The following is a 55588-nucleotide window of genomic DNA, read 5'->3' on the forward strand; positions in this document are numbered from 1 at the left end:
CCGCGTCACAGGGCGGCCCACAAGCTGGCTGGCCATGTTTGCAAATGAATTCCGGAAGGGACATTCCATGAAGACCGCACTCTACGCCAGTGCCGCCGTTCTCGCTCTCGCAGCGTTCGGCACCACCGCTGCCTACGCCCAGTCGCGCGACACCATCCAGATTGCCGGCTCCTCGACCGTGCTGCCGTTCGCCTCCATCGTGGCTGAAGAATTTGGCGCCGTGTTCCCCGAGTTCAAAACCCCCGTCGTTGGTTCGGGTGGTTCCTCGGGCGGTTTGAAGCAGTTCTGTGAAGGCATCGGCGAGACCTTTATCGACATCGCCAATTCCTCGCGCCCGATCAAGGACAGCGAACGCGAAGCTTGCGCCGCTGCCGGCGTTTCCGACATCCGCGAAATTCAGTTTGGTTTCGACGGCATCGTGTTCGCCACCTCGTCCGACAAGGCCGATTTTGCCCTCACCCCGCTCCATGTCTACAAGGCCATTGCGGCTCAGGTGCCGGTCGATGGCGTCATGGTCGACAATCCCTACACCAACTGGTCCGAAATTGACGCGGCCCTGCCCGATCAGCCGATCATGCTGGCTATCCCGGGTTCCAATCATGGCACCCGCGAAGTCTTCCAGGAGAAGGTTGTCTCGGCCGGTTGTGAAGCTGCCGAACTGCCCGAAGGCCACGCCGAAGACGCTTGCTCGACCCTGCGTCAGGACGTCGTCGTTGAAATCGCTGGCGACTACACCGAAACTCTGGCTCGCCTGACTGCCAACCCCGACACCGTCGGCGTGTTCGGCCTGTCGTTCTACGACCAGAACCGCGACACTCTCAAGGTTGCTACCGTTGACGGCGTCACGCCTTCGCTCGAGACCATCGCTGCCGGTGAATACCCCGTGTCGCGTCCGCTGTTCTTCTACGTCAAGGGCGAGCACATCGGCGTCATCCCGGGCATCGAAGAATACGTTCAGTTCTTCCTCTCCGACGTGATGACGGGCAATGGCGGCACTCTGGAAGCCGCTGGTCTGATCCCGCAGCCGGCCGAAAAGACCGCTGAAGTCCTGTCCGCTTTCACTGGCATGTAAGCAAACGACCCGGGCCGCACCTTGCGTGCGGCCCGACCCTCTCTCGCAGCAAGGTGAGCGTCCATGAATTCCATGATTATTGCTGGCCTGCTGCTTGTTCTGCTCGGCTTGTCCTATCAGACGGGCTGGTCCAAGGGACGCGGATTGTCCGCCGCCAATTCCGGCGTCAACGTCCACTCCCGGCCACAATATCATGCTGCCCGCGTCGCCATCTGGACCCTAGTCCCGGCGTTGGTCATCCTGGCGCTGTGGATGGCCTTCGGCCCGGGCATCACCCGCGGCTACATCGTCTCCCAAATTCCGGTCGATATCCTGACGGCACTTGACCAGGGTGGTCTCACCGCCACCATCCAGCGCATCGGCGCCCTGGCTTCGGGCTATGGTGTCGCCGGCGAAATCCAGCCCTTCGAGCAGTCTGCCGCCGACGCGCTGCGCAATTTCCAGACCATCACCTTCCTCGCCATGATCGCCGCTGCCGCCGGGCTGGCCATTCTGGCGCTGCTCTATGCGCGTTCGAGGATTTCGCCCCGCCTGCGCGCCCGCAATGATGTCGAAGTGGTCATCACGACCCTCCTGATTTTCTGCTCGGCCGTGGCCATCATGACCACGATTGGCATCGTGCTGTCGCTGGCCTCCGAAGCGCTGCGTTTCTTCTCGTTCATCAATCCGGTCGACTTCTTCTTCGGCACGGTGTGGAACCCCAGTTTCTCCACCACCGCGACACAGGACTATGGCGACTATGGCCTCTTGCCGCTGCTGACCGGCACCCTCTGGGTTGCCGCAATAGCCTCGCTGGTCGCCGTGCCCATCGGATTGATGACCGCGATCTACCTGTCGCAATATGCGCCCCGCCGCGTGCGCGCGGTGATCAAGCCGGTCATCGAAATTCTCGCCGGCATCCCCACCATCGTCTATGGCTTCTTTGCCCTGGTCACGGTCGGGCCGTTCCTGGCTGGCGTGGGCAATGTCATCGGCGTCGACATCAGCGCCACCAGCGCCCTGACTGCCGGTCTGGTGATGGGCATCATGATCATTCCCTTCATTTCATCGCTCAGCGACGACATCCTCAACCAGGTGCCGCTAGCCATGCGCGACGGCTCCTATGGCCTTGGCGCCACCCAGTCCGAAACGATCCGCAATGTGCTGCTTCCGGCCGCCCTGCCCGGCATTGTCGGTGCGTTCCTGCTGGCTGTCAGCCGCGCCATCGGCGAAACCATGATCGTGGTGCTGGCGGCGGGCAATAGCCCGGTGCTGCGCGGAACCCCGCTCGAGCCGATCTCGACGATCACGGTTTCCATCGTCAACCAGCTCACCGGCGACAGCGACTTTGCCGGCCCGCAGTCTCTGGTCGCCTTCGCCCTGGGCCTGACGCTCTTTGTCATCACCCTCCTTCTCAATATCGTGGCGCTCTACATCGTGCGCCGCTTCCGGGAGCAGTACGAATAATGACCGATCAAACCGCTCCCGCCGCCAAGCAGCCGACCCAGCGCACGCTGCAGATCCGCGCCAGCCTGCGTCGCCGCCACCTCAGCGAACAGATCTTCCGCATCATGGGCATTATCGCCATCTGCGCGGCCCTGGGCTTTGTCGCCCTGCTGTTCACCGATGTGCTGCGCAAGGGCATCCCCGCCTTCCATCAGGCAACCCTGCATCTCGACATCACCTTCGATCCCGAGATCATCGGCGTCGATCCGGCACCGGTGCAGATCGCCGGACAGTCGGCGGCCGATTTCAATGCCGCGCAATTGGCCTGGCAGCGCAACGTCGCCATGCTGAACTGGAACAATGTCATTACCGCCGCCATGACCGAAGCCGCCCCCGAGGGCTTCGAGATTGACAGCCGCGCCCTGCTCGCCATTCCCGAAACCAATGCCCGCCATGTCGTGCGCGAAGCTTTCGTGGCCGATCCGTCGCTCCTGGGCCAGACCCACCGTTTCGACCTGCTTGCCTCGGCCAATGTCGATAACTGGGTCAAGGGCAACATCGATCGGTCACTCGACGATAGCCGCCAGCAGCTTCCCGCCGACACCCGTGGGCTGGTCGATATCCTGGTCGAGAACGGCACCATCACCCAGGATTTTGCCTGGGGCCTGTTCACCAATGTCGATAGCCGCGCCGCCCCTGCCTCGGCGGGCCTTGCCGGTGCCTTCATGGGCTCGCTCTACATGATGCTCGTGGTGATCGTCCTGGCCGTACCCATCGGCGTCGCCAGCGCCATCTACCTTGAGGAATTCGCCCCCAAGTCGCGCCTCACCGACCTGATCGAGGTCAATATCAACAACCTCGCCGCCGTGCCCTCCATCGTCTTCGGCCTGCTCGGTGCCGCGGTATTCATCAACTTCTTCGGTCTGCCCCGCTCGGCCCCTCTGGTCGGCGGCCTGGTGCTGACCCTGATGACCCTGCCCACCATCATCATCGCCACCCGCGCGGCGCTTCAGGCCGTCTCGCCCGCCCTGCGCCAGGCCGCGCTCGGCCTCGGCGCTTCCAAGACGCAGATGGTGTTCCACCACGTCCTGCCGGTGACCTTCCCCTCGATCCTGACCGCCACCATCATTGGCGTTGCCCAGGCGCTTGGCGAAACCGCACCGCTGCTGCTGATCGGCATGAACGCCTTCGTTGCCTCGATCCCCGGATCTCCCGTCGATCAGGCCACGGCGCTCCCCGTGCAGATCTTTCTCTGGCAGGGCAATGAAAACCGAAACTTCTTTGAAGCGCGTACATCCGCAGCCATCATGGTCCTGCTGGGCCTGATGATCCTACTCAACGCCGTCGCCATCTTCCTGCGCACTCGCCTGGAGCGCCGCGCATGACCAATACGGAGAACGCCAAAATGGATATGGTTGCCAGCAAGATTATGACAACGCAGCAATCCGTGAGCGCCGCCATGAACCCCATCGACAGCCTTGAGCGCCAGCTTCGCCTCACCGCCCGTGACGTCACCGTCCACTACGGTGCCAAGCAGGCGCTGCATGGGATTTCCATCGACATCCCGGACCGCGCCGTCACCTCCTTCATCGGGCCTTCGGGCTGCGGCAAGTCGACCTTCCTGCGCTGCATCAACCGCATGAACGACACCATCGAAGGCGCCAGGGTTGGCGGCACGATCAAGCTTGATGGCGAGGACATCTACGATCCCAGCCTCGACGTGGTCGAGCTGCGCGCCCGCATCGGCATGGTATTCCAGAAGCCCAACCCCTTCCCCAAGTCGATCTTTGACAACGTCGCCTATGGCCCGCGCATTCACGGCCTCGCCAAATCCAAGGCCGACCTTGAGGAGATTGTCGTCTCCTCGCTGCGCAAGGCGGGCCTGTTCGAGGAGGTCAAGGATCGCCTCAGCGAGCCCGGCACCGGCCTCTCGGGTGGCCAGCAGCAGCGCCTCTGCATCGCCCGCGCCATCGCCGTCGGCCCGGAAGTGATCCTCATGGACGAGCCCTGCTCCGCCCTCGACCCGATCGCCACCGCCATCATCGAGGAACTGATCGACGAGCTGCGCGAGAACTATACCATCGTCATCGTCACCCACTCGATGCAGCAGGCCGCCCGCGTCAGCCAGAAGACCGCCTTCTTCCACCTGGGCAATCTGATCGAACATGGCGACACCGAAGACATCTTCACCAACCCGGTGAACAAGCAGACCCAGGACTACATCATGGGCCGCATCGGCTAAGCCGCAGGCGAGAGGAACAACCATGCCAAACACCGGCACCGACCATATCGTTACCTCCTACAATGCCGAGCTGGCCACGCTCGCCCAGGCGATTGCCGAAATGGGCGGCCAGGTGGAGCTGGCTGTCGAAAACGGCACCCGCGCGCTCCTCAAGCTCGACCGCGAGCTGGCCGATCTCACCATCATTGCCGACCAGCGCATCGATGACATGCAGCGCAACATCGATGAAATGGCCGTCTCCATGATCGCCCGGCGCCAGCCCATGGCCAGCGACCTGCGCGCCATCATCACCTCGATCCACGTTGCCTCCGACCTCGAACGCATCGGTGACATGGCCAAGCAATTGGCCCGCCGCTCATTGAAGCTTGAAGGCATCAACCTGCAGCCCACCTTCTACAATGGCGTCAAGAACATGACGGCCCTGGTGCTCAAGCAGGTCAAGGACGCACTCGACGCCTATGGCAATCGCGAAGCCGCTGCCTCGGTGGATGTGTGCAACCGCGATGACGAGGTTGACGCCATGTACACCTCGCTGTTCCGCGAACTGCTCACTTACATGCTCGAGGATCCGCGCAACATCACAACCTGCACCCACCTGCTGTTCTGCGCCAAGAGCCTGGAACGCGTGGGCGACCACGCCACCAATATCGCCGAGCGCGCCTATTACCTTGCTACCGGCAAGCAGCTGACCAGTGACGTCCAGGAACTGCAGCGCCAGCAGATCAAGGCTTAGGCGGGTAACCCCGAGCCAGCGGCCCAACCCCCACCCCGGCCCTCCCCCCAAGGAGGGAGGGCACAATTGAAGCGTCGGACCTGACATAGGCCGCCGAATGACGGAGCACATCATGCCCGCGACGATTCTCGTTGTCGAAGATGAAGGCGATATCGCCATCCTGCTGCGCTACAATCTCGAAGCCGAAGGGTATCGCGTGGTCACGGCCGAAAGCGGCGACGAGGCCCAGCACGCCATCGCCGAAAAGCTTCCCGACCTGATCCTGCTCGATTGGATGCTGCCCGAAATTTCCGGCATCGAGCTGTGCCGGCGTCTCCGCGCCCGCGATGAAACCGCTCGCGTGCCGATCATCATGCTCACCGCCCGTGGCGAAGAAGAAGAGCGCGTGCGCGGCCTTTCCACCGGCGCCGACGACTATGTGGTCAAGCCCTTCTCGGTCCCCGAACTGATCGCCCGCATCCAGGCCCTGCTGCGCCGCGCCAACCCCAACCTGGTGACCGCCGCCCTCAAGGTCGGCGACCTCGAACTCGACCGCACCACCCACCGCGTCCGCCGCGCGGCCCGCGATGTTCACCTCGGCCCTACCGAATATCGCCTGCTCGAATACCTCATGCGCCATCCCGGCCGCGTCTATTCTCGCGAACAGCTGCTCGATGGCGTCTGGGGCAATGACGTTTATGTTGACGAACGCACCGTCGACGTCCACATCGGCCGCCTCCGCCGCGCCATCAACCGCGGCAAGGAATCCGACCCCATCCGCACCGTCCGCGGCGCCGGCTACGCCTTCGATGAAAGGTTCGCCGCGAACGCTTGAATGGGGTGGTTTTCTGTCTGTCGGCTTTTGCCCTGGCAGACAATAAAGCCGCCGTGTGACCAACGACCTGGTTCGTCGCGTCTATGAACACCGAGAAGGGCTGGTGTCGGGCTACCCCAAGGCGCGTGACATCAAGCGGCTTGTCTATTTTGAACAATTTGGTGAGATCGGCATGGCCATTCAGCGCGAAACCTCGCTCAAGCGCTGGTACAGCCGCTGGAAGCAAGACCTGATCGAGCAGCATAACCCGGAATGGCGCGATCTCTGGGACGAAATCAGCAAGTGAAGAGCCCTCGGGTCAAGCCCGAGGGTGACGTGCGGTGGGTGGTGAAGCAGACGGTTTCACGATCAAGGATTAACCGCGCCAGTGTCTGAAACGGGGTCGGGATCTGCCGTCCAGACATATCCACCAGTACCGCCCACCCACCGCCCGTCCTCCTCGGCCTTGAGCCGAGGGCTCTGCACTTCTGGCTGCCGGAAGCTTGGTCATGCTTAGGTTACAACCAGCAGGCGACGCCTTCCCCGGCCCAATCGCGGGAATGACATCGCCAAGAAACGACAACGGGGCCCGAAGGCCCCGCTGCACAATCTTGTTCCCGGGCGGTCAGCCTGCGGCAGTATAGGCCGTCTTGACCACGGTGAAGAACTCGGCCGCATACTTGCCCTGCTCGCGCGGGCCATAGGACGAGCCCTTGCGCCCGCCGAACGGCACGTGGAAATCGACACCAGCGGTGGGCACATTGACCATCACCATGCCGGCTTCGGCATTGCGCTTGAAGTGTGTGGCGTATTTGAGCGAGGTCGTGACAATGCCGGCCGAAAGGCCGAATTCGGTGTCATTGGCCGTGGCCAGGGCCTCTTCATAGTCCTTGACCTTGATGACCGCCGCCACTGGGCCGAAGATTTCCTCGCGGGCGATGCGCATGGAATTGGTAGCTCCCACGAACAGGGCCGGCTGCAGGAAGTGGCCTTCGGTCGGCGCATTGACGCGATTGCCGCCGGCGCGCAGTTCGGCGCCTTCGCTACGCCCGATGTCGATATAATCCATGTCCTGCTTGAGCTGGCTCGGGTCGACCACCGGACCGATCTCGGTGTCCTTGGCAAGGGCATCGCCAACGCGCAGGTTCTTGGTGCGCTCGCAAAGGGCATCAACAAATGCGTCGTGAATGCCTTCGGTCACGATCACGCGGCTCGACGCCGTGCAGCGCTGCCCGGTCGAGAAGAAGGCCGACTGCGCCACGGTCTCGACAGCGACCTTGAGGTCGGCATCGTCAAGCACGATGGTCGGGTTCTTGCCGCCCATTTCGAGCTGGAACTTGCGACCAACTTCAATCGACGCTGCCGCCACGCGCTTGCCCGTGCCCACAGAGCCGGTAAAGCTGACGGCATTGACGTCCTTGCTGTCGAGCATGGTCTGCCCGACCACCGAACCCTTGCCCATGACAAGATTGACGACGCCCTTGGGCAGGCCGGCACGCACCAGAATATCGACAATCGCCCAGGTCGACCCTGGCACCAGGTCCGCCGGCTTGATCACGACGGTATTGCCATAGGCCAGCGCCGGGGCCATTTTCCAGGCCGGAATAGCGATGGGGAAATTCCACGGCGTGATGATGCCGATAACACCAATCGGCTCGCGGGTGATTTCGACACCAACGCCCGGACGCACCGACGGCAGCACTTCACCGGCAAGGCGCAGCACTTCCCCGGCAAAGAAATCAAAGATCTGCGCAGCGCGGGTCACTTCGCCAATGCCCTCGGGCAGCGTCTTGCCCTCTTCCCGGCTCAGCAGCTCGCCCAGTTCCTGCTTGCGCGCCAGGATTTCCTGGGCGGTCTTGGAAAGGATCGCATGGCGCTCCAGAATGCCCGAGCGCGACCAGGCCGGGAAAGCGGCCTTGGCGGCCGCGATTGCCCGCTTGGTTTCCTCGGCCGTGGCGCGGGCATACACGCCCACCACTTCCTGGATGTTGGAGGGGTTGATGTTCTCGACCCCATCCGAGCCGACCCATTCGCCGTCGATCAGGTTCTTGTGCAATTGCGTCATGGAAAGGCCTTTCGATTGGTGCGCCAGGGAGGAGGCGGCGCGAATTTAGAGAAGGTTTGCCCGTGCAAGGTCACGCAGCAAGTGGCTGGTGCCATAGGTCCAGGGCGGACATTTGGTGGAGAGGTTCACGACGTTGGTAAGCCTACCCAGCGTCGGTGTCGAAATGGAGACGACGTCGCCCAGCTTGTGGGTAAAGCCCTTGCCGTCGCCGTCGCGATCCTTCACCGGCGCGAACATGGTGCCCAGGTAGAGCACCAGCCCATCGGGATATTGATGATGCTCACCCAGGGTCGCCGCAACCAGCGATTCCGGGGTGCGCGAGATTTGCGCCATATTGGATTGGCCTTCGAGCACGAAGCCATCCGTGCCTTCCACGCGCAACGCGATTTCGGCCTGCTTGATGGTCTCAAGCGTGAACGCGCCCTCGAACAGGCGCAGGAATGGCCCGAGCGAAGCCGAGGCATTATTGTCCTTGGCCTTGCCCAGCAGCAGCGCCGAGCGGCCTTCAACGTCGCGCAGGTTGACGTCATTGCCCAGCGTCGCGCCGATGATGTCGCCCGTGCTGGTCACCAGCAGCGCCACTTCCGGCTCGGGATTGTTCCAGCGCGAAATCGGGTGCAGGCCCACCTCGGCGCCATAACCCACCGCGCTCATCACCTGGCCCTTGGTGAAGATTTCCGCGTCTGGGCCGATGCCGACTTCCAGATACTGGCTCCACACACCCTTCTCGATCAGCGCCGCCTTGACCTTCATCGCCGCGTCCGACCCTGGCACCAATTGCGAAAGGTCGGTACCGATGAGGTCCAGGATTTCCCCGCGCAGCGCCTCGGCGCGCGAATTATCGCCACGCGCCTGCTCCTCGATCACCCGCTCGAGCAGCGACACCACAAAGGTCACGCCCGATGCCTTGATGGCTTGCAGGTCAATCGGGCACAAAAGGCGCGGCAAGTCGTCCGAGCCGGCGCTGGCATTGGCCATCACACCCGCCATCTCGCCGACGGCGCGGCCCGGAGCGGTGCGAACATGCTCGGCGGCGCGGCCACTTTCGGCAATATCGCGCACCGTCGCCATGCCGCGGGCGGTAATGTCGACCAACTGGCCATCGCGCACGGTCACGATGCGCGGATGATCAAATCCCGGCACCATGGCCCGTCCAAGAAGAACGCCCTCGGGAATGTCGTTTACGCTCATGAATAGCCCCCTGACATGTCAGCATTTGACTAGCCCACGCCACGGGCCAAGAGCAAGCGCCGATGCTTATAAGTCATACTTTTTGCCCACACCAGCCCCACCCCGCTTCGTTCAACTCCGGTTCATCTGCGCCGCAATACTGACGCAATACCTCGGGACATCTGAGCCCCGAATTCGACCCAAGGAGTCTTCCATGCGTGCCCTCAGCGTCCTCGCCCCCTTCGCTCTGCTTGCCTCTGTCCTGCCCGCCTATGCAGGCACCATCGCCATCGAGGGACGCGGCGAAGTGCGCGCGGCTCCCGATATGGCCACCATCAATTCGGGCGTCACCAGCCAGGGCGCGACCGCCCGTGAAGCGCTCGATGCCAATACCACCGCCATGAATGAGCTTATCGCCGCGCTCAAGGAAGCCGGCATCGAGGCGCGAGACATCCAGACCTCCGGCTTTTCGGTCAATCCCAACTATGTCTATTCCGACGCCCGCGACGACCTGGGCTATTCGCTGCCCCCGCGCATCAATGGCTACCAGGTATCCAATTCGGTGACGGTTGTGGTGCGCGACCTCGAAAATCTCGGCGCCATCCTCGACAAGTCCGTCACTGTGGGCGCCAATACCGTCAATGGCGTCAGCTTCTCGGTTGCCGACCCGTCCGAGCTGCTCGACGAAGCCCGCAAGGCCGCTTTCGCCAATGCAAGGGACAAGGCCGAGCTCTATGCCGGTGTCGCCGATGCAACACTGGGCGAACTTGTTTCGATTTCCGAGCAGCAGACCTTTGATGCGCCCCAGCCCTACCCCATGTACGCCCGTGCCGAGATGTCGGCATCTGCACCGGTGCCGGTCGAAGCGGGCGAGATGAGCTTTGCCATTACCGTCAACGTGTCGTGGGATTTGAACAACAGCGCCGACTAATCGGTGCACAAAACGCGACTTCGCCATGTTTTGGCCAAACCCGAACGGCCAATCGCGCGTTGTTACATTTCAGGGGCGGGTCGCGTGTCGACCTGCCCGTGAGCTCCCGATCCCCTCTCAAGAGGGGGCTTGGGCGGTGGGGGCGATTCCACCGTAGTCAAGTGCGCCCCCACCAACCCCAAACCGGCGGCTACGCCGCCAAATCGCTCCGGCGGAGCGATTTGAGGTTTGGGGCCATGAGAGCTACGCTCAAATGGCAAGCACCGGCCGCTGAGGCCCGTTACCCCAGCACCACTTTCCACAGCATGTTCAACCCCACCGCGATAAGAAACGCGGCGAACACATATTTCAGCGTCCTCTGGTCCATCCGATGCGCCAGCGCCGCGCCCCAGGGCGCGCAGACGGCGGCCAGCACGCCCACCAGAGCCAGCGCCAAAAGGTTGATGTAGCCGATACTGAGCGGCGGCCGGTCTTCGACACTCCAGCCCGAAATCAGGAAGCCCGCCGTGCCGGAGAGGGCGATCGCCACCCCAATGGCCGCAGATGTGCCCACTGCCTTGTGCATGCTGTGGCCGAAGGCCACCAGCGTCGGTACGGTCAGCGAGCCGCCGCCGATACCCATCAGCGATGAAATATAGCCCACCACAAATGCCGAGATACGATGTGTCGGCGCCGACCCCTTGAGGTGCCCCATCAATCGGGTCTGGAAGGCAAAGATGATATTGGCAGCGATGACAAAGGCCATGACCGCAAAGACAATGCGCAGCACGTCACCCGAATAGAAGCCGGCCATCAGCCCGCCCACGAAGGTGCCCACAACGATAAACGGCGCCCAAAGCTTGAGCACCTCCATATCCAGCGCTCCGCGCTTGTGATGGGCTCGTGCGCTCATGACGCCGGTTGGAATGATGATTGCGAGCGAAGTGCCCACCGCCACATGCTGCACCACTTCGGGATCATAGCCCATCAGCAGCAGGGCATTGCTGAGCGCCGGGACGATCACTGCCCCACCACCAATCCCCAGGAGGCCTGCCGCTATGCCCGACACAATGCCGGTCGCCATCATGCCCAGCACGAACGGCCAATAGCCGACGAGGCTGCTCCAATCCATTGTCAGTCTCCGATGATGTGGAACACCAGTTCACGCCGATGCGGCCGCGTCCGATGCTCGAAGAGAAAAAGTCCCTGCCAGGTGCCCAGCACCGGGCGCCCTTCCGTGACCGGTATGCCGATGGAAGTCTGGGTCAGCGCGGCTTTGATATGCGCCGGCATATCATCGGGCCCCTCCGTCGTGTGAACCAGCCAATCCATGCCCTCAGGCACCAGGCGCCGGAAGAACCCCTGCAGATCGATCTGTACGTCAGGGTCGGCATTTTCCTGGATCAGCAGCGAGCAGGAGGTGTGGCGCACAAAAATGGTGACGAGGCCGGTCGATATCCCGGAGCCGGCAACGAAGGCGCGCAGGTCGCGCGTGGCCTCGTAAAGGCCCTGCCCCCTGGTGGCGATACTGATACTGTCAACGGCCTGCTGCATACGCACCGGCCTAGCATGGCCCGACGCCATGCGGATAGCCACGCCGGCGGGCTTCCGTCCAGTCTGCCGCATTGGCGCCGCAATGCAACGATCTGTCTGCAATAATGTCCGCGGCGGAACCCATCGCTCATCCCCGCGTTCTGGGCAATGCGGGGCCTGTCGGCCACCAGTACGGGCATGGGACTCTGTTCATACAGCGTTCAGGAACAGCCCACGATGCTCGGCAGGAAGTGTTTCAAGCACAAAAGGATAAGAACAATGCGCCTCAAGAACTGGCTCCTCACCGGAACCAGCATCGGCCTGCTGGCCTTTGCGCCCATCGCCGCCCATGCTCAGGATGCGGAACTTCAATCCGCCTATCAGGCGTATCTGGAGGCTCAGGCCTCCGGTGACGCCGCGTCCCTCGAAGCTGCACAGACTGCCCTGACCGAGCTTTGCATCGTCGGCGGCTTTGCAAGCCTGGAAGAATGTATTGCCGCTCTGGCAGCGGCCGAAGCCGCCGCGCCTGCTGCTGAAGAACCTGCAGCGGTCACCGAGCCCGCCCCGGCCGAAGAGCCTGTGGCAGAAGAACCTGCACCGGCTCCAGAGCCTGTGGTCGAGGAGCCGGTTGCCGAAGAGCCGGCCCCTGTCGCCGAAGAACCAGCGCCGGTTGAAGAACCTGCACCGGTCGAAGAACCCGCCCCGGTTGAGGAGCCCGTAGCCGATGAGCCGGCTCCGGCAGAACCCGCCGCCGAGCCGGCCGCTGAAGAGCCCGTAGCCGAACAAGAAGCACCGGTGGCAGAAGAGCCTGTGGAGCAGCCCGCTGTTGCCGTTGAGGCTGATGCTGATGCTGACATTGAAGCCCAGCTGGCTGCCCAGGTGGACGCATACAACGCCGCTGTGGCCGATCTTGCTGCTGGTGCCGACCCGGTCGAAGCGCAAGCTCGCATCGACGCCGCGCTTGCCGAAATCACCGCTATTTGCAGCACCCTGGGCTATGTCGACAACGAAACTTGCGTTGCCGACTATGGCCTGAGCTTGTCGCCCCTGCCTGAGGCCATGCCGGCCGAGGAGCAGCCCGCTGCCCCGGCCCCTGGTGCAGAGCAGCCCGCGCCAGTCGAAGAAACCACCTCTGATGGTCAGCCAGCCGAAATGGTCGAGGACCTGCCCGAAGGCGTGACCGAGGAGCAGATCGCCCCGGTGCTCGACAGCGCCAAGGATGAGGATGCAGCCCAGTCAGAAAGCACGCAGCCGGTAGAAGGCGAAGCCACCGTCGAGGTCGAGCCTGAGGTCCAGGCAGAACCCGTGGCCGAAGAACCGGCCGCGCCGGCCCCTGCCAATGACGAAGAAGCCCAGTCGGAAGAAATCCGGACCATGGCGGCTGAGCCGATGGCAGCCGTCACCGCCGAAGAGGGCGACGTAGTGGCCGCTGAAGGCGACACGACCATCAACCAGACGATTACCAACAACTACATCACCAACATCACCAACAATGTGTCTGGCGACAACAATACGGTACAAACCGGTGTTCAGCAGACACCCGTGACCGTGGTCGAGGCAAACGCCGAACCCACCAATACCGGCGATGCCATCACCCAGCTTATCCTGCAGGTCGGCACCCAGTTGATCGTCAATTCGATCGGCCAGGACACGGATCGCTTCTATGATCCGCAGGAAGACGAGATCTATTACGAGCGCTTGAGCAATGATCGGGTGCGCGAAGTGATCACCCGTCCCGATGGCACCCAGATCATCACGGTGCGCAATCGCAATGGCGACATCCTGCGTCGTTCGCGCATCACCCCTGATGGCCGTGAATACGTGTTGGCCTATTTCGATGACCGCTATTACGACGATCTGGCCCAGTGGCGCGATCCGGCTGCTGACTTGCCGCCGCTGCGTCTCAACATTCCAGTGCGTGAATACGTGCTCGATGCCAGCTATGCCGATGAGGACGAGCTTGAAATCTTCTTCAGCCAGCCGCCGGTCGAGCAGGTCGCCCGCCTCTATTCAATCGATGAGGTGAAGCGGTCGGCCCGTCTGCGTGACAGCGTGCGTCGTCTTGAGGTCGGTAACCTCACATTCGACACCGGCGCAGCCACCATCGGTCGCGATCAGGTGCGAGCACTGTCCGGTGTGGCCAACGCCATGCTTGCCCTGCTCGAGCGCAACCCCAATGAGACCTTCCTGATCGAGGGCCATACCGATGCGGTGGGTTCGGACATCTCCAACCTGCGCCTGTCGGACATGCGCGCGGCCACGATTGCCCGCGTTCTGACCGACTTCTACGGTGTGCCGCCGGAAAACCTGGCCACCCAGGGCTATGGCGAACGCTACCTCAAGATCCGCACCGAGACGGCGGAGCGCGAAAATCGTCGCGTTACCATCCGCCGCATCACGCCGCTGATCACGGTTGCTGCGCGCTAACAGGCGTCAATCGACGAAACGGTGAAGGCCGGGCCCAGCGCCCGGCCTTTTCTTTTGCCGTGGAGCGTCGACTTCCGATGACGATTTCTTGAAAAAGCCACAATCGATCACGGCTTTGGCATCGCCCACAAACGCTTTAGTGCATTGAATCAAAAAGAATAAAACCAAGTCCGCCGGATATTTTGGGCTCTTTCACAACTTCGGGAACTCAGTGCTCGGAGACCGCGTTTATTTGCCAGCGTGAAACCAAAGGAGCACATGATGGCTACCCCCGAACGCGATACTGTTTACACCCGTGACGGCAACCGTACCGTCTATACCCGTGAGAGCAATGGCACCGGCTGGTTCGTCGGTATCATCGTTGCCCTGGCCCTTCTGGCCATTGGCTATCTGGTGTTCTCGGCCAATTCCGGTCCTTCGACCACAGTCGACGTGAACGGCAGCCCGGTCGTTGAATCCCCGGTAACCGACCCGGCAATGGCTCCGGCCCCAATGACCGAAGCACCGGCCGTTGAAACCGCTCCGGCTCCCGCCGTTGAGGCTCCGGCTACTGATGCCGCTCCGATGACTGAGGCCGCCCCGGCTACCGAGCCGGCTGCTGCCCCGGCCGAAACCGAAGCTGCTCCGGTTGCTGAACCCGCTGCGCCCACGAACTAATCGGTCCAGCTACCCCCGATCCTGGCCCTCCCTCCAGGATCCTAAGGCCCCGGTCACCCCCGGGGCCTTTTTGGTGTGTGAGATACCGCGACAAATTGGTGCGCACCGTTGCCAAGAGCCGGCCCCATACCCATCTACCCAGAAATTCGGAAGGGAGCCGCCGTGTTCAACATCGACCAAATCCTCAAGTCCCTGCAAACCGACCAGAACGTGCAGCGCACCGCAATGACCGGCGCAGCCGGCCTAGCTGTCGGCATGCTGCTCTCGGGGGGCAAGCCGGGCAAGTTGTTGGGCAATGCCGCCAGGGCGGGCGCACTGGCCGCCGTTGGTGGCCTCGCCTACAAGGCCTGGCAGAACCATCAGCAGGGACAGGCCAACCCGCCGCCAATGCCGGCCGAGGATGCCTTCATTCCAGCGCCTGCGGACGCCAGCGGCCAGGAAGAACTGGGCAAGACTCTGGTGCGCGCCATGATTGCGGCCGCCAAGGCCGACGGCCGCATTGATGCGGAAGAAAAGGAAGCGATCTTTGAGCGTCTAAAAACCATGCCGCTCTCCGCCGAGGAAAAGGCCTGGGTATTTGACGAGCTATCGACCCCGCTTGACGTCAATGCGGTTGTCGCCCGCGCCGACACGCCCGAGCACGCCGCCGAGATCTACGCCGCCTCGCTGGTCGCCATCAGCGCCGATACCGCAGCCGAGCAGGCCTATCTAGAAGTCCTCGCCATCAAGCTCAAGCTGGACCCTGCCCTTGTCGCCGAGATCCATCGCCAGGCCGAAGCGAAGGCACCCCAGCCAGCACCGAACCCCGCCTCACCTTGGGCCTACACCCCCAGCGACAGCAATGTCTGATCCCGCCACGCGCTGAAAAGGGCCCCGTCACATAGGGCGCAAAGTCAGGTGACGGGCTCCACAACTTCTGCTTGACTGCATCATCTAGCGAGGGCAGCGCAGATGACAAATGCAGAACCGCTTGGGTATATGGGAGTCAATCACCCCCTCTATGTCACCAGTGCCAACTTCGTGCTGCGCCTCAAGGATAAGGGCGTCACGGCCGGGCCGGACGCATTGGTCGTCGGGCGGAACGGCGGCACGGTGTCCTACCCCTACTCCAGTATTGTAGACGTCAACCTGCTGCTGAACGCCATACCCAGGGTGGGGTACATGACGCAGATGATCATTCGCTTTCGCGACGGCAAACGCCTGCGTATCCTCAATACCGACGCCGGGGGAACCCCCGATGCGGACCAGACCCAGCATTATTACCGCTTCAAGGCCGATTTCCATCAGAGGCTGGTGGCGAGCGGCGCCGCAAGCAACATCACCTTTACCAGCGGCTATTCGCCTGGTCGCGCACGGGTGGTCAAAGTGATCATGGCCATTGCGGCGGCCTTCTTCGTCGGCACGCCGATCATCATCTTTGCCATGACGGGCGAAGCCGAGGCTCTGCTGATCTGCCTGGCCGGATTGGCCTTCGTCGTCCCCTTCTTCCGCGTTTCACAGCGCAACGCGCCACAGCGCTACGACCCTCGCAGCCCACCAGACATGCTGGATTAGAGCGTTTTCAGCAAAAGGGGTCCCGGTTTTGCGGTTCAGCGTTTCAACGAAACGGTGACGTGATCTAACCGCGCCCGCGATAGGGCGGCACACCCTGGTCGGGAAGCCACACGTCGGCCGGTGGAGCACCAGTCTGCCAGAACACGTCAATGGGGATGCCCCCGCGCGGGTACCAGTAGCCGCCAATGCGCAGCCAGCGCGGCTTGATGGTTTCGACAATCCGCTTGGCAATATCGATGGTGCAACCCTCGTGGAAGGCACCGTGATCGCGGAAAGATGTCAGGAACAGCTTGAGCGATTTGCTCTCGACCAGAAATTGGTCCGGCACATAGTCGATGACCAGATGGGCGAAGTCGGGCTGGCCGGTGACCGGGCAGAGGGAGGTGAACTCGGGCGCGACATAGCGCGCGACGTAATTCACGTCTGGATGCGGATTGGGCACAGGGTCAAGCACCGCATCCTCAGGACGCTGCGGCACCCCCACATCCCTGCCCAGCTGCAGGTTTTCGGGGGCCATCGCCTACTTCCCGCTGCGCTTGATCGACTTGATTTCCAGCGGCGGTTGGCCCGACTTTTCCGAAATCAGCCGATCTTGCTCCTCGATGGCAGCGCGCGCAGGTTCGTCGCCATCAAGCCCGCCGAGCAGGCTGGCCTCGACCTTGCGATTTGAGCGCTGCGAGCCGTCTTCATAGACAATATCGAACATCACGAATTCAGTGCGGGCGGTGGGCTTCTTGGCCATTCTGGCGTCCTTTCAAACAGGAAACCGCGAGCCTTGTGGCTCGCGGTCGTCACTTCATTTTGGGTCAAACGAGAGCTAGCGGTAAATCTGCTCGCCCTGCTCGTCGATTATCTGCCGGCCCTTGCTCAGCGCCAGCGCCACCAAATCCTCGCGCGAACTCATGCGTTCGGCGCGGATGTAGCGATAAGTCTTGATCTCGCCGCCAATGTCCTTCTCGATGATGCCTGCCAGCTGCAATTCGCCGCCCGCCTTCATCTCGATGGCCTTGATGGAAAACCCCTTGTAGCTTTCCTCGCCCATCACAGTATCGCCGGCTGGTTCGGACTTGGCTGCACCGCCACCAAACAGCTTTTTCAGGAATGACATGGTGGGGCCTCCTTAAGGTCTTGTTCTGCGTATGGGCCGGGGACGTTCCAGCGCACCGTTTTTGTCCATCTCCTCCTGCAACCAAAGCGGCGAGATGTCAAAGTAGTTTGGCCAGATCGGCTTGCCATTGACCAGATCAACCTTGGCAAAATAGGCCCGATCCCGCAGGGGTTCGGTCCCCTCGCCCCGCTCGGCCAGCATCGGCGCCGCATTGAACGTGCCAAAGGTCCCATCCGAAAACGTCACCACCAGCTTGAACGGGATGATGGCGCGAAGAGAGGTCAGCGTGAGACGAGAAGTAGCCATCGGCTACTCCTAATTGTCCAGGAAGCTCCGCAGCTTGCGGCTCCGGCTCGGGTGCTTGAGCTTGCGCAAGGCCTTGGCCTCGATCTGTCGAATGCGTTCGCGGGTCACCGAGAACTGCTGGCCCACTTCCTCAAGCGTATGGTCGGTGTTCATGCCGATACCAAAGCGCATGCGCAGCACGCGTTCTTCGCGCGGGGTCAGGCTCGCCAGGACGCGCGTCGTGGTCTCGCGCAGGTTGGACTGGATCGCCGCATCGATCGGCTGGATCGCATTCACGTCCTGAATGAAATCGCCCAGGTTGCTGTCTTCCTCGTCGCCAATCGGCGTTTCGAGCGAGATCGGCTCCTTGGCGATCTTGAGGACCTTTCGCACCTTGTCGAGCGGCATCTGCAGCTTTTCGGAGAGTTCCTCCGGCGTCGGCTCACGGCCGATTTCGTGCAGCATCTGGCGGCTGGTGCGAACGATCTTGTTGATTGTCTCGATCATATGCACCGGAATTCGGATGGTGCGCGCCTGATCTGCAATCGAGCGGGTGATCGCCTGGCGAATCCACCAGGTGGCATAGGTCGAGAACTTGTAGCCGCGACGGTACTCGAATTTGTCGACCGCCTTCATCAGACCGATATTGCCTTCCTGGATCAGGTCCAGGAACTGCAACCCGCGGTTGGTGTATTTCTTGGCAATCGAGATCACGAGACGAAGGTTGGCTTCCACCATTTCCTTCTTGGCGATGGCGGCTTCGCGCTCGCCCTTCTGCACCTTGTGCACGATGCGGCGATATTCACCGATATCGAGCCCGGCTTCGGTGGCAATCGTGGCTATGTCGTTGCGGATGTCGGCGATGGTGTCTGTTTCGCGGCGCGCAAATTCCGCCCAGCCCTTGCCGTCAAAGCTCTCCAGCGACCATTCCCAGCTCGGGTCCAGTTCGCGGCCATAATAGTTCTCGAGGAAGTTCTCGCGCTTGACGCCATAGCTCTCGGCCAGGCGCAGCAAGCGGCCTTCCAGGCGTACCAGGCGCTTGTTGATGTCGTAGAGCTGCTCGACCAGGCTTTCGATACGGCCATTGTTGAGCGATAGCGATTTCACATCGGCAATGACTTCGGCGCGCAGCGCATTGAGACGGTCCACCTCGGCGTCCGAAACCGCTGCGGTGCGATCCTCGGCATGACGATCCTGCATTTCGCGCATCTGCCCATAGGCATCGGCGATGCGGTCGAAGGTCTCCACGACCTGCGGCTTGAGCTCGGCTTCCATGGCCGAAAGCGACAGGGCGTTTTCGAACTCGTCGTCGTCCTCGTCCTCTTGCGGGTCCTTGGGCGCCTCGGGCTCTTCAGGCACATAGTCGTCGTCATCGCCGCTCGATGCACGCTTCGGCGCCGCCTTGGGGGCGGGCTTGGCCATCTCGGGTTCGGGCTTGGGCGGAGCAACATGCACCTCGGGCGCCGCCTGCTTGGCGTCGGGACCGGCATAGGTTGCTTCGAGGTCGATAATGTCGCGCAGCAGGATTTCGCCCTGCGCCAGCTGCTCGCGCCAGATGATGATGGCCTGGAAGGTCAGCGGGCTTTCGCACAGGCCTTCGATCATGGTCTCGCGACCGGCCTCGATACGCTTGGCGATGGCGATTTCGCCCTCGCGGCTGAGCAGTTCCACCGAACCCATCTCGCGCAGATACATGCGCACCGGGTCGTCGGTTCGGTCCGAACCGGACTTGGTATTGGAGGTATTGGCGACGGCGGTGCCGGTCGAGGTCGCGACTTCCTGGCCGGCGTCCTCTTCGTCCTTCTCGACTTCGGTCTCTTCGACCTCGTCTTCGTCGACCACATTGATGCCCATTTCCGAGAACATCGACATGAAGTCTTCGATCTGCTCGGAGCTGGTCTCGTCCGCAGGCAGAACGGCGTTCAGTTCTTCATACGTCACATAGCCGCGCTTTTTGGCGACCTTGATCAGCTTTTTGACGGCCGCATCGTTTTGATCGATCAACGGGCTGTCGTTGGAAGTTTCCGGGGCGCCGGTTTCCGGCTTCTCGGTTTCCTTGCTGGTTTTGTTCGCTGCCTTGGTGGCCATCTGGTACTCCTCGGGACCCATGGGCGGATGGTCCCGGCTGTGTCATAGGTGGTGACAACTCAAGACAAGGTAAAGGTTGGTTCACTGGAGCGTTAACGCCCCAAGTGAAATTAGTTCGCTATCGGGGATCATGACGGTGATTCGTCACAACGCAAAATCGCGCAGCATCGCCAGCCTCTCGGGTTCCCCCTCAAAAACTGCGAGTTGCGCGGCCAGATAGCGAACCAAATCCTTCGATCAATGCCTCAGTGCCATCGACAGTGGTAATCTGGTTCTTGATGTCTCGCAGCCTTTCAAAGGTTTCTTCGCTCGGGTCTTCGCCCAGCGCTGCTTCGGCTGCCTTCAGTTCCCTATTTAGCTGAACTTTCTTGTTATGCAAGGCCAGCGCATGGCTTAATCCGGTCTCAGCGTCGACCAGGGCGGTTTCCGCACCCACCTGCCACACGCCCTGCCGGCTCAATATCTCGGTCATCCGCGCCAGCGTCGGCCCGTGTCCGCGCGCTCCAAGGGCCGCGCGCATGTCATCAGCCGAAATGTCGTGGTGTCGCACCGCCAGCGCCAGAATGTCGCCCAGCACCTTCTGCGCCACCGGCGTTTCGCAATCGAGCGCCGCGAGCATTTCGAACTGGTCTTCGACCAGGGCCGGATGATTGACCAGTGTCAGCACAATCGTGGCCTCGCGGGGGCTGGCGTCGGCCACGGCCCCCGTTCGCAATAGCCGGGAATTGCGCAAGGTGTCCGAAACAACCAGCCGCGGAGTTCCACGCCCGGGATAGCCATATGCACCGCTCTGCCCATAGGCAGGCTTGCCGCCGCGCTGCCAGCTGTCCCGTCCGCCCTGCCGCAACGGCGCAAAAAACGCCTTCAGCTTTTCGTCGAAGGCCTGCTGGTAGTGGAAACGAACAGTGGAATCCTGAATGGCATTAGCGCGCTCGCGCAACCGCGCCTGGAGGGCCGCGCGCTCCTCGGGAGCCTCGGGCACCAGCCCGCCGGTTTCAAAACTCCAGACCATGTCGGACAGGCTGCGCGCCTTCTCGATCACCTCGGCGAAGGCGCCACGCCCCTGCGCCTTGATCAGGTCGTCGGGGTCCTGCCCATCGGGCAGCGTCGCGATCCGAACGCTCTTGCCGGGCTTGAGATGCGGCATGATCAGGTCTGCGGCCCGTTCGGCCGCCTTCAGGCCCGCCTTGTCGCCGTCAAAGCACAACACCGGATTGTCGCTCATCCGCCAAAGCAGCTGGATATGCTCCTCGGTCAGTGCCGTTCCGAGTGGTGCCACCGTGCCCTCGAACCCCGCCGACACCGCCGCGATCACATCCAGATACCCCTCGACCACCACCACGCTGGCGCCATCGCGCGCGGCAGTTTTGGCGGTAAAGCCATTGTAGAGCGTCTGTCGCTTGGAAAAGAGTTGGGTCTCGGGCGAATTGAGATATTTCGCCGGCACGTCCGCCGAAAGCGCCCGCCCACCAAAGGCAATCACCCGGCCCCGAAAATCGGTAATCGGGAACATCACCCGATTGCGGAATCGGTCATAGGTCAGCGGATCATCGTCGCGGCTGGTCACGAGGCCTGTGTCGATCATCGCCTGTGCCGACACCCCATTGCCCGCCAGATGCTCCTTGAGGCCATTGCGGCTGTCGGGCGCAAAGCCGACCCGGAACCGCGCCTGACTGGCTGGCGATACGCCGCGCTCGAACAGGTAACCCCGCGCCCGCGCCCCGATATTGTGCGCCAGCGCCGCCTCGAAATACTTCGTGGCCAGTTCCATCACATCGATCAGCGTCCGCTGCGCCGCTTCGCGCTTTTCGGTCCGCTCGTCGCGCGCCGGCATGGGTACACCCGCCATGCCCGCCAATTTTTCCACCGCCTCGGGAAAGCTCATTCCGGCTTTCTCGGTCAGGAACCGGAAGTGGTCGCCGCTCGCGCCGCATCCGAAGCAATGATAAATTCCGCGCCGATCGTCGGCATGGAAGCTCGGGCTCTTTTCGGCATGAAACGGGCAGCAGGCCCACATGTCGCCCTTGCCCGGCTGGCTCTTGCGCTTGTCCCAAAGGACGTGCTCGCCCACCACCTGCGTTATCGGCAGGCGCTGGCGGATTTCATCCAGAAACGTATCGGTAAAGCGCATTTGTGTTATCTAAAGCATCTGACCGAAAAGTGCGACGCGGTTTTCGGTGCAATCGGATGCGCATGCGAGAAACCTGCTCCGCACCAAGTCACCACGAGAGAGTTTTCCACAACCATGCCCAAGACCAAGATGCCGTTTCCGGTCCTGCTGGCGCTTACCCTGGGCCCGGCTTTGGCCATTGGCACGACCTTGTGGGTCGTAAGTGACATGGTGCCCACCTGCTCGATCACCGAGATCCAGCGCCTGCCGTCCCCCGACGGGCTGCTTGACCTCGTGACCTTCACGCGCACCTGTGGCGACACGCCCGACAACATGCAGGCGGCCCTCGTCCCGCAGGGCGAGCAGGTTCCCTATGAAGCGGCCAGTTTTGTCTCTGTCCTCGCGGAAGTCGATCTCGAGCCCGAATGGATGACCAACGCTCAGATCGAGATCAATCTGCCCGAAGACGCCGAAATCCTGCGGCGGGACGACACCGTGGCGGGCGTCGCAGTGACCTACCGCTAATCGCGCCCCATCACCTGTCTGACCAGTGCCACCTCGTCGGCCCGATAGGGGGTCCCATCAGTGTGGAAGACGTCGTGGAACCATGGGTGGGGTGGATTGTCGACATAGGACACGGTCCAGCTATCCCAGGGATAAAGCGTCTGCGAGCGCCCGGCGACCAGCCCCCAGCAATATGACGCAATTTTCTCGCGCTTGGCGATTGGCAGGATACCCGCAAAAGTGCTGCCCGGTGTGCGGGCCATGAATTCGGTCAGGAACAAGGGGCGGTCGCGCGGCAAGTCCAGCAGTTTCGCCTCAAACCTCTCTGGTGTCTGGTAATCGTGGAAGCTGATGACGTCGGAATTCTCGATCTGGATGCGGGCATGGGGGTCATCATAGAGCGTCTTGCCCGACCACACGCCCGAAGTCAGCGGCTGGCTCGGCCCAGCCGCCCGCGCCCACTCAAACACCTGCGGCAACAGCTCTGAAACCAGCTCCCGCTTGTTGTCCGGCTCGGCAAACCGCCCGCCATTGAGATTGCTCGGCTCGTTCCAGACATCCCACACCAGGACGCGCTCGTCATCGGCAAAGGCGCCGACAATGCCCTCGACATAGTCCCGCAACCGGCCCCATTGCCCCCGGTCTGCCAGCGCCCGCCCCGGCCCTTGCACCCATTGCGAATTGTGCACGCCCGGGCGCGGCTCCGGCTGCGGCCCCAGCGCCACGTCGGGGTTCCACACCGAGTCGAACAGCACCAGCATCGTGCTGATACCCTTGCCCGCCGCAATATCGAGATAGCGGTCGACGCGCTCGCGAAACCCGTCTGCGTCCTCGGCCCACAACAGATCATGCAGAAACACCCGCATTGTGTTCATGCCCAACTCGGCGGCCCAGCCCAGTTCACGCTCAATTACCTGTGCATCGAACGTCTCGACCTGCCACATCTCGAGCTGGTTGGAAGCCGTTGAGGGCACGAAATTGGCACCCACCAGCCAAGGCAGGTTTGCGTACCACCCATTGGCGCGCTCGGCGGTCCAACGCCCTGGCGCGGATATATGTGTCATGCTGGTCGTCCCGATCCTTGGGTTCAGGCCTTGCTGGCCTGATAGAGGCGCCAGGCCCAGCCGAATAGCCCGATGGCAAAGATGATCAGCAATATGCCGCCAATCACAACGCCCACCGCCGCAGAGAACAGCGGAAACAGCAGGAACAGCAACCCGAGCAGGACATAGGATAGGCCGGAGAGCACAACCGGCCAGATTCGCGCATAGCTCTCGCGCTCGCGCACAACCACGGTCACCTGCATGCCCCCAACGAACACCGCCGCCAACCCGACCATCACTGAAATGACGGTGACGGTGAACAGCGTTGCCAGCCATGGACTGATCAGGATCAGCAACCCAAAAATCAGCGAAGCCGCATTGGCGATCACATCGAACCAGTAGTTGCCCGATTTGCCACCGCCAAAGGTCAGGCTCCACAGGCCAAGCGCGCCGTCAATCACCAGCAATATCCCGCCCAGCAGCACCAGAACGGTCAACGCCTCCGCCGGCCAGATCACCGCATAGAGCCCGGCGAGCAGCATCAGCAGCCCACGCAGTGCCGTTGCAAGCGCAAAACGCTTTCTGGTTTCAGATGAAATCGCCATTTACTGCCTCCCCGTGCGGCATGCCACACCCCAATCCACTGCACCCAGCCTAGCGCGCCCCGCAGAATTGCCCAAGCGCCTATGCGCTATAGATTTTCTAAAATGATCCGGGCAAATTGTGGATTGTGCGGGACGCGCCGCCATGAAATGAGCCAGCCTGCCCCCTTGAGGTTCTTCACCCCATGTCCCTGCCACTCTTTGCCCTGTTTCTGGCTGCCTTTACCTTTGGCACCGCCGAGTTCGTCATCGCTGGCGTGCTGCCTGATGTGGCGCTGGGGATCGGCGTTTCCATCCCGGTGGCCGGCTATCTGGTTTCGGGCTATGCCATCGGCATTGCCATAGGCGGCCCGGCCCTGGCGGTCCTCACCAAGAAGATGAACCGCAAGCTGCTGGTTCTCCTGCTCGGCATCGGCTTCACACTGGGTCAAGTTCTGTGCGCCATTGCTCCCAATTTCGAGCTGCTGCTGCTCGCCCGGATATTCGTCTCGGTGCTGCATGGCGCCTATTTCGGCATTGCCTTCGTCATCGCCACCAGTATCGCCCCCGCGGACCGGCGCGGCTTTGCCATGGCGCTGATTCTTTCGGGCCTCACCGTCTCCAATGTGCTGGGCGTCCCCGGCGGCACCGCGATCGGCACGGCCTTTGGCTGGCGCGCCACCTTCTGGGCCGTCGGCATTCTGGGTCTCCTGGCCTCACTGGTTATTGCAGCAGTGCTACCAGCCAATGCCGGCGCCTCCGCCAGCCAGGGCAGCTTCCGGCGCGAATTTGCGGCTCTCGGGCGGCAACAGGTCTATCTGGGCTTTTCCATCGCCATCCTGGTCATGATTGGCCAATACAGCCTCTTCACCTATATCGCGCCGCTGCTGCTGACCGTCACCGGCCTTGGCGCTGAAGCCATCCCGGCTATCCTGCTGCTCTATGGCGTCGGCGCCACCATTGGGGTCTTTATTGGCGGGCGGCTTGCCGATTGGCGGCTGATGCCCTCGCTGATCACCATTCTCAGCCTCCAGGTGGCGCTCTTTGTCAGCCTGTTCTTCGCCAGTCCCCATGCTCTGCCCATGTTCGTTGCCGTAACTCTGTGGGGAGGCGCTACCTTCGCCTTCGGTTCACCCCTGCAATCGCGCATGCTGATGTGGGCGGCCGACGCGCCGAACCTGACTTCGGCACTGATTCCCGCCGGCTTCAATATCGGCATCGCAGTCGGCGCAATCCTGGGTGCCGGACTGCTTGACGCGGGCATGGGCTATCAATATCTGCCCCTGATCGGTGCCGTTTCGCTGACTTTGGCCACGATCATCGCCATCTGGTCCGGGCTTTGGGAACAGCAGGCAAATTCCGGCCCGCCCATGCCCGTCGGCGTTCCCGCGCAATAGCAGCTTCCGGGTAAGCATTCAGTCACCATCGAGGCATTTGCCTCAAACTGGGTAAGGGTCTCTTGGCCGCTTCCGCGTTAAGAGGTCACTTCGACCCGGCCAAACCGGCCCGTGGTGGCAGTCATATGATCGACAACACTTCGCTGCTCATCGGTATTGCTTTTTCAGGTGCCTCCCTGGTGTTGGCGCTCGTTATCGGCTGGCTCAACTCGCGCGCCGAAACTTACCTCATCCACGGCGCGGCCGGCATTGGCCTGATCGTTGCAGCCGTCGCCGCCCTCAGCCTGCGCAATGGCACATACTCAGTGCCCTATCAGCTCGTCACCTTCGCCGTCATGCTCGCCGGCTTCGCCTTCGTGCTGTCCGGCTCGCGTCTGTTCAACAAAAAACAGTCTGGTCCCTCGCTGCTTCTGGCCCTTGCCACGATTGCGGCTACATCTGCCGCGCTCCTGGTCGGACTCACCGGCCTTGGCACCATGCTGCTCAATGCTTCGGTGGCGCTGTTCCTGCTGCTGTGCGGTCTGGAATTCTGGCGCAGTCGTCGCGAAGGTCGACTGGCCATGATTGCCAATGCAGCCCTCTATATGCTGGTGTCCGCGTCCTTTATGAGCTGCGCCCTGGTGCTGCTCGTCGATGGAGCCTGGGTTCTTGATGGTCCGCCCAACAATTTGGCCGAGTATATAAATTCCATTCTGGCGCTGGTGGGCCTGACCGGTATAGGCGCCATCACCCTCACCCTGCACCATGCCCGCGCCGCTCGCCGCCACCACCTCGAGGCCAATACCGATGCGCTGACCGGCGTGCTCAATCGCCGCGCCCTGTTCCAGCGTTTCCGGGATGATGACGTGATCACTGGCCTTGCCGTGATCATGTTCGATCTCGACCATTTCAAGCAGATCAACGACCGCCACGGGCACGCCCATGGCGACAAGGTCCTGCAGCAATTTGCCGATGTCCTGCGCAGCGGCCTGCGCCACAGTGACATCATCGCGCGTCTGGGCGGCGAAGAATTCTGCGCCATCCTTCCGGGTCGCGACTGGGAGACGGCCCGTGCCGCAGCCGAGCGCGTCCGCAAGGCCTTTGCCGAGCTGCAATTGCCCATCGGCGAGGTTGCCGAAATCGCCACGGTCAGCGCCGGCATGGCTACCGGCGGGATCAATGAGCCCTTTTCGTCAGTGCTCAGTCGCGCCGACGCCGCGCTCTACAAGGCCAAGGAAGCCGGACGGAACCAGGTACACGCCGCCCCGATCCGGCTGGTTGCCTGACCCGGCTCAGGCACTGAGCGCCGCCCGCACCTGGCCGCTGACTTTGCCGAAATCGATTCGCCCCGGATAGTCGGCTTTGAGCTGGCCGATCACCTTGCCCATGTCCTTGGGGCCTTCCGCGCCGGTCGCAGCAATCGCTGCCGTAATGGCGGCCGTCACCTCATCCTCGCTCAGCCCCTTGGGCAGGAACTCATTGAGAATATCGATCTCTTCCTTTTCCACCGTGGCGAGGTCGGCGCGCCCGGCCTGTGCATAAATGGCAAAGCTCTCCTCGCGCTGCTTCACCATCTTCTGGATGATCGACAAAATTTCGTCATTGGTGGCTAGCCCCTTGCCGTCCCCACGATTGGCAATATCGCGATCCTTGATGGCGGCATTGATCGACCGCAGGGTGGCCGTGCGGCGCTGATCCCGGGCCTTGAGCGCCTGCTTGAGCCCTTCGCTGATGTCGTCGCGCATGTCCGTTCCGGCTCCTTGTTCCGCAAATTCTTGCCCCCATATAGGCAACAAACGCGCCTTGCGCCACTTGCGCTAGCCGCCTTGGCCTTCTATGAGGACCCCTCAACCGACATCATCATCGCGCGCTTGGGCAGGCCCTCCGCCACCGCTCTCACTGCGCGCGCCTCAACATCTGAGCTTGGAGACCCAAAGTGACCGGCTGGCAGCAAACTCCCGCGACCGCAGTTCTGATCCTGGCAGATGGCACCCGCCTTGAAGGCTTCGGTCTCGGCGCAATCGGCCACGCCGCCGGCGAGGTTTGCTTTAACACCGCCATGACCGGCTATCAGGAAGTGCTGACTGACCCGTCCTACGCAGGACAGATCATCACCTTCACTTTCCCGCACATCGGCAATGTCGGCACCAATGATGAAGACATCGAGACGGTGAATATGGCGGCCCTGTCGGGCGTGCGTGGCGTCGTGCTCAAGGCCGACATCACCAATCCGTCCAACTACCGCGCCGCCGAAAAGCTCGATGCCTGGCTCAAGAAGCGCAATATCGTGGGCATCGCCGGCATTGACACCCGCGCCCTCACCGCCCGCATCCGCGAAAACGGCATGCCCAATGGCGTCATTGCCCATGAGCCGACCGGCGTCTTCGACGAAGGCTCGATCATGGCCGAACTGAACGCCTTCCCCGGCCTTGAGGGCCTCGACCTCGCCAAGGAAGTCACCACCGCCCAGACCTATCACTGGGATCAGACCGGCTGGCAGTGGGATAAGGGCTATGGCAAGCTCGAAAACCCGGACTTCCACGTCGTCGCCATCGATTTCGGCGCCAAGCGCAACATCCTGCGTTGCCTCGCCGATCAGGGTGCCAAGGTCACCGTTGTTCCGGCCACTGCATCGGCTGCCGATGTGCTGGCCCACAATCCCGATGCCATCTTCCTGTCCAACGGCCCCGGCGATCCGGCCGCGACCGGCAAATATGCCGTGCCCACCATCCAGAAACTGATGGAAACCGGCAAGCCTATGTTCGGCATTTGCCTTGGGCACCAATTGATGGGTCTGGCGCTCGGCGGCACTACCTCCAAGATGCACCAGGGCCATCACGGCGCCAATCATCCGGTCAAGGATCTGACGACCGGCAAGGTCGAGATCACCTCGATGAACCACGGTTTTGCCGTGGACGCCGAGAGTCTGCCCGCTGGCGTCACCCAGACCCATATCTCGCTCTTTGACGGCTCCAATGCCGGCCTTGCCGTGGACGGCAAGCCGATCTTTTCGGTGCAGTACCACCCCGAAGCCAGCCCCGGCCCCAAGGACAGCCACTATCTGTTCACGCGCTTTCTCAACCAGGTGCGCAAGCAGAAAGGCCTGGCCGAAAAGCCCGAATATGTGGCCCCCGGCGCAGCCGCCTGATTTCGGCTGAACCTTTAAACCGACCGTTTATTGATAGCTTCACGGGCGGCGCGATCATCGCGCTGCCCGTTTTGCCACCCCGACGGCCCACTCAAATCCGTTCTGTAACTACCGTCACACTGGGCAGCGCCGCGACTTCGAAGCCCCTGTCCCGCGCCATGAGCGCAAAGCCACCCGCGCCACGGTGATATTTGTACGGCGTCTCGGCAAAGCGCACACCCGCCGCTACAACCTGTTCCCGCACCAGCAGCAGGTCCGTGCCGACCACGGTCATCGGCGTGACATTGAGATAGCGGAAATCCAGTAGCGGCAGTGCGTTCCGGCTCGCTTGCAGCGCCACGGCATGCTCCCGCGCGCCCGCACGATAGAGCGCCTTGAAGATATCGGCATTGTAGAGCAACGTCGCGTCATTACGATCCGCGCCATCCACTCCGACGACATCCACCGTCACCACATCCCGGCCGCAGCCGACCATGGCCTCCAGCACGCCCGGCGGAATGGACGTGAGCCGCCCATCGACCAGCACGCAATGCCCCTTCCCTTGGCTGGCAGCCAGCATGGCATTGTGCCTTGCCGCAGGCTCGCCTGGCGCCTCGCCGCCATAGGTCGCAATGGTCAACTTATCCGCGGGATAGGAGAGCCTATCCAGCACAGGCATCACGGCTTGGCCGTGGGTCAGGTCGACCGCCAGGTGCAAATTCGGCAATTCTGCGGGCACCGCGATGCGCTGATCGGCATAGCTCCGGCTTGGCGCTGGAAAGACCGTCCCCGAAAGCGCGGGATTGCGCCGTGCGCGCCACCACCACTGTAGCTTGTTGGGCAGCTTCCAGAACTGCGGCCCCTTGTAGAACACCGGCATGAACCAGCTGTTGCGCCACAAATGTGACACTAGCGCCGGTTCGCCCCGGCCAATCACGCGGCATTCTGCGGCCACGGCGTCGGCATAGGCCTCTGAAGTCGGGCAATGCCTGCCCCAGCCCGACAATGGGCTCCACAGGTTCGGCAGTAACGCATCGGGCCGTTCGGTCTTGGGCGCACACATGGCCACGCCATGGACGAAGCGCGGCCCCGTCGCATCCACCACATCCGAACTCGCCGAGCACCGCGCCATGGCGTCAAGACATCTCTGCCAGAAGGGATGCCCCGGTTCGGACCCCATGAAGGCATTGCACAGAACGAACGGCATGCCCCGATAGCGCCCGTCATTCTCCTCAACATGGATTTCCGGCTCTGCCCCAACAAAGCAGGCGCTTTCCTTGCATAGCCGGTCGATCCGCCCCTTGGGCACCACGTCGAGATCGGCATAAACGCCACCGAACTTGTGGAGCACGAAAAAGCGAAACGCATCCGCACGAAAAATGCCCGAGGGATAGCCGTCGAAAGTCGCCAGATGCGCAGGATAGTGGTCCGCCACCAGTGCCCGGATATCGGCATCGTCCCAGAGCCGCATTTCCCAATCAGGATGTGTCCGCGCCCAGTCATCCCAGATTTTCTGGGCAAACCTGGTCAGCGTCTTGGTCTTCCAGGTGAAATGCAGGATCTTCGGAATGGTCATGAAAAGGGCCGCCCTGTTTGCCAGGGCAGCCCTACATCATGTCCGGGTTGTGGTCACTTACCCGCTAGATATTTCCCGAAAAAGTATCGCAATCGCCAGGATTGCCGGAGGTGAAACCGCGCTCGAACCATGCCTTGCGCTGCGCCGATGTGCCATGGTTGAAGGTCTTGGGCACGGCAAAGCCCTGCATGCGCTTTTGCAGCGTGTCGTCGCCGATCTGGTTGGCCGCGTTCAGCGCTTCCTCGACATCGCCACTGTCGAGCAGGTTCTGCTGCCCCGCATAGTTGGCCCAGACCCCGGCATAGCAATCGGCCTGCAATTCGACCCGCACCGAATAAGCATTGGCCTCTTCCTGGCTCATCGACTGACGGCGCTGGTTGAAGTCGGGGAGCACGCCAGTCAGGTTCTGGATGTGATGACCCACCTCATGCGCCAACACATAGGCCTGCGCGAAGTCGCCCGGCGCCCCGAATTGACGATGCAGCTGGTCGTAGAAGCTGAGGTCTATGTAAACCTTGCTGTCCCCCGGGCAGTAGAACGGCCCGGTTGCGGCATCCGCAACGCCACAGCCCGAATTCACCTGACCCGAAAACAGCACCACGACAGGCTCGGGATAATCCTCGCCAATAGCAGCGAACTGCTCGTTCCACAGGTCTTCGGTTTCCTTGATCACGACGCCGACAAAATCGGCCAGCTCATCCTCGCCCTCGGCAGGCAGCTGGGTCGACGTCGCGCTCGAGCTGGGTCCCACGCTCGACCCGCCGGTCAGCATATCGAGCGGGTTCTGCCCTGTCGCGAACCAGATGATGCCCAGCACCACCACTATCCCGATCAGGCTCGAAATGCCGCCGCGCGAACCGCGACCGCCGGTCGGAATGCGAAATCCGCCGCGATTGCCGCCGAGGCCGCCCAGACCACCAAGGCCGCCACCGCCCCGCTGTCCGCGCCGATCCTCAATATTGGAGCTGCGCTCCCGACCCTGCCACTTCATCGCCGCCGCCTTTCAGATTCACGTTGGACGCTAGCAGTAAGTGCAGCGCGGGGGAACTCGTTCCATGGCAAGGCGCCCCCATCCTCTATCCCTTCCCACGAGGGGAGAGATCGAGGGTCGGGCGCGTCAGGAACGCAGCCTCCTGTTATTGAGCAACCTTCGCCACTGTCGCCCGCGCGCCTTCGTCAAACAGGCTCTCCAGATGGCCTACCACTGCTGTGCGGAAAACCGAATTGTCCGCCAGATCCGAGCCAAACACCTCGCTCAGCCCCACCAGTCCCTCGAACAGTGCTTCCGCGTCATCCCCGGCATCGGCGGCAATGGCCATCATCTTGAGTGCATGGGGATCGCGCACGTCGATTTCGCTGCCATCCTCGGCCACGCCGGTCACATAGCGCATCCAGGCCGCGACCCCGAGCGCCAGCCGCTCGATCCCCTGCCCCGCCTTGAGCCGGTCGCGGATCGTCCCCAGCAGGCGCTGCGGCAACTTCTGGCTGCCGTCCATCGCAATCTGCCATGTGCGATGCTTCAGCGCCGGATTGCGGAACCGCTCCAGCAATTGATCCCGATAGGCCCCAAGGTCCACCCCCGGCATGTCGAGCGTCGGCATGGCCTCCTCGGTCATCAGCCCGTGGATCAACTTTACATAGGCCGCGTCGCCCATCACTTCGGCGATATATTCATAACCACCCAGATAGCCAGTATAGGCCATGGTCGAATGCGAGCCATTGAGCATGCGAAGCTTCATATGCTCGAACGGTTCCACATCTTTGACCAATTGGGCACCAACCGTCTCGAAGGCCGGACGCCCCGATGGGAAATGATCCTCAATGACCCATTGAGTGAACGGCTCGGTCATGATCGGCCAAGCGTCTTCTGCCCCGATCAGCCCGGTCACTTCCGTCCTGTCGGCATCGGTTGTCGAGGGCACGATGCGATCCACCATGGTCGAGGGAAACGCCACCGTTTCCACCCACTCGCCCAACGCGGCATCCCGCAGCGCCGCAAACTTGGTGACGATCCGCTTGGCGGTCTCGCCATTGTTGGGCAGGTTGTCGCAGCTCATCACCGTGAACGGGGCCACGCCTGCCGCCATGCGCCGCGCCAGCGCCTCCACCAGCATGCCCGGCGCCGATTTCGGTGTACCCGGATTGGCCAGGTCATGCACAATATCGGCGTGCCGCTGATCCAGTTCCCCCGTTGCCGGGTCGTGGCAATAGCCCTTTTCGGTCACTGTCAGCGAGACAATGCGAATGGCCGGATCAGCCATCAGTGTCAGCAGGGCCTCGCGCTGCGTGTTTGCGTCCATTACCGACAGGATCGAGCCGATCACCCGTGGGTGCGTACCACCCGCATCGCGCACGGCAATCGTGTAAAGCCCGTCCTGCGGCTCCAGTGCCGCTTTTGTGTCGGGCCGCCTGAGACTTGCCCCCACAATCCCCCAGCTCGGATCACTGCCCAGGAGGTCATCGACATAAACCGCCATATGTGCCCGGTGGAACGCCCCGATCCCCAGATGCACGATCCCCGGCGTCACCTTGGCCCGGTCATAGGCAGGAACGGCGATACCGCTGGTAAGATTGGCAAGGGTGCTCTGGCTGAGGCGCGGACTGGTCACGATGGTCTCCCGGATCGGCGCGCCCAAGTCATCTTGTATGGAAGTTTCGCGCGCGGTAGGAGCCTGTTTAATGTGAGGCCCTTGCCGGGGCAAGCCCGCACCGGCATAACCCGCATGGCATATTGGGAGGAAATCACTCGTGACCAGACGCATCGTCTCAATCGGGGAATGCATGATCGAGATGAGCGGCGGCGAAGATCGCACCTACCGCCTCGGCTATGCCGGCGACACGCTCAACTCCGCCTGGTATTTGCGGGCCCTGCTCGGCAAGGACTGGTCTGTCGATTATGTCACGGCGCTGGGCGAAGACCGCTACTCCAATGACATTCGTGCCTTTCTCGACGACAACAATATCGGCACCGGTCACATTCAGACCATCCCCGATCGTCGCCCCGGCCTCTACATGATCCATCAGGAAAAGGGCGACCGGCATTTCACTTATTGGCGCGACACCTCGGCTGCCAAGCTGTTGGCCGATGACAAGACTGCCCTCGCCAAGGCCGTTGAAGGCGCCGAACTGGTCTATTTCTCCGGCATTACTCTCGCGATCCTGGCTCCGCGCGCCCGCGGCCGCCTGCTCGGCGCCATCGTCAAGGCGCGCGACAATGGCGCAAAGATTGCCTTCGACACCAATCTCCGACCCGCCCTCTGGTCCTCACCCCGCGTCATGGCCGGTGTGCTCACCGCCGCTGCCAGCCTCTGCGATATCGTGCTGCCCACCCACACCGACGAGGCCCCGCTCTTTGGCGACAAGACGGTAGACGATACCGCCGACCGCTATCTTGAACTCGGCGTCGAGGAGGTGGTGGTCAAGGACGGCAGCAAGGAAGCCCTGATCGCCACAGCCACCGAGCGCGTCCGCATCGCCCCGCCCGCCGGCGCCAAGGTCGTAGACGCCACCGGCGCAGGCGACAGCTTTAACGGCGCCTATCTCTCCGCCCGCCTCAACGGCAAATCCCTCCGCGATGCCGCCGAAGCCGCTCACCGCACCGCCGGCATCGTCATCGGCCACAAGGGCGCCCTGGTGGATCCAAAATTGGTTCAGGCCTGAAGCGACCACCCCCTCCCAACCTCCCCCTGAAGAAGGGGGAGGAGCAGATCGTGCAGGCTCCAGCGCTTGTGACAAACTCGATCCATCCCTCCCCCTTCTTCAGGGGGAGGTTAGGTGGGGGTGCGCCCCGTCCGGCGCGCATAACAGCGCATCACCGTCATCAAACTGTCATAAATTGACCAGTCGGTAAAAACTTCATAGCGTCACCACCCAGCCGTCATGCCAGCGTCACCTCCGGGGGGCATGAGCGGCAATGCTCCCCGTGGACGGGGAAGCGCCAAGAACCGGCCGAAAGCCGGCAGCCGGGAGCACGCCCCCGGCCAAGCGGCACTTCATTTGGAGACGATCATGAACTTCTTCCCATCCATATCCCGGCGCAGCTTCCTCGCCGGCTCGGCCAGCGTCGGTGCCATGGTCGCAATGCACCCGTTCGCCGTCATGGCCCAGGCCAATCAGGCGCATCTGCGCATCATCGAGACGACCGATATCCACGTCGCCATCCTGCCCTATGACTATTATGCCGACGCCCCCAACGACACCATGGGCCTGGCGCGCACCGCGGCGATCATCGAAGAAATCCGCGCCGAAGCCGGCAATGCCGTGCTCTTTGACAATGGCGACCTGATCCAGGGCAACCCCATGGGCGACTACATGGCCTATGAAAAGGGCCTCAACCAGGGCGACATCCACCCCGCCGTCGCCGCGCTCAACACGCTCGGCTATGACGCCGCGACCCTGGGCAATCACGAATTCAACTATGGTCTGGAATTCCTCGACCGCGCCCTCGAAGGCGCTAATTTCCCGCTGGTTTCGGCCAATCTGGTGCGCGGTACCGAGCTGGGCGAAGACCCGACCAATGACGACACTTACCTCTCGCCCTACCGCATTTTCGATAAGGAACTGACCGACGGCTCGGGCGCCAAGCACACCATCAAGATTGGCGTCATCGGCTTCCTGCCGCCCCAGATCCTGACCTGGGACGCGACCCACCTCACCGGCAAGGTCGTGGTGCGCGACATCGTCGAGGCTGCCCAGGCCTGGGTGCCGAAAATGCGCGAAGAAGGCGTCGACATCATCGTGGCACTCTCCCACTCCGGCATCACCGGCGGCGAACATGTCCCCGGTATGGAAAATGCCTCGCTGCAGCTGGCAGCGGTTGAGGGTATCGATGTGGTCCTCACCGGCCACCACCACCTCGTCTTCCCCGGCCCGAACTACGAGGGCATCGAGGGCGTGGATACGGTCGCCGGCACCCTCAATGGCAAGCCAGCCGTCATGCCCGGCTTCTGGGGCTCGCATATGGGTCTGGTCGACCTGCTCCTCGAAGTCGATGCCGATGGCAAGTGGACTGTCGCCTCGCACACATCCGAGGCGCGCCCCATCGTCGAGCGCGTCGACAACAAGAACGTCCCCACGGTCGAGTCCGTGGCTACCGTCGAAGAAGCCGTGGCCGCCGAACACCAGGAAACGCTCGACTACATCCGCCGCCCGGTCGGTGAAACGGCAGCACCGCTGCATTCCTACTTCGCGCTCGTCGCCGACGACCCATCCGTGCAGATCGTTTCCCAGGCCCAGTCCTGGTACATCGAGCAGATGATGAAGGGCACTGAATGGGAAAGCCTGCCGATCCTGTCGGCTGCGGCCCCCTTCAAGGCCGGTGGCCGTGGCGGCCCGGAATACTACACCGACGTTCCGGTGGGCCCTGTCGCCATCAAGAACGTGGCCGACCTCTACCTCTATCCCAACACCATCCAGGCTCTGGTCATCACCGGCGCTGACGTGAAAAACTGGCTCGAACGTTCGGCCGGCATCTTCAATCAGGTCGAGGCCGGCGCCACCGACGCCGCGCTCATCAACCCTGACTTCCCCTCCTACAATTTCGACGTGATCGACGGGGTGACCTACAAGATCGACCTCACCCAGCCCTCCAAATATTCCTCGGATGGCAAGGAAGAGATCAATCCCGATGCCAACCGCATCATCGATCTGATGTTCGATGGTGCTCCCATCGACCCGGCAGCCAAGTTCGTCATCGCCTCGAACAATTATCGCGCGGGCGGCGGCGGCTCATTCCCGGGCACCGGTGCCGCCAACATCATCTTCATCGGCCCCGATACCAATCGCGACATCATCGTGCGTTTCATCATCGAAAACGGCACGATCAATCCAAAAGCCGATAGCAATTGGTCGCTCGCCCCGATTGGCGACACCACCGTGTTGTTCGCTACCGGCCCCAAGGCCGCCGACAAGGTGGCCGATGTCACCGCCGTCAGTATCGAAGCGACCGGGGAAACCGATGAGCTCGGTTTCGGCATCTACCGCATCACGCTCTGATCGCCTGCATAACGAGAAAGGGCGCCCAAGGGCGCCCTTTCCTTAAAAACCATCAGACCAGTCTACTGCCCGTCCGGCGCCACATCGACGCTGACGGCCGGCACATCGACATCGACGGTTCCACCGCCGCTGCCGTCACCATTGAAGAAAACCAGGTAGAGGATGACCAGAAGGGCCACCACAACGACCACACCGATAATGGCGCCAGCGCCGCTCCCGCCGCGGTCAACAATAACGGTTTCACGATCCGGATCAGACATTCCATGCCTCCTTTGGCTGTGGCAAAAGAACGACAATGTGTGGCTCACGGTTCCGAAGCGCCGCAAAACCAATATTTCGGGGGGATTGGAACGCGTGAAGCGACTGACGACAATTCTGGCGATGGCTCTCCTGCTTATGCCGGCGGCCCATGGCGAAGTCCCGCTCACTGGCAGGTTTTCAGCATTGGAGGCCTGCCCCGCTTTCCAGTCGATCAGCCGCCAGACCAATCCCGGCAATGTCGTCTTGGAGCCGGGCCAGACTTACGACCTCCTCGCCGCCAACAAGACGCCGCCAACCCATTTCTGGATTGTGGTGCCCGGCGCTGAACCGGACCGGCGCTGGGTCGAGATCGCCTGTGGCACCACGGACGTTGCTCTTGCTCCGGCGCACGACGCACCCACCGCTCCGCAAGCCTACCGCGGCACCCAATATGTCCTCGCCGTAAACTGGCAACCGGCCTTTTGCGAAACCGCCGAGCACATCCGCGAATGCCGCAATCAGCGCCCCAATGCCTTCGAGGCGACCAATTTCACCCTGCACGGCCTCTGGCCGCAACCGCGTGACAATGAATATTGCGACGTCTCCCAGCGCGATCTCTGGGCCAGCCGCGACGGCCGCTGGCGCGACCTGCCGCAATTGGACCTGACCATCGCGCTGCGCCGCGATCTCGACATGGTCATGCCCGGCAGCCTCTCCGGCCTCGATCGCCACGAATGGATCAAGCACGGCACCTGTTATGGCGCCGATCAACGCGAATATTATGCCGACGCGCTCGACCTGATGCTGGCGCTCAATACTTCCAGCGTCGCCGAACTCTTTGCCGCCAACATCGGCAAGCGCCTGACCCTCGATCAGATCCGCACCGCTTTCGACACATCCTTCGGACTCGGCACGGGCGACCGTGTCAGCCTCGATTGCGCCCAGGACGGCAACCGTACCCTGATCACCGAACTGCAAATCAATCTCACCGGCGCCATCACTGGCCCCGACGATTTTGCCGCGCTTATGCTCGCCGCTGACCCCGCAGGCAGCGACTGCCGCTCAGGTCAGGTCGATGCGGTTGGGCTTCGCTAGCCTGCTGTCCTCATTCTCATCGCCCCTTGCGGACGAGGTCACTATGAGCGCCAGACGCTCGCCGCTTGCTAGTCTACCCTGTCCAACCGCTCTCGCAGCGCCAGCAGTTCGAGTCGCAGCGCCTCGGCGCCCGCCTGGCTCAACCCGGTTCCTTTGGCAACGGCCAGCGGAACGGCCTCGGCCCGCTGCTTGAGCGCCCGCCCATCGGCCGTGAGACGAATGCGTACCTGCCGCTCATCCTCGTCGTCGCGCTGACGCTGCACCAAACCGCGCGCCTCAAGCCGCTTGATCAGCGGGGTGATGGTTCCTGAATCGAGGAACAACCGCTCGCCCAGCGCTTTTACCGTCAGGTTGTCCCTCTCCCACAGCACGAGGAACACCAGATATTGCGGATAGGTCAGGTCCAGCGCATCAAGCCGCGGCTTATAAAACCGCGTGAAGGCATGTCCCGCCGAATACACGGCAAAGCATAACATCTGGTCGATTGTCGGCATCGGATTTCCGGTCATCCCGTACCTCGCTCTTTCATCAAATCTAACACACAAAATTCTATTGCGCACAATTTAATTGTGCCCTATTTACCCTGCATCACCAGCAAGGAATACCTCTCATGAGCATCAAGTCAGCCCTCTACACCGCCCATGCCCACACCACGGGTGGCCGCACCGGCACCAGCCAGACCGACGATGGTCGGCTCAACGTCACGCTGGACACACCCCGGGCCATGGGCGGCAATGATGGCCCCGGCACCAATCCCGAGCAGCTCTTCGCCGCTGGTTATTCGGCCTGTTTCCTGGGCGCCCTCAAGGCTGTCGCCCGTGGCGAAAAGATCAGGATTCCCGACGAGACCACCATCGACGCTGCCGTTTCCTTCGGCGAGAACGCCAGGGGTGCCGGCTTTAGCCTCGCGGTCGAGCTCAAGGTGACCATTCCCGGTTTCGAGCCAGCCCAGGCCGAGGATCTGGTCCACAAGGCCCACCAGATCTGCCCCTATTCCAACGCCACGCGGGGCAATGTCGATGTCAAGTTGACGATCGTTGAAGAGGCCCTCGCCTTCGCCTGATCCATTTCGTTAACGATTGCCGTTCATCGGCCCGAAAGGGCGGCGAGGATAGCGTCTCCACCCACACTGGAGCCCGCCATGCCCGCCGCCCTTGCCATTTCCGGCCTCGCCAAATCCTTCGACCGCCCTGTGGTCAAGAGTGTCGATCTCACCATCCGGCCAGGCGAATTCTATGCCCTGCTCGGCCCCAATGGTGCGGGCAAGACCACCATCCTGCGCATGGTCGCGGGGCTGCTAAAACCCGACGCAGGCGCGATTTCCATCTTCGGCATCGACGCCCTTGCCGATCCGGTTGCCGCCAAGCAGCGCATGGCGTGGGTCTCGGATGAACCCATGGTCTACGACCGCCTCACCCCGCTCGAATACCTCGATTTCGTCGCCGGCCTCTGGCAGGTCGAGCCCGCCCGCGCTCGCGCGGCCGCCCACGAACTCGTGGACTGGCTGGGCTTGCGCCCTCATGCCAATGAACTGTGCGGCGGTTTCTCCAAGGGCATGCTGCAAAAGGTCGCCCTGGCCGGAGCCCTGGTCCACGATCCGCAACTGATCATTCTCGACGAACCCCTTACGGGCCTGGACGCCGGCTCGGCGCGACAGGTCAAGGACGTGCTGCGCCAACGCACCGCGTCGGGCGTCACCGTCATCATGACCACCCATATTCTCGAAGTGGCCGAACGCATGGCCGAGCGTATCGGCGTCATCGCGGAGGGGCGTCTCATCGCCGAAGGCACGCTGGCCGAGCTGCGCACCCGCATCGGTCGTGAAACCACGCTGGAGGAAATTTTCCTCGACCTGGTCGCTGAGGGAACCGAGCAGGGGCAGGACGCCGCGTGAACCTCGCCCCCGCATCCCTGCCCTGGCTGGCCGCCCACGAATTCCGCCTTGCCTGGCGCGACGCCCTCGCCATGATGACAGGCGGGCACCGTGTTCGCCTTGTCAGCTGGATCATCGGTGGTGGCACGATCTATGCGCTGATGCTGGTCATCGCCTGGTTCTCTGTCAGCCCCTGGACCGCATCCGGCATCATCATCGACAAGCAGGCGCTCGTGCTGATCTCGGGCATGGGCCTGCTGTTTTGGGCCGTAACCCTTTCGCAGGCGCTCGAATCCGTCACCCGGGTCTACTACGGCCGCTCGGACCTTGATCTCATCCTGTCCTCTCCGGCCTCAAGCAACCGGCTCTTTGCGGTACGTGCCGGAGCCGTCTTTGTCACCACGGCAACGCTGGGCGCCCTGCTGATCTCGCCGCTGGTCTTTGCCCTCGTCGTTCAGGACGGACCACACTGGCTCTCTGCTTTCCTCGTGATAGCGGCGCTGGCTGCACTCTCGGTGGCCATCGCCATGGCCATCACCCGCCTGCTATTCCGCCTTACCGGTCCGCGCCGCACCCGCCTCATTGCCCAGATTGTTGCGGGCATCGTCGGCGCCGGCTTCGTCATCGGCATCCAGGCCGCCGCCATTCTCTCCCACCAGGGCTTTTCACGCCTGGCCATCTTCCAGTCCGACACCCTCATCTCGTCCGCGCCTGACGCAACGAGCTTCCTCTGGCTCCCGGCCCGCGCGGCCTTGGGCGAACCGCTTCCGGCCCTTCTGCTGGTGGGCGCCGCGCTGGCCATTCTCGCCGCCACCATCGCCGTCATTGCCCCCAGTTATCGTCATCTGGCAACCTCTGCCGCCGGCCTCAACCACATTCGCAGCCAGCGTCGCGCCTCCACCGGCGCGTTCAGCATCACCACGCAGCGCCAGGCCCTGCGCCGCAAGGAATTCCGCCTGCTCCAGCGCGACCCCTGGCTGCTTTCGCAAACCCTGATGCAGCTGCTTTATCTCGTGCCCCCCGCCCTGCTGCTCTGGGTCAATTATGGTTCTGGCGCGGGTGACGGGAGCTTTGTCGTCATCGTTCCGGTATTGGTCATGGCCTGTGGGCAATTGGCCGGCGGCTTGGCCTGGCTGGCCATTTCCGGCGAGGACGCCCACGACCTCGTTGCCACCGCGCCGCTGACCCCAGGCACAATCCTTCGCGCCAAAGTCGAAGCCGTGCTCACCGTCATTGGTGTGGTTCTGGCGCCCCTGCTCCTGCTCATGGCCTTCGCGTCCTGGCCCATGGCGTTGATCACTGCTACCTGCGCTTTGATCGCCGCCGCCGCCGCCACCGCCATTCAGCTCTGGTTCCGCGTCACGGCCAAGCGTTCCATGTTCCGCCGCCGTCAGGTCGCCTCCCGCGCCGCGACCCTGAGCGAAGCCTTTTCGTCCATCCTCTGGGCCGCAACCGGCGCGCTTTGGGCGGCCGGGTCAGTCCTTGCCATCGGTCCCGCTATCCTCGCACTCGCCGTGCTAGGCTTGGCACGACTCATGGCCCCGAGACACAACTGACATGACGAAATTCCGCGACGCGACCCCCGCCGACATTCCGGTCATGCTCCAGCTTGGCCATGCTGGCGACGCGCGAGGTGCCGACACACCTCCGCTCGATCCGGCGACCCTCACGGATCCGCGCTATCGCGCCGCCTTCGACGAAATCCAGGCCGACGCCAATCACCGTTTGGTTGTGGCGGAACAGGACGGCGACATCATCGGCACCCTGCAGATCAGTATCATTCCCGGCCTGCCGCGTTTCGGCATGAAGCGTGGCGTGCTCGAAAACGTGCATATCCGCGCCGATCATCGCGGCCATGGCCTTGGGTCCGAAATGGTGCTCTGGGCAATTGAACAATGCCGGCACGCCGGCTGTGGCCTTGTCCAGCTGACCTCCAACAAGGTCCGGCTGGATGCCCACCGCTTCTACGAAAAGCTTGGATTCGAGAAATCGCACGAAGGCTTCAAGCTCTTCCTCTAAAACAGCACCGCAAGGCCCATGAAGGCTAGCATGAGGATCAGCACCACGCCGATCAGCATGATCCCGGCGACAATCTTGGCCAGTGTCGCCGCAGTGCCGGCAAGGCCGGTAAAGCCCATCGCCCCGGCAAGCAGCGCGACGACGACGAGAATAAGCAACAATTGCAGCATGATCCGGTCCGCTCCCTCTGTCTGAACACTTGAGGAACGGCGCTGCAATTGCATCCGTTCCGTGATGTGTCCCCCCAAAGCCGCCTTAACCCGCTGTCAGTGCCGTTCGCGCATAATAACTGCGAATCGGGAGATGATATGTGCGGCAGTTGATAAGGCGCGGGGCCGCCTTGGTGGCCATATTGCTGCTCTGGGCGCTGGGCCAGGGAGGCATGCTGGCGTCGCTTGATTCCCGTTTCGGCGATTGGCGGCTTGAGGCCAATACCATCCCGACCAGCGGCAACACGGTCTATGTTGAAATTGATAGCAGGAGCATCGCCGAGGTCGGTGTCTGGCCCTGGCCGCGGACCTTGCATGCCGATTTGCTGGACAAACTCATGCAAGCCGGTGCCGATGAAGTCGCGTTCGACATCGATTTTTCAAGCGCCAGCACCCCGTTTGACGACGCTATTTTCGCGGCGGCCCTTGAGCGAGCTGGCGGCTATGCCTGGCTTGCCGCATTCGTTCAAACCGGCGCCGGCAGCGACCTGAGTTTTTCACGCCCCTTGCCCGAATTTGCAGCCGCCGCAGGTCCCGTACTGGTCAATGTGCTGCTCGATCCCATGACATCGCGCGCCCATGCCATTCTGGTGGCCGCCCGCGACGAACAGGGCACCATTCCGGCCCTGGCCGTGCAGCTTGCGCGCAGTCAGGCCAACTTGCCCCGAGCACTGGAGATCGACTTCTCGCTCGATATCTCAAGCATACCCCGGCTGAGCTATACCGACGTGCTGTACAACCGCATCGCCCCTGATCTGTTGGCCGGCAAACAGGTCATTGTCGGCGCCGGTGCCATCGAATTGCGCGACTTCTTCGCCGTTCCGCGCCACGGCATCATTCCTGGGCCGCTCTTGCAGGCATTAGCCCTCGAAACTCTCAAAACGGGTCGCGTCCTTACCAACTGGGGCGGCTTTCCTGGCATTCTCATCGCGGCGGCGTGGGCCCTCGCGCTGGTATCGCGCCGCCGACGCGTCAACGTTCTGACTATCGCTCTGGCGCTCCTCAGCACGGCGGTCCTGGGCGAATTGCTGGCTCTCGTCGCCTATGGCCAGTTGGGCATCATCGTCGAAACTGCGACCCTCCACATCGGCATGCTGCTGCTGCTCGGGCTGGCACTGGCTGACAATGGGTATAATCACCTTCTGGCGCGCCGCACGGCCCAGCAGCGCCTGCAATTCTTGGCGACGCACGATCCCGCCACCGGGCTTCTGTCACGCCAAGGCCTGCTCGACCTGCCTGAGACTGACGCGGGCCTGACCCTGGTGCTGCTCCAGATCCAGTCCATTGACGAACTGCGGGCAACGCTGGGCCATGACATTGTCGAACAACTGCTCGTTCAATTCGCGCATCGCCTGTCCCACTGCGGCTTTGCCATTGTGGCGCGGACCGCATTGGCCAATTTTGCGCTGACCGACGTTGATGATGGTGACGCCGACCGGCTTACCGCGGCGGCTCAGCGATTGATCGCCATGCTGTCAGGCATCTACACCGTGGATGGCCATAGCCTCCACATCCAACTCATAGCCGGCTACGCAGCAGGTTCGAGCTCACGTGCCGAACTGCTGAACCGCGCCGAAATCGCGCTGATCCGCGCTCGCATGACGCAGATCCCCGCACGCGGTTTCCAACTGGCCGATCAACAGGCGCTGGACCGTCAGCAAAAGCTGGACCGCGACCTGCGCCAGGCCATTGGCCGCAACCAGCTTCGCCTGCTGTTCCAGCCGCAGGTCAATTTGCGGACCCGCCAGATCAATGGTGCAGAAAGTCTCATGCGCTGGGAACATCCCGAGCTGGGACTGATCTCGCCCGCCGAGTTCATCCCGATTGCAGAGGAAACGGGCCTCATTGTCGATCTTGGACGCTGGATCCTGGGAGAGGCCTGCCGGCAAGCCGCCCACTGGCCGAGCCCGATCGTAGTGGCCGTCAATGTTTCGCCCATCCAGTTTCAACAAACCGACATTGTTGCAACCGTCGAAGCTGCGCTCCACCGCTCGGGCCTGCCCCCTTCCCGCCTGGAAATGGAAATCACCGAGAGCCAGGATCTGGTCGATGCTGGTCGCGTCCGCGACGCCATGTGGCGGCTGCGAAACCTTGGCGTCCGCCTTTCAATCGATGATTTCGGAACCGGCTATTCGTCGTTGAGCTACTTTCGCGACCTGCCCTTCGACACGGTCAAGGTCGACCAAAGCTTCATACGCGACCGGAACTCGGACGCAGACCGCTTGCTGCTCTCTGCGATCCTTGAGCTGGCCCGCAAGATGGGCAAGTCCACCATTGCCGAGGGGGTGGAAGACGAAGCCACGGCAGCCTGGCTGGCAGAGGCCGGCTGCACTTCCGGGCAGGGCTATCACTTCAGCCGGCCCATATCGGATCTGGAGCTTACTGGCTTGCTAGAAGTCGAGCGGCGGCATCAAGTCGGCTAGAGCATTTCGCGCAAAAAGTGACCCCGTTTTGCGGTTCGGCCCCGAAGGGCCGCGCCAGCGAACCGCAACAAAACAAAGACTTGCAGCCGTTCAGCGTTTCAACGCAACGCTGAAAAACGATCTAGCGCCCAAGCCCGACTTGAAGACTCGGTGCCTTGCCAACGTCAACGTCAACGTCCACCGCGACCACGCCATGATCAACCTCAACGCTGACTGGCGTATTACGTTCCTCAGCTCCAGCATTGCTGTTGGTGTCACTCCTGCCGGCCCCGACACTGACTGAAACACCGCTACCGCTTCCGCCAGCACTGCTGGAGCCATGGCTGACGCTTGCACCAACAGCAGCGCCATTGCCCCCATTACTGCCGTTAGAGGCCCGCACCTCCGCGCCGACCCCATCACCTCGTCCGCCGGCATGCGCATTGGGCACGGCGCCGTCCTTGACGGCGGCAAGCGCATCCGTCGCCGCAAGCGCCCCACTCAGAACGGCATCCCGGGCAGCAGCGGGCACCACACTGCCCTCGATAAGATAAACGATCTTGTCCGACCCACGCCCGGTAACATCCACCGGAGCGGTCCTGCTGGCAGCTGCCGATTGGCCCGGCGTAACATCGACGACCATGTCATGCCCATCGTCCTGCACTTGCACGATTCCGCGATCCACATCGACGCGCGCTTGGCCATCGCGGTAGGTCACCGTAAATTGCGTGCCCTTGACCACAGCGGCCAACACCGGCGTTTGGACGGAAAAGTGCTGCACATTACGCCGCTCGGCTTCGATGGTGACGCTGCCCAGGGTTTGCATGACACTGGTCATCTTCTGATCGCCCGCGTCGCGGATCGAGATTTCCGTATTACCGGCCAGCGCGATACGCTCCTGGCCGCGGACCAGTTCGACGCGACCATCGCCCGACGTCCGAATTTTCTGCCCGTCGAGAACAACGTCGCCGCGTTCCACCGCAACCCAGGTGCCCTGCTCAAATAGCATCACCCCACCGCGCAGCCGCTCCGCAACCCAGTCCTGGGCCAGAACAGATGTGCTGACCGAGGCCAACAGGAACGCAAACAATGTTGATCGACCAAAACGCATGGTAACTCCGTAGCCAGGCTTCTGCCTGTTGCTCTTGGAGATGAGCTTGCGTTTTAAGTTCTTAATCGGCCCTTATTGATCGGCATCTGCTGGGCAAATGCCCAGCCATACCTATTGCCTGGGTTAACGGCATATGCCGTAAAACCCCGCACTTTTACGGCTGAAGGCCCAGCGGCACCGGGGGCGGCGCGTGCAGAACCGTGATCCGCACCCGTTCATTGGCCGACATATAGGGGTCGTTCGGGAAGAACGGCTCATCGGTCGCCCGGCCCGATACCGCCTTGAAGCGGTCGTCGCTCATGCCGAACTCGCCCAGGATCGAGCGCACCACATTGGCGCGATCCGCCGACAACTCCCACGGCCCATAGCGCGGATTGTCATAGCGCCCGCCGGCCGCGGTGTGCCCGGAAATGGTCACCTGAGCATTGAGCTGCTGCAGGATCGGGCCAATCGCTGCAATCGCCGCCCGTGTCGGCTCCAGTGGATATTTCGATCCCTCGGGGAACATCGGACGCCCCTGCTGATCAACGATCTGGATGTCCAGGCCGTCTTCGGTTTCCTCGATCAGCAGGTTATCCATGAATGGCGTAACCTCCGGCAGCGACTGCCAGGCCTGCTTGATGCTGGCGGCGGCGCTGTGGAAGGCCTGGGTGTCGATCGACTTGAGATTGAATTCACTGTCACTGCTCGCCTGGCGTTCACTGCCCTGCTCGCGTGCCGGTCCACCGATATGGGTGTCGACGGTGCCCTCGTCGGAGCTCTGCGGAGAGGCCGGACGGTCTTCGACAATATCAGCCGAAGAACCGGACATCTGGTTGCCCGAATTGTCCATGGCATTGCCGCCCATCACCCCGCCAGCGCCACTGGTGGTCATGCTGAGCGAAGCCGGGGCAAAGTAATTGGCAAGCCCCTCCTTCTGCTCGGGCGTGGTCATGCTGATCAGCCACATGAGCAGGAAGAAGGCCATCATGGCGGTCACGAAGTCGGCGTAAGCGATCTTCCAGGCCCCACCGTGGTGTGCGTGACCCTTCTTCTTGATCTTCTTGATGATGATCGGCTGATCGTAATTCGCCATTCTGGCTTATCCGTCCTGGAGCGTTTGCGCCAAACTGGCGCTAATTGGTGGCAGGCAAGGCAGCCGTTGCGGCCTCGACTTCGGCGAAGGTGGGGCGCACTTCGCTCATCAGCGCCTTGCGGGCAAATTCAATGGCCATCACTGGCGGCTGCCCACCGATATGGGCCAGCAGACCCACCTTGAGAGACAGGAAATACTTGGACTCGGCCTCGAACGTGCTCTTGAGCGACTGCGCCATCGGCCCGAAAAAGCCATAAGCCACAAACACGCCGAAGAACGTGCCGACCAGCGCGCCGCCGATCAGGTGGCCCAACACTTCGGGCGGCTCGGTGATGGCGCCCATGGTCTTGATCACACCCAGCACGGCGGCGACGATGCCCAGCGCCGGCGTCCCGTCGGCAATCGCCTGCATGGCCGACACCAGGCGCTCCTGCTCCTGGTGATGGGTTTCCAGTTCTTCGTCCATCAGCGCATCCATTTCATGCACATTATTGGACCCCATGGTCACCATGCGCATGTAATCGCACACGAATTCCACCGCGTGGTGGTTCTTGGCGAAGGTCGGGAAAGCGTTGAACAGGGTCGAATTATGTGGATCCTCGATATGCGGTTCGATGCCGAGAATGCCCTTTTGCTGGATCAGCTTGTAAACCGAATACTGCATGCCCAGCAGTTCGACATAGGCGGCCTTGTTATATTTTGGCCCTTTGAGCAGTGTGCCGAACATGGCCGGAACGGCTTTGAGCACAGGCCCGCCATTCCCGATGATGAAGGCGCCGATGGCGGCCCCCAGGATGATCACGAATTCAAACGGCTGCCAGAGCACTTCCACATGCCCGCCCATTGCCATGTAGCCGCCAAAAACACAGGCAAAGACGGTAATGACACCGATAATCAGACGCATGGGGCTTACTCAAACTCGAATACAACAGGGGCAGCGAAGGCAATCCATGCCTCGGGCAAGCAGCATAATGGTCCGGTCAGACTTAACAGGGGGTGTATTCGCGCCCCAACCTCTTGCAAGTAAACCCAATTGGAGTGCTGATACCGGACCGGCAACCGGCCGCCCCAATTCGAGACCCACCATGTTCCTTCGTCCTGCTACAGCGCTCCTGTCCGCTCTGCTTCTGGCCGGCGCCGCAATGCCGGCATTCGCCCAGTCCGAAGAGGACATCCACGCCAATATCGAGGCGATCCACGGCAATGCCGACGGATTCTTCGAAGTTTTCTCACTACTTCAGGATGCGGTGATGTTCGGCGATCCGGTAACCTGGGGTCAATATTCGTTCTTCCCGCTGACCGTGAACGCCAATGGCGAAACCTATGACGTGCTCGAAGAACAGGACCTCGCCGACAATTTCGACATGCTGGTCTCGCCCGATACCCAGCAGGCCTTGCTCAATCAGGATGTAGCCGACCTGATCGTCACTGACGAAGGGGTCGGTATCGGCAATGGCGCCGTGTGGATCACCAATGTGTGTCTCGATGATGATTGCGCCCAGACCCAATGGGGCATCATCGCCATCAACAACTAACGGTGAAATGATCTAGAAAGACGGCTCGGGGCGTCCCTCGCCGCTCTGGCTGTGGGTATGCACAACCAGCGGCCGGATTTCCATGCGCCCATATTGGAGGATCGGGTCATCCTCGAACAAGGGCATCAGCGCCTCCATGCTCTCGGCTTCCAGCATCAGGAAACCGCCGACAACTTCCTTGCTTTCGGCATAGGGCCCGTCGGTGGCAATCAGTTGTCCATTGTCGAACCGCAGGCTGCGGGCGGTTTCGATCCCGGCCAGCGGCGAGGCAAACAACAAATGCCCGCTCGCCCGCAACCGTTGATCATGTTCGATCGTGGCATCATCGAGCCGGCGAAAATCCTCCGCGCTCAAATGATCCATCGCGCCGGGTTCGAAGTAGACCAGGGCCATGAAACGCATTGAATGTCCTCCATCTCGTTCTGCCAGAATGACGAACGAGGATGGCGGATTTCGACCGATCCCACAAAAAAGTCACCCCCGATTGATCGGGGGCGACTGCATATGTGCCAGGGCGATGGAGCTCAGACCGTGCCGCGATCCTTGCGCAGGGCGACGACCTTGTCGATGTCGGCAGCCGAGTGGCGCTCATAAAGATGCTCGTCCTCCGGCCCGTTTGCGGCATTGACGGTGCGCCCGCGCTTGACCGCTTCGCGCGCATCGACCTGCTTGGCCCAGCGGATGACATTGGTATAGCTGCCCACGTCCAGGAACTCTGCCGCATCATAGGCGCGGCCCAGCACCATGCCGCCATACCAGGGGAAAATGGCCATATCGGCGATAGTGTAGTCGCTGCCGGAAACGAACTCATGTTCGGCCAACTGCCGGTCGAGCACGTCGAGCTGGCGCTTGGTTTCCATGGCATAGCGATTGATCGGGTATTCGAGCTTGACTGGCGCATAGGCATAAAAATGCCCGAAGCCACCGCCCAGGAATGGCGCGCTGCCCATTTGCCAGAACAGCCAGTTCATGGTTTCGGCGCGCTTGACCACGTCCTTGCTGAGGAATGCGTCGAACTTGTCGGCCAGATAGACCATCATCGAACCGCTTTCGAACAGGCGGATGGGCTCTTTCGGCCCATAGTCCACCATCGCCGGAATCTTTGAATTCGGGTTCACCGAAACAAAGCCCGAGCCGAACTGGTCGCCCTTGCCGATATTGACCAGATAGGCGTCATATTCAGCGTCACGGCCGGCGGCCAGCAGCTCCTCGAGCAGAATGGTGACCTTTTGCCCGTTCGGCGTCGCCAGCGAATAGAGCTGGATCGGATGGGCGCCCCGCGGCAGATCCTTGTCGTGCGTTGCCCCGGCAATGGGTCGATTTGTACTGGCGAAGGCTCCCCCGTTTTCCTTGTCCCAGGTCCAGACCTTGGGCGGCACATATTCGTTCATCGTGAAGCACTCTCGATTTTCGTGATGGGATCGGCAATTGTTTATCGCCATTTGGCGATATAAGCATGGATCACGCCTTTGGTAACCCTCCCGCCACGCAAACTTGCCAGCCGCAGTGCGCAGGGCTAAGGCTCCGCCATGAACCCCACCCCATTTGATATTTATCTCGTTGCCACCCCCGGTCTTGAAGCTCCCCTTGCCGAGGAGGCGCGCGCTGCGGGCTTTGCCAACGCGGTGGTCACCGATGGCGGTGTCTTGTTTTCGGGCACCTGGCCCGATGTCTGGCGCGCCAATCTGGAGCTGCGCGGCGCGACCCGCATTCTGGCACGTGTCGCATCATTTCGCGCCATGCACCTGGCCCAGCTCGACAAGCGCGCCCGCAAGCTCCCCTGGGCCGAAATCCTAAGCCCCGATGTGCCGGTACATGTCGAAGCCAGCTGCAAACGCTCGCGCATTTATCACGCGGGCGCCGCCGCCCAGCGCGTCGCCAAGGCCATCGCCGAAGAGCTCGGCGCTCCCATTGCCGAGGATGCCGCGCTCCGCGTGATGGTGCGGATCGAGGACGATCTGGTGACTATCAGCCTCGACACCACTGGGGAGTCGCTGCACAAGCGCGGCTTCAAGGAGGGTGTGGCCAAGGCTCCGATGCGCGAGACCATGGCCGCCATGTTCTTGCGCCAGTGCGGCTACACCGGCACCGAACCCGTGCTTGACCCCATGTGCGGCTCCGGCACTTTCGTGATCGAGGCCGCCGAAATCGCCCTGGGTCTCAATCCCGGACGCACCCGCACCTTCGCCTTTGAGCTCCTGCCCTGCTTCAACGCCGCGGCCTGGCAAAGTCTGCGCGGCACGACTGCCGCCAATCCGGTCGACCTACGCTTTTATGGTTTTGATCGCGATGCCGGGGCCATCCGCATGGCCGGTGAAAATGCCACTCGCGCCGGCGTCGCCGGCCACACGAGCTTTACCCAGCAATCCGTCGAAGACCTCACCCCGCCCGATGGTCCGCCGGGTCTGGTCATCGTCAATCCGCCCTATGGTACGCGCATCGGCAACAAGGGTCCGCTGATTGGCCTGCACCGCACCTTGGGCACTGTGCTGAAAACCCGCTTTGCCGGCTGGCGCGTCGGCATCATCACCGCCGACAAGCAACTCGCCCAGGCCACAGGCCTCCGCTTCGAGCCGCCCCTGCCAACCGTCCTCCACGGCGGCATCCGCGTCGCGCTCTATCGGGCGAATATATAGATCCATCATCCCCACCCTCATATCCTCCCCATCAAGGGGAGGGAGGCGCAGGGCCGTGAGGTTCGAGTTCACCCTCTCCCCCTTTGTGGGGAGGGATCAAGGGCGGGGGTCTGGCTAGAACGCCCCCCGCTAAGCCGCTTGCTCGTCCACCGGTTCGGCCACATCCTCCAGCCGCGCAAAACCACGCTGCAGCGCGGCAAAAATCTCTGGATCAATGGCGCTGCCGCAGTCCTTTTCCATGATCCCGAAGGCCACCGACACCGGCATGGCCTTGCGATAGGGCCGGTCTGCCGTCAGCGCGTCGAAAATGTCGGCCACCGTCACGATCCGCGTATCCCGATCAATGGCAGCGTCGGCAATGCCATGTGGATAGCCCCGCCCATCCAGCCGCTCGTGATGGTCACCGGCGATCCGTGCCGTATCGCGAAACGCCGCGATCTTGGACAGGATCACCCGGCCCAGCTCTGGATGACGCTTGATCTCGGCCCATTCCTGCTCGTCCGGCTTGCCATTCTTGTCGAGCACGCTGTTGGACACCCCCAGCTTGCCGATATCGTGCAGCAGCGCCGCCCGCTTCAGCCAGCGCCGCCGCTCCGGCGCGTAGCCCAGTTCTTCGGCAATCAGGTCTGTAAAAAGCGCCACCCGGTCGCTATGACCCGCCGTGAACGGGCTCTTGGCATCCACCACCTGCGCAAAGCCGGCGGCGATATCGTCCAGATAGTCCTCGTCCACCGCCCGGGTCAGCGCCTTGGGCTCAAGCGCAATCACCCGCTCGGGCAGGTCATTGGCCAGCATGGCCGACCAGAACCCCTTGTCCCGCTCCATCTCTTCGACAAACGCCACCAGTTGCGGATCAAACCAGCGGCCACTGCGTTCGCGCACTTCGGCCAGCGCCGCCTCGCCCCCGCCGCGCATGAAGAACACATCGACCACCTGCGCCAAAAGTGCGATCCGCCCGAACAGCGAGATTTCCTGGCCCTTGAGGCCCAGGGGCTGGCCACTGCCATCCCAATGTTCATCCAGATCAAGAATGCCCTGCGCCACCGCCTCGGAGAATCGCATGCTGCGGGCAATCTCGGCCCCGCGCTGGCAGCGCGTTTCGATCAGCTCGCGCGAAATCTCACCGCCATTGCGGGCAATATGCACCAGCGTCTGCAGCCGCTCGACAAAGCCTGAGCGGCGCGCCGTATTGGCCACCAGAAACCGCAGGATTTCGGGCAGCTTGTTATCGACGACCTTATAGGCGCCCTTAAAGCTCAGATCGTCCACCAGATAGAGCTGGCAGATACGCGCCGCATTTGAGCTGCACCCGATATCCTTGAGCAGCAGCGTATAATAGAGGTCCGATAGCTCGGCCGGCGGCAGGCCCAGGCGCATGCCCACATGCATGCCGATCCAGCAACACCTCAGGCTGTGCCCCACCGGCTGCCCCTCGGTAATGTCGAGCGCAAAGCTGAGCGCGCCGACCACTTCGGACAGATGGATCACCTCGCGCTTGGACACGGCCCCGACCTCCCTTTCGAGAACCAGCCTACACAGAAACCCTTAAGCGAATGTCCCGGCATCCCCTTGTTTTGCGAACAACGTCAAGGCTCTCGGGAACTGTGCGGCCGCGCATGCCAACAATTTGAACCAAATGCTAACCATGTTGGCAGCCATGCGCAGTTGTCATGCAACGAAAGCCGCCCCAAGGCCTTCTGTCCTTGCCTATCGCGTGCCGAGGGGAAACCTGAAATGACCGAAACAATGCGTATTCTAGTGGTCGAAGACCAGCCGATGCTGCTGCTCGACCTGATCGATCAACTGGCCGACCGCGGCCACCAGGCGCTGCCCGCCGGCAACGCGCGCACCGCTGCGCGCATCATCGGAACGAAAATCGACGCCTTGGTAACTGACATCGAGCTCGGGGATGGCCCCGATGGCCTCGCCCTCGCGCGTCTGGCGACCAGCAGCCACCCCGGCCTGCCCGTGGTCGTGGTGTCGGGCGGCGTCCGCCCGGCAGCGGCCCAATTGCCCGCCGGCGCCGTGTTCATCCCCAAGCCATATCGCGTCGCCGATATTCTCGCCGCTCTTAAGGGCCAGGTGCTCTCTCGCGCCGCCTGATTGGCAGCCTTCACCCGTCACAAGGCTGTGCCGGTCGCCTGCTAGTCCTGTAAACCGCCCACCAGCTGCGGTCACCATGGACATTCTCACCAGCCTTATCCTGCCCCTCGCCGCCTCGCCCTGGATTTATCTCATCGCTCTGGCGCTGGTGGTCCTCGACGGCGTCTTTCCCGTTTTTCCCAGCGAAGTGGTTATTGTCGGCCTTGCCTCGCTGGCCGCCTCCAGCGCCGCACAAGTCCTTTGGTCCTGCTGCTCGTTGCAGGCATGGGCGCCATCGCCGGCGACAGTCTCACCTATGCCATTGGGCGCCTGGTCGGCGTGCGCCGCCTGCAAGCAACCCGCCTGCGCCCACTGGCGCGCCTTCTGCGCTGGGCCAGCCGCCGCCTCGGCCCGCGCGCCGGCATGGTCATTCTCACCGCCCGCTTCATTCCGTTCGCCCGGCTGGCGGTCAATCTCACCGCCGGCAGCACCGGCTATGCCTACCAGCGCTTCTTCCCCTTTTCACTCGCCGCCGGCATGGTCTGGGCGGGCTATAACGTGGCCATGGGCTATCTCGCCGGCCAGTGGTTCAGTGCCCAGCCCCTGCTCGGCATGGTCCTCGCCATCATTCTGGCCATCGGCTTCGGCGTGCTGCTCGACGCGTTGTCCAGCCGCTTGCGCCGCCGCAAACCATCACCCTGATCACTTTTGCGGAACGCCCACCCCCTCCCCGCGTTGATCTTGCACACACGCAACCGAGGAGAGCACAATGGACTGGAACCGCATCGAAGGCAGCTGGAAGCAGTTTTCCGGCAAGGCCAAGGAACAGTGGGGCAAGCTCACGGACGATGATATTGCCCAGATCAACGGCAATCGTGAGCAGCTCGAAGGCAAGCTTCAGGAGCGCTACGGCAAGGCCAAGGACGAGGTCCGCAAGGACGTCGATGAATGGTCCGGCCGCCTGCACTAGCGGGCGCGCCCCAAGCAAAAAGCCCGGTCGCAAGGCCGGGCTTTTTGCTGGACACTGGGATCGGTTTTGGAGAACCGAAGCGCAGCGTTCACTCGACTACGTGAGCATCGGACCGATTGGTCCTAGCCTTTCATCTGAACAATCTGGATCAGGTTGCCACAGGTGTCGTCGAACACGGCCATCAGCACCGTCCCAGCATCCATCGGTTCGACCGTGAACTGCACGCCCTTGCCCTTGAGCCGCGCCACCTCTGCGTCCATGTCTTCGACCATGAACGAGGCCGCCGGAATCCCATCGGTTACCAACGCCGCCTTGTATGGGCCGACCGCCGGATGTCCGCTTGGTTCCAGCAGCAGCTCTGTTCCCTCCGGCGCCTCGGGAGACACGACGGTCAACCAGCGATTGCCCCCGCCCATGTCGATATCGTGCTTCACCTGGAAGCCCAACAGATCCCGATAAAATGCCAGCGCCTTGGCCTGGTTATCGACAAATACACTCGTCACATAGATTTTCATTTTGGTCCCTGCTCCTTCTCATTATCCCCTCCTCCCCCTCATCGGGGGAAGGACAGCGCCGCCACGCCCAACGGGTCGAGGCAAGGCTGAGGTGGGGGCCTCACATATGCCGTCCCAGCCATGCCGCCTGCGCTGCCCGCAGCGGCGTCAGGTCCAGCGTGTGCAGCTTGGTTCGCCCCACCCATGTCACTTGCACCAGCCCGGCTTTTTCCAGCATGTCGAGATGCTGGCTGACCGCCTGCCGCGACATTGCCGGCTGCCCGTCGGCCACCGCCGCCGCACACAATTCGAACAGCGACTGCCCCGGCCGCGTCGCCAGCCGATCCACCAGCCCTCGCCGCGTCGGATCGGCCAAGGCCTTGAAGATCCGGTCCAACTGGTCCGCGTCCATGCTCATCTAATATGCAAGCGTTTCATTGCCTTTTATATGCAATGATTTCATTGCATGTCAACATCGACCCTTTCTCCGCACCTCCTCCCCCTGGGCAGGAGGAGGCAGCGCCATTAGGCTCAAAGGGCCGTGCAAAGCTCGATAGGGGGTGCGACACGCCCGGCCGTTTCATCTCGTCGCCAGAACACCTACATATGTGACAACTGTGGGGGCGCCGGTGAAGCGCGAGCCCGCCAGCCTTCATTTCAGCGGGAACGAGGATTGTCTCAGTGAGCGTTGCTTTTACCAAGGAAGATAGCGCCGAGACGGCCGCAGAAACCATGCTGCCCGAAAAGCCCATCCCGGCGGGACCGAACCTCGTGACCACCAACGGGTTGGCGCTGCTCGAACGGCAACTGGCCGAGGCGACCACGGCCTATGAAGCCGCCCTCGCCGTGGAAGACATCAATGAGCGCCGCCGCCAGGCCGCTAATCCCTACCGCGACCTGCGCTACCTCAACGAACGCCTCCGCACCGCCCAGCTCGTGCCTGCGCCATCATCCAACGACATCGTCGCCTTCGGCTCCCGCGTGACCATCGAACGCGACGACGGCCGCACCCAGACCTTCACCATCGTCGGCGAAGACGAAGCCGACCCCAAGGCGGGGACACTGTCGTTTGGCTCGCCCCTCGCCCGCGCGCTGATGGGCAAGGCTGTGGGTGACGTGGCGGTGTTGGGCGAGACAGAGGTGGAGGTTGTGGGGATTGGGTGAGAGACCTCGCGGCTACCACGCGTCACCCTCGGGCTTGACCCGAGGGTGACGGCCGGAGTGTGGGCGACACCGGAAATAAACCTGATACGCAGCCCCTTCCTATCCCGCCAGTTTTGCGCAAGACTTTGCTGGCGGCCAATTTCGGGTCGCTGTCTTTTGGGGGAAGACATGGGGCTGATGCGCTTATTGATCCGGCTGTTTGGCGGCAAGGGCGCCAGCCGCCAGCCTTACCGGCCCCGCCAGCAAAGCCGCGTTGTTGTCGCCACGCGACGCACCACGACAACGGTGGTGGTTTCCCGCACCGCCCCAC

The 55588-nt window shown here is 62.3% G+C and carries 58 protein-coding genes (1 of these 58 cut by a window edge); 31 read left to right on the top strand and 27 right to left on the bottom strand.

Annotated elements, in window-relative coordinates:
- The first annotated feature begins 67 nt into the window (after positions 1 to 67).
- The 7 genes from NIM87_RS09710 to NIM87_RS09740 all read left to right on the top strand — a co-directional run bounded on the left by NIM87_RS09710 (position 68) and on the right by NIM87_RS09740 (position 6572).
- Positions 68 to 1072: a substrate-binding domain-containing protein gene (locus tag NIM87_RS09710; RefSeq protein ID WP_254674459.1), complete on the top strand. Its 1005-nt coding sequence runs from the start codon at positions 68 to 70 to the stop codon at positions 1070 to 1072.
- Positions 1073 to 1135: 63 nt separating this feature from the next.
- Positions 1136 to 2518 (top strand): phosphate ABC transporter permease subunit PstC, encoded by a 1383-nt coding sequence (pstC, locus tag NIM87_RS09715; protein WP_254674460.1) that lies wholly within the window; start codon positions 1136 to 1138, stop codon positions 2516 to 2518.
- Entirely contained in the window at positions 2518 to 3882 is a 1365-nt protein-coding gene (gene pstA, locus NIM87_RS09720; RefSeq protein ID WP_254674461.1) for a phosphate ABC transporter permease PstA, read from the top strand. Before pstC ends, pstA begins: the two co-directional genes overlap by 1 nt.
- Before the next feature lie 74 nt (positions 3883 to 3956).
- A complete protein-coding gene (pstB, locus tag NIM87_RS09725) occupies positions 3957 to 4739 on the top strand; it encodes a phosphate ABC transporter ATP-binding protein PstB (RefSeq protein ID WP_254674804.1) in 783 nt (260 codons plus the stop codon).
- A 22-nt stretch (positions 4740 to 4761) separates the two neighbouring features.
- Positions 4762 to 5472 carry a phosphate signaling complex protein PhoU gene (phoU, locus tag NIM87_RS09730; protein WP_254674462.1) on the top strand — a complete coding sequence of 237 codons (711 nt, stop codon included), beginning with the start codon at positions 4762 to 4764 and terminating at the stop codon, positions 5470 to 5472.
- A gap of 112 nt (positions 5473 to 5584) precedes the next feature.
- A complete protein-coding gene (phoB, locus tag NIM87_RS09735) occupies positions 5585 to 6286 on the top strand; it encodes a phosphate regulon transcriptional regulator PhoB (RefSeq protein WP_254674463.1) in 702 nt (233 codons plus the stop codon).
- 55 nt (positions 6287 to 6341) lie between these two features.
- Complete coding sequence (locus NIM87_RS09740; RefSeq protein WP_254674464.1) at positions 6342 to 6572, top strand: GIY-YIG nuclease family protein; 231 nt, start codon at positions 6342 to 6344, stop codon at positions 6570 to 6572.
- Between the two features lie 318 nt (positions 6573 to 6890).
- On the opposite strand, the gene NIM87_RS09745 is transcribed toward NIM87_RS09740, so the two are convergent.
- Complete coding sequence (locus NIM87_RS09745; protein ID WP_254674465.1) at positions 6891 to 8330, bottom strand: aldehyde dehydrogenase family protein; 1440 nt, start codon at positions 8328 to 8330, stop codon at positions 6891 to 6893.
- 45 nt (positions 8331 to 8375) lie between these two features.
- On the bottom strand, positions 8376 to 9521 hold the full coding sequence (locus NIM87_RS09750; RefSeq protein ID WP_254674466.1) for a fumarylacetoacetate hydrolase family protein: 1146 nt from the start codon (positions 9519 to 9521) through the stop codon (positions 8376 to 8378).
- 193 nt (positions 9522 to 9714) lie between these two features.
- Here NIM87_RS09750 and NIM87_RS09755 point away from each other — a divergent pair, with 193 nt between their 5' ends.
- Positions 9715 to 10431, top strand: coding sequence for an SIMPL domain-containing protein (locus NIM87_RS09755; RefSeq protein ID WP_254674467.1), 717 nt, complete (start codon positions 9715 to 9717; stop codon positions 10429 to 10431).
- A gap of 280 nt (positions 10432 to 10711) precedes the next feature.
- Here the strand turns inward: NIM87_RS09755 and NIM87_RS09760 are convergent, their stop codons facing one another.
- On the bottom strand, positions 10712 to 11542 hold the full coding sequence (locus NIM87_RS09760) for a sulfite exporter TauE/SafE family protein (RefSeq protein ID WP_254674468.1): 831 nt from the start codon (positions 11540 to 11542) through the stop codon (positions 10712 to 10714).
- A gap of 2 nt (positions 11543 to 11544) precedes the next feature.
- Positions 11545 to 11964: a secondary thiamine-phosphate synthase enzyme YjbQ gene (locus NIM87_RS09765; RefSeq protein ID WP_254674469.1), complete on the bottom strand. Its 420-nt coding sequence runs from the start codon at positions 11962 to 11964 to the stop codon at positions 11545 to 11547.
- Between the two features lie 258 nt (positions 11965 to 12222).
- Between NIM87_RS09765 and NIM87_RS09770 the strand changes: the two genes are divergently transcribed.
- From NIM87_RS09770 to NIM87_RS09785, 4 genes are all read left to right on the top strand, one after another.
- Positions 12223 to 14370: an OmpA family protein gene (locus NIM87_RS09770; protein ID WP_254674470.1), complete on the top strand. Its 2148-nt coding sequence runs from the start codon at positions 12223 to 12225 to the stop codon at positions 14368 to 14370.
- A gap of 261 nt (positions 14371 to 14631) precedes the next feature.
- Positions 14632 to 15027 (top strand): hypothetical protein, encoded by a 396-nt coding sequence (locus NIM87_RS09775; RefSeq protein ID WP_254674471.1) that lies wholly within the window; start codon positions 14632 to 14634, stop codon positions 15025 to 15027.
- Between the two features lie 162 nt (positions 15028 to 15189).
- A complete protein-coding gene (locus tag NIM87_RS09780; protein ID WP_254674472.1) occupies positions 15190 to 15876 on the top strand; it encodes a tellurite resistance TerB family protein in 687 nt (228 codons plus the stop codon).
- 102 nt (positions 15877 to 15978) lie between these two features.
- The gene (locus tag NIM87_RS09785) at positions 15979 to 16581 is read left to right on the top strand and encodes a hypothetical protein (protein ID WP_254674473.1); all 603 of its coding nucleotides are present in this window, start codon (positions 15979 to 15981) and stop codon (positions 16579 to 16581) included.
- A 64-nt stretch (positions 16582 to 16645) separates the two neighbouring features.
- On the opposite strand, the gene queF is transcribed toward NIM87_RS09785, so the two are convergent.
- The 6 genes from queF to dnaG all read right to left on the bottom strand — a co-directional run bounded on the left by queF (position 16646) and on the right by dnaG (position 22193).
- The gene (queF, locus tag NIM87_RS09790; RefSeq protein ID WP_254674474.1) at positions 16646 to 17098 is read right to left on the bottom strand and encodes a preQ(1) synthase; all 453 of its coding nucleotides are present in this window, start codon (positions 17096 to 17098) and stop codon (positions 16646 to 16648) included.
- 3 nt (positions 17099 to 17101) lie between these two features.
- A complete protein-coding gene (locus tag NIM87_RS09795; protein WP_254674475.1) occupies positions 17102 to 17323 on the bottom strand; it encodes a hypothetical protein in 222 nt (73 codons plus the stop codon).
- Positions 17324 to 17398: 75 nt separating this feature from the next.
- Positions 17399 to 17689, bottom strand: coding sequence for an HlyU family transcriptional regulator (locus NIM87_RS09800; RefSeq protein ID WP_254674476.1), 291 nt, complete (start codon positions 17687 to 17689; stop codon positions 17399 to 17401).
- Positions 17690 to 17701: 12 nt separating this feature from the next.
- Complete coding sequence (locus tag NIM87_RS09805) at positions 17702 to 17995, bottom strand: DUF2442 domain-containing protein (RefSeq protein WP_254674477.1); 294 nt, start codon at positions 17993 to 17995, stop codon at positions 17702 to 17704.
- 9 nt (positions 17996 to 18004) lie between these two features.
- The gene (rpoD, locus tag NIM87_RS09810) at positions 18005 to 20062 is read right to left on the bottom strand and encodes an RNA polymerase sigma factor RpoD (protein ID WP_254674478.1); all 2058 of its coding nucleotides are present in this window, start codon (positions 20060 to 20062) and stop codon (positions 18005 to 18007) included.
- A gap of 190 nt (positions 20063 to 20252) precedes the next feature.
- Entirely contained in the window at positions 20253 to 22193 is a 1941-nt protein-coding gene (dnaG, locus tag NIM87_RS09815) for a DNA primase (protein WP_254674479.1), read from the bottom strand.
- Between the two features lie 114 nt (positions 22194 to 22307).
- On the opposite strand from dnaG, the gene NIM87_RS09820 reads away from it, so the two are divergent.
- A complete protein-coding gene (locus tag NIM87_RS09820; protein ID WP_254674480.1) occupies positions 22308 to 22697 on the top strand; it encodes a hypothetical protein in 390 nt (129 codons plus the stop codon).
- On the opposite strand, the gene NIM87_RS09825 is transcribed toward NIM87_RS09820, so the two are convergent.
- Entirely contained in the window at positions 22694 to 23740 is a 1047-nt protein-coding gene (locus NIM87_RS09825; RefSeq protein ID WP_254674481.1) for a cellulase family glycosylhydrolase, read from the bottom strand. The genes NIM87_RS09820 and NIM87_RS09825 overlap by 4 nt on opposite strands.
- Positions 23741 to 23763: 23 nt before the next feature.
- Positions 23764 to 24324 (bottom strand): DUF308 domain-containing protein, encoded by a 561-nt coding sequence (locus NIM87_RS09830; RefSeq protein ID WP_254674482.1) that lies wholly within the window; start codon positions 24322 to 24324, stop codon positions 23764 to 23766.
- A gap of 182 nt (positions 24325 to 24506) precedes the next feature.
- Here NIM87_RS09830 and NIM87_RS09835 point away from each other — a divergent pair, with 182 nt between their 5' ends.
- Positions 24507 to 25697 carry an MFS transporter gene (locus tag NIM87_RS09835; RefSeq protein WP_254674483.1) on the top strand — a complete coding sequence of 397 codons (1191 nt, stop codon included), beginning with the start codon at positions 24507 to 24509 and terminating at the stop codon, positions 25695 to 25697.
- A 125-nt stretch (positions 25698 to 25822) separates the two neighbouring features.
- Entirely contained in the window at positions 25823 to 26962 is a 1140-nt protein-coding gene (locus tag NIM87_RS09840; protein ID WP_254674484.1) for a GGDEF domain-containing protein, read from the top strand.
- A gap of 6 nt (positions 26963 to 26968) precedes the next feature.
- Here NIM87_RS09840 and NIM87_RS09845 read toward each other — a convergent pair whose 3' ends face one another.
- Positions 26969 to 27421 (bottom strand): GatB/YqeY domain-containing protein, encoded by a 453-nt coding sequence (locus NIM87_RS09845; RefSeq protein WP_254674485.1) that lies wholly within the window; start codon positions 27419 to 27421, stop codon positions 26969 to 26971.
- A gap of 191 nt (positions 27422 to 27612) precedes the next feature.
- Between NIM87_RS09845 and carA the strand changes: the two genes are divergently transcribed.
- Positions 27613 to 28824 carry a glutamine-hydrolyzing carbamoyl-phosphate synthase small subunit gene (gene carA, locus NIM87_RS09850; RefSeq protein ID WP_254674486.1) on the top strand — a complete coding sequence of 404 codons (1212 nt, stop codon included), beginning with the start codon at positions 27613 to 27615 and terminating at the stop codon, positions 28822 to 28824.
- Positions 28825 to 28915: 91 nt separating this feature from the next.
- Here the strand turns inward: carA and NIM87_RS09855 are convergent, their stop codons facing one another.
- The 3 genes from NIM87_RS09855 to NIM87_RS09865 form a co-directional block, all read right to left on the bottom strand.
- Positions 28916 to 30379, bottom strand: a complete 1464-nt coding sequence (locus NIM87_RS09855; RefSeq protein ID WP_254674487.1) for a glycosyltransferase family 32 protein — start codon at positions 30377 to 30379, stop codon at positions 28916 to 28918.
- A 64-nt stretch (positions 30380 to 30443) separates the two neighbouring features.
- A complete protein-coding gene (gene ypfJ / locus NIM87_RS09860; RefSeq protein ID WP_254674488.1) occupies positions 30444 to 31370 on the bottom strand; it encodes a KPN_02809 family neutral zinc metallopeptidase in 927 nt (308 codons plus the stop codon).
- A 145-nt stretch (positions 31371 to 31515) separates the two neighbouring features.
- On the bottom strand, positions 31516 to 32988 hold the full coding sequence (locus NIM87_RS09865) for a mannitol dehydrogenase family protein (RefSeq protein ID WP_408640064.1): 1473 nt from the start codon (positions 32986 to 32988) through the stop codon (positions 31516 to 31518).
- Between the two features lie 139 nt (positions 32989 to 33127).
- Between NIM87_RS09865 and NIM87_RS09870 the strand changes: the two genes are divergently transcribed.
- Together NIM87_RS09870 and NIM87_RS09875 are read left to right on the top strand one after the other, a co-directional pair.
- Entirely contained in the window at positions 33128 to 34039 is a 912-nt protein-coding gene (locus tag NIM87_RS09870; RefSeq protein ID WP_254674489.1) for a sugar kinase, read from the top strand.
- A 345-nt stretch (positions 34040 to 34384) separates the two neighbouring features.
- Positions 34385 to 36373, top strand: a complete 1989-nt coding sequence (locus tag NIM87_RS09875; RefSeq protein WP_408640068.1) for a bifunctional 2',3'-cyclic-nucleotide 2'-phosphodiesterase/3'-nucleotidase — start codon at positions 34385 to 34387, stop codon at positions 36371 to 36373.
- Positions 36374 to 36435: 62 nt separating this feature from the next.
- Here the strand turns inward: NIM87_RS09875 and NIM87_RS09880 are convergent, their stop codons facing one another.
- Entirely contained in the window at positions 36436 to 36633 is a 198-nt protein-coding gene (locus tag NIM87_RS09880) for a hypothetical protein (protein ID WP_254674491.1), read from the bottom strand.
- A 94-nt stretch (positions 36634 to 36727) separates the two neighbouring features.
- Between NIM87_RS09880 and NIM87_RS09885 the strand changes: the two genes are divergently transcribed.
- Entirely contained in the window at positions 36728 to 37708 is a 981-nt protein-coding gene (locus tag NIM87_RS09885) for a ribonuclease T2 family protein (protein ID WP_254674492.1), read from the top strand.
- A 68-nt stretch (positions 37709 to 37776) separates the two neighbouring features.
- Here the strand turns inward: NIM87_RS09885 and NIM87_RS09890 are convergent, their stop codons facing one another.
- Entirely contained in the window at positions 37777 to 38217 is a 441-nt protein-coding gene (locus NIM87_RS09890) for a MarR family winged helix-turn-helix transcriptional regulator (protein ID WP_254674493.1), read from the bottom strand.
- 101 nt (positions 38218 to 38318) lie between these two features.
- Between NIM87_RS09890 and NIM87_RS09895 the strand changes: the two genes are divergently transcribed.
- The 4 genes from NIM87_RS09895 (at position 38319) to NIM87_RS09910 (ending at position 41600) form a co-directional block, all read left to right on the top strand.
- A complete protein-coding gene (locus NIM87_RS09895) occupies positions 38319 to 38771 on the top strand; it encodes an organic hydroperoxide resistance protein (RefSeq protein WP_254674494.1) in 453 nt (150 codons plus the stop codon).
- A 78-nt stretch (positions 38772 to 38849) separates the two neighbouring features.
- Complete coding sequence (locus NIM87_RS09900; RefSeq protein ID WP_254674495.1) at positions 38850 to 39602, top strand: ABC transporter ATP-binding protein; 753 nt, start codon at positions 38850 to 38852, stop codon at positions 39600 to 39602.
- Positions 39599 to 41137 carry a permease gene (locus tag NIM87_RS09905; protein WP_254674496.1) on the top strand — a complete coding sequence of 513 codons (1539 nt, stop codon included), beginning with the start codon at positions 39599 to 39601 and terminating at the stop codon, positions 41135 to 41137. Before NIM87_RS09900 ends, NIM87_RS09905 begins: the two co-directional genes overlap by 4 nt.
- Before the next feature lies 1 nt (position 41138).
- Positions 41139 to 41600, top strand: coding sequence for a GNAT family N-acetyltransferase (locus tag NIM87_RS09910; protein WP_254674497.1), 462 nt, complete (start codon positions 41139 to 41141; stop codon positions 41598 to 41600).
- On the opposite strand, the gene NIM87_RS09915 is transcribed toward NIM87_RS09910, so the two are convergent.
- On the bottom strand, positions 41597 to 41770 hold the full coding sequence (locus NIM87_RS09915) for a DUF1328 family protein (RefSeq protein WP_254674498.1): 174 nt from the start codon (positions 41768 to 41770) through the stop codon (positions 41597 to 41599). The genes NIM87_RS09910 and NIM87_RS09915 overlap by 4 nt on opposite strands.
- Before the next feature lie 140 nt (positions 41771 to 41910).
- Between NIM87_RS09915 and NIM87_RS09920 the strand changes: the two genes are divergently transcribed.
- Positions 41911 to 44232: a putative bifunctional diguanylate cyclase/phosphodiesterase gene (locus tag NIM87_RS09920; RefSeq protein WP_254674499.1), complete on the top strand. Its 2322-nt coding sequence runs from the start codon at positions 41911 to 41913 to the stop codon at positions 44230 to 44232.
- Positions 44233 to 44353: 121 nt separating this feature from the next.
- Here the strand turns inward: NIM87_RS09920 and NIM87_RS09925 are convergent, their stop codons facing one another.
- The 3 genes from NIM87_RS09925 to motA form a co-directional block, all read right to left on the bottom strand.
- Positions 44354 to 45322, bottom strand: a complete 969-nt coding sequence (locus NIM87_RS09925; protein WP_254674500.1) for a FecR domain-containing protein — start codon at positions 45320 to 45322, stop codon at positions 44354 to 44356.
- Positions 45323 to 45476: 154 nt separating this feature from the next.
- Positions 45477 to 46397 (bottom strand): flagellar motor protein MotB, encoded by a 921-nt coding sequence (locus tag NIM87_RS09930; RefSeq protein ID WP_254674501.1) that lies wholly within the window; start codon positions 46395 to 46397, stop codon positions 45477 to 45479.
- 40 nt (positions 46398 to 46437) lie between these two features.
- On the bottom strand, positions 46438 to 47301 hold the full coding sequence (gene motA, locus NIM87_RS09935; protein WP_254674502.1) for a flagellar motor stator protein MotA: 864 nt from the start codon (positions 47299 to 47301) through the stop codon (positions 46438 to 46440).
- A gap of 181 nt (positions 47302 to 47482) precedes the next feature.
- Between motA and NIM87_RS09940 the strand changes: the two genes are divergently transcribed.
- Entirely contained in the window at positions 47483 to 47932 is a 450-nt protein-coding gene (locus tag NIM87_RS09940) for a hypothetical protein (RefSeq protein WP_254674503.1), read from the top strand.
- A gap of 12 nt (positions 47933 to 47944) precedes the next feature.
- Here the strand turns inward: NIM87_RS09940 and NIM87_RS09945 are convergent, their stop codons facing one another.
- Together NIM87_RS09945 and yghU are read right to left on the bottom strand one after the other, a co-directional pair.
- Positions 47945 to 48334, bottom strand: a complete 390-nt coding sequence (locus tag NIM87_RS09945; RefSeq protein WP_254674504.1) for a YciI family protein — start codon at positions 48332 to 48334, stop codon at positions 47945 to 47947.
- A 122-nt stretch (positions 48335 to 48456) separates the two neighbouring features.
- Positions 48457 to 49323 (bottom strand): glutathione-dependent disulfide-bond oxidoreductase, encoded by an 867-nt coding sequence (gene yghU, locus NIM87_RS09950; protein WP_254674505.1) that lies wholly within the window; start codon positions 49321 to 49323, stop codon positions 48457 to 48459.
- 138 nt (positions 49324 to 49461) lie between these two features.
- Between yghU and NIM87_RS09955 the strand changes: the two genes are divergently transcribed.
- Complete coding sequence (locus NIM87_RS09955; protein ID WP_254674506.1) at positions 49462 to 50568, top strand: THUMP domain-containing class I SAM-dependent RNA methyltransferase; 1107 nt, start codon at positions 49462 to 49464, stop codon at positions 50566 to 50568.
- 129 nt (positions 50569 to 50697) lie between these two features.
- Here NIM87_RS09955 and NIM87_RS09960 read toward each other — a convergent pair whose 3' ends face one another.
- Positions 50698 to 52071, bottom strand: a complete 1374-nt coding sequence (locus NIM87_RS09960; protein WP_254674507.1) for an HD-GYP domain-containing protein — start codon at positions 52069 to 52071, stop codon at positions 50698 to 50700.
- A gap of 231 nt (positions 52072 to 52302) precedes the next feature.
- Here NIM87_RS09960 and NIM87_RS09965 point away from each other — a divergent pair, with 231 nt between their 5' ends.
- The 3 genes from NIM87_RS09965 (at position 52303) to NIM87_RS09975 (ending at position 53620) form a co-directional block, all read left to right on the top strand.
- Entirely contained in the window at positions 52303 to 52671 is a 369-nt protein-coding gene (locus NIM87_RS09965) for a response regulator (protein WP_254674508.1), read from the top strand.
- Between the two features lie 240 nt (positions 52672 to 52911).
- A complete protein-coding gene (locus NIM87_RS09970) occupies positions 52912 to 53352 on the top strand; it encodes a DedA family protein (RefSeq protein ID WP_254674509.1) in 441 nt (146 codons plus the stop codon).
- 67 nt (positions 53353 to 53419) lie between these two features.
- Positions 53420 to 53620: a CsbD family protein gene (locus tag NIM87_RS09975; protein ID WP_254674510.1), complete on the top strand. Its 201-nt coding sequence runs from the start codon at positions 53420 to 53422 to the stop codon at positions 53618 to 53620.
- A 122-nt stretch (positions 53621 to 53742) separates the two neighbouring features.
- Here NIM87_RS09975 and NIM87_RS09980 read toward each other — a convergent pair whose 3' ends face one another.
- On the bottom strand, positions 53743 to 54135 hold the full coding sequence (locus NIM87_RS09980) for a VOC family protein (protein WP_254674511.1): 393 nt from the start codon (positions 54133 to 54135) through the stop codon (positions 53743 to 53745).
- A gap of 100 nt (positions 54136 to 54235) precedes the next feature.
- Positions 54236 to 54532 carry an ArsR/SmtB family transcription factor gene (locus NIM87_RS09985; RefSeq protein WP_254674512.1) on the bottom strand — a complete coding sequence of 99 codons (297 nt, stop codon included), beginning with the start codon at positions 54530 to 54532 and terminating at the stop codon, positions 54236 to 54238.
- 263 nt (positions 54533 to 54795) lie between these two features.
- Between NIM87_RS09985 and greA the strand changes: the two genes are divergently transcribed.
- Positions 54796 to 55278 carry a transcription elongation factor GreA gene (greA, locus tag NIM87_RS09990; protein WP_254674513.1) on the top strand — a complete coding sequence of 161 codons (483 nt, stop codon included), beginning with the start codon at positions 54796 to 54798 and terminating at the stop codon, positions 55276 to 55278.
- Between the two features lie 177 nt (positions 55279 to 55455).
- Positions 55456 to 55588, top strand: the 5' portion of a protein-coding gene (locus tag NIM87_RS09995; protein ID WP_254674514.1) for a thermonuclease family protein. It continues 395 nt past the right edge of the window; only the first 133 of its 528 coding nucleotides appear in the window; it begins with the start codon at positions 55456 to 55458; its stop codon lies beyond the right edge, outside the window.

The organism is Devosia ureilytica, assembly GCF_024273195.1.
Taxonomy (GTDB): domain Bacteria; phylum Pseudomonadota; class Alphaproteobacteria; order Rhizobiales; family Devosiaceae; genus Devosia; species Devosia ureilytica.

What these genes read in the sequence shown, in the direction of transcription:
- NIM87_RS09710 (WP_254674459.1), top strand. Translation starts at nt 68, where the DNA reads ATGAAGACCGCACTCTACGCCAGTGCCGCCGTTCTCGCTCTCGCAGCG.
- pstC (WP_254674460.1), top strand. Translation starts at nt 1,136, where the DNA reads ATGAATTCCATGATTATTGCTGGCCTGCTGCTTGTTCTGCTCGGCTTG.
- pstA (WP_254674461.1), top strand. Translation starts at nt 2,518, where the DNA reads ATGACCGATCAAACCGCTCCCGCCGCCAAGCAGCCGACCCAGCGCACG.
- pstB (WP_254674804.1), top strand. Translation starts at nt 3,957, where the DNA reads ATGAACCCCATCGACAGCCTTGAGCGCCAGCTTCGCCTCACCGCCCGT.
- phoU (WP_254674462.1), top strand. Translation starts at nt 4,762, where the DNA reads ATGCCAAACACCGGCACCGACCATATCGTTACCTCCTACAATGCCGAG.
- phoB (WP_254674463.1), top strand. Translation starts at nt 5,585, where the DNA reads ATGCCCGCGACGATTCTCGTTGTCGAAGATGAAGGCGATATCGCCATC.
- NIM87_RS09745 (WP_254674465.1), bottom strand. Translation starts at nt 8,330, where the DNA reads ATGACGCAATTGCACAAGAACCTGATCGACGGCGAATGGGTCGGCTCG.
- NIM87_RS09750 (WP_254674466.1), bottom strand. Translation starts at nt 9,521, where the DNA reads ATGAGCGTAAACGACATTCCCGAGGGCGTTCTTCTTGGACGGGCCATG.
- NIM87_RS09755 (WP_254674467.1), top strand. Translation starts at nt 9,715, where the DNA reads ATGCGTGCCCTCAGCGTCCTCGCCCCCTTCGCTCTGCTTGCCTCTGTC.
- NIM87_RS09760 (WP_254674468.1), bottom strand. Translation starts at nt 11,542, where the DNA reads ATGGATTGGAGCAGCCTCGTCGGCTATTGGCCGTTCGTGCTGGGCATG.
- NIM87_RS09765 (WP_254674469.1), bottom strand. Translation starts at nt 11,964, where the DNA reads ATGCAGCAGGCCGTTGACAGTATCAGTATCGCCACCAGGGGGCAGGGC.
- NIM87_RS09770 (WP_254674470.1), top strand. Translation starts at nt 12,223, where the DNA reads ATGCGCCTCAAGAACTGGCTCCTCACCGGAACCAGCATCGGCCTGCTG.
- NIM87_RS09775 (WP_254674471.1), top strand. Translation starts at nt 14,632, where the DNA reads ATGGCTACCCCCGAACGCGATACTGTTTACACCCGTGACGGCAACCGT.
- NIM87_RS09785 (WP_254674473.1), top strand. Translation starts at nt 15,979, where the DNA reads ATGACAAATGCAGAACCGCTTGGGTATATGGGAGTCAATCACCCCCTC.
- queF (WP_254674474.1), bottom strand. Translation starts at nt 17,098, where the DNA reads ATGGCCCCCGAAAACCTGCAGCTGGGCAGGGATGTGGGGGTGCCGCAG.
- NIM87_RS09795 (WP_254674475.1), bottom strand. Translation starts at nt 17,323, where the DNA reads ATGGCCAAGAAGCCCACCGCCCGCACTGAATTCGTGATGTTCGATATT.
- NIM87_RS09800 (WP_254674476.1), bottom strand. Translation starts at nt 17,689, where the DNA reads ATGTCATTCCTGAAAAAGCTGTTTGGTGGCGGTGCAGCCAAGTCCGAA.
- NIM87_RS09805 (WP_254674477.1), bottom strand. Translation starts at nt 17,995, where the DNA reads ATGGCTACTTCTCGTCTCACGCTGACCTCTCTTCGCGCCATCATCCCG.
- rpoD (WP_254674478.1), bottom strand. Translation starts at nt 20,062, where the DNA reads ATGGCCACCAAGGCAGCGAACAAAACCAGCAAGGAAACCGAGAAGCCG.
- dnaG (WP_254674479.1), bottom strand. Translation starts at nt 22,193, where the DNA reads ATGCGCTTTACCGATACGTTTCTGGATGAAATCCGCCAGCGCCTGCCG.
- NIM87_RS09820 (WP_254674480.1), top strand. Translation starts at nt 22,308, where the DNA reads ATGCCCAAGACCAAGATGCCGTTTCCGGTCCTGCTGGCGCTTACCCTG.
- NIM87_RS09825 (WP_254674481.1), bottom strand. Translation starts at nt 23,740, where the DNA reads ATGACACATATATCCGCGCCAGGGCGTTGGACCGCCGAGCGCGCCAAT.
- NIM87_RS09830 (WP_254674482.1), bottom strand. Translation starts at nt 24,324, where the DNA reads ATGGCGATTTCATCTGAAACCAGAAAGCGTTTTGCGCTTGCAACGGCA.
- NIM87_RS09835 (WP_254674483.1), top strand. Translation starts at nt 24,507, where the DNA reads ATGTCCCTGCCACTCTTTGCCCTGTTTCTGGCTGCCTTTACCTTTGGC.
- NIM87_RS09840 (WP_254674484.1), top strand. Translation starts at nt 25,823, where the DNA reads ATGATCGACAACACTTCGCTGCTCATCGGTATTGCTTTTTCAGGTGCC.
- NIM87_RS09845 (WP_254674485.1), bottom strand. Translation starts at nt 27,421, where the DNA reads ATGCGCGACGACATCAGCGAAGGGCTCAAGCAGGCGCTCAAGGCCCGG.
- NIM87_RS09855 (WP_254674487.1), bottom strand. Translation starts at nt 30,379, where the DNA reads ATGACCATTCCGAAGATCCTGCATTTCACCTGGAAGACCAAGACGCTG.
- ypfJ (WP_254674488.1), bottom strand. Translation starts at nt 31,370, where the DNA reads ATGAAGTGGCAGGGTCGGGAGCGCAGCTCCAATATTGAGGATCGGCGC.
- NIM87_RS09880 (WP_254674491.1), bottom strand. Translation starts at nt 36,633, where the DNA reads ATGTCTGATCCGGATCGTGAAACCGTTATTGTTGACCGCGGCGGGAGC.
- NIM87_RS09890 (WP_254674493.1), bottom strand. Translation starts at nt 38,217, where the DNA reads ATGACCGGAAATCCGATGCCGACAATCGACCAGATGTTATGCTTTGCC.
- NIM87_RS09895 (WP_254674494.1), top strand. Translation starts at nt 38,319, where the DNA reads ATGAGCATCAAGTCAGCCCTCTACACCGCCCATGCCCACACCACGGGT.
- NIM87_RS09900 (WP_254674495.1), top strand. Translation starts at nt 38,850, where the DNA reads ATGCCCGCCGCCCTTGCCATTTCCGGCCTCGCCAAATCCTTCGACCGC.
- NIM87_RS09910 (WP_254674497.1), top strand. Translation starts at nt 41,139, where the DNA reads ATGACGAAATTCCGCGACGCGACCCCCGCCGACATTCCGGTCATGCTC.
- NIM87_RS09915 (WP_254674498.1), bottom strand. Translation starts at nt 41,770, where the DNA reads ATGCTGCAATTGTTGCTTATTCTCGTCGTCGTCGCGCTGCTTGCCGGG.
- NIM87_RS09925 (WP_254674500.1), bottom strand. Translation starts at nt 45,322, where the DNA reads ATGCGTTTTGGTCGATCAACATTGTTTGCGTTCCTGTTGGCCTCGGTC.
- NIM87_RS09930 (WP_254674501.1), bottom strand. Translation starts at nt 46,397, where the DNA reads ATGGCGAATTACGATCAGCCGATCATCATCAAGAAGATCAAGAAGAAG.
- motA (WP_254674502.1), bottom strand. Translation starts at nt 47,301, where the DNA reads ATGCGTCTGATTATCGGTGTCATTACCGTCTTTGCCTGTGTTTTTGGC.
- NIM87_RS09940 (WP_254674503.1), top strand. Translation starts at nt 47,483, where the DNA reads ATGTTCCTTCGTCCTGCTACAGCGCTCCTGTCCGCTCTGCTTCTGGCC.
- NIM87_RS09945 (WP_254674504.1), bottom strand. Translation starts at nt 48,334, where the DNA reads ATGCGTTTCATGGCCCTGGTCTACTTCGAACCCGGCGCGATGGATCAT.
- yghU (WP_254674505.1), bottom strand. Translation starts at nt 49,323, where the DNA reads ATGAACGAATATGTGCCGCCCAAGGTCTGGACCTGGGACAAGGAAAAC.
- NIM87_RS09955 (WP_254674506.1), top strand. Translation starts at nt 49,462, where the DNA reads ATGAACCCCACCCCATTTGATATTTATCTCGTTGCCACCCCCGGTCTT.
- NIM87_RS09965 (WP_254674508.1), top strand. Translation starts at nt 52,303, where the DNA reads ATGACCGAAACAATGCGTATTCTAGTGGTCGAAGACCAGCCGATGCTG.
- NIM87_RS09975 (WP_254674510.1), top strand. Translation starts at nt 53,420, where the DNA reads ATGGACTGGAACCGCATCGAAGGCAGCTGGAAGCAGTTTTCCGGCAAG.
- NIM87_RS09980 (WP_254674511.1), bottom strand. Translation starts at nt 54,135, where the DNA reads ATGAAAATCTATGTGACGAGTGTATTTGTCGATAACCAGGCCAAGGCG.
- NIM87_RS09985 (WP_254674512.1), bottom strand. Translation starts at nt 54,532, where the DNA reads ATGAGCATGGACGCGGACCAGTTGGACCGGATCTTCAAGGCCTTGGCC.